The organism is Streptomyces sp. NPDC054956, assembly GCF_053609185.1.
In genome coordinates this window covers 1-42993 of the sequence record NZ_JBSGXB010000027.1, presented here as the reverse complement: position 1 = coordinate 42993, position 42993 = coordinate 1, and the positions used below count along the sequence as shown (strand labels likewise).

Sequence of the window (42993 nt, the reverse complement as noted above, 5' to 3'; positions counted from 1 at the left end):
GTGCACGCACCACGCTTCGGAGCCGTTCCCTCCTCCCCGGGCCGCCGGGATGATGCGCCCGAGGCGCACACCGGGGGGAAGCACATGGACGGCGGCGAAACGCGGGGCGACCAGTACGACGACGAGTCGGAGGACTACGTCGCCTACTGGAACGGGCGGGACTACGAACACGCCGCGGAGATAGCCGCGGTCAGGCGGCTCATCGCACGCCACGACGGCAGCCGGTATGGGCTGATCTGCGAAGTGGGCGGCGGATTCGGCCGGTTGAGCCCGGTCCTCAAGGAGTACGCGGATCAGGTCATGATGTTCGACCCGAGCGCCAAGCACGTGGGCATCGCGGGGCGGCTCCTCGCCGACCACCCCGGTGTCACGGCCCACCACATGCGTCCCGGGCACATCCCGTTGGACGACGCTTCCGTCGACCTCGTCTCCATGATCCGCGTCATGCACCACCTGCCCGACCCCGGCCCGACGCTGCGCGAGATCGCCCGCGTACTGAAGCCCGGCGCCCGCGCGCTGATCGAGGTCGCCAACTCGGCGCACATGCTGAACAAGCTGCGCTACGCGAAGCGGCTGCGCGGGGTCCCGCGCCGGCCCGTGGACATCCGCTCCGCCGAGAAGGCGGCCGAGGGCGGCATCCCCTTCGTGAACCACCATCCGGACACCGTCGTACGGCAGTTCACCGAAGCCGGACTGCGCGTCGAGGACAAGCTGTCCGTGTCCAACATGCGCAGCGGCCGGCTGAAGCGGAGCGTGGGCGAGGAGCGCCTCCTCGCCGTCGAACGCCGCGTCCAGGGGCCGCTGGCCGCCCTTGATTTCGGGCCGAGCCTGTTCTTCCTGCTCCGGCGGGGCGGGTAGGCCCGGCCGGGCTGGAGTCGGTTCACCCTTGTGAGTCGCCCCGCGGGGGCCGCAGGGAGAAGGAGAGGGCACCCGTCTCGTTCCGCGGAACGGGCCATTCGGGGGGAAGCGCGGACAGGTCGGCGAACGAGGCCTCCACGAAATGGGCCCGGCCCGCGAAGTCGGTCCGGTCGAAGGTCGCCCGTTCCGCGAAGACCACGTTCGCGAAGCGGGCACTGTCCGCGAAGGTGGCACGGTCGAAGAAGCTCGGGCCCTCGAAGCGGACCCCCTCGAACACGGCGGGGCGCCTCCACACGGTGCGCTTGAAGAGGGCCGGCCCGAGGAAGGCGGTGCGGACCCACTCGCTCCCGCCGTGGAAGACCGCGTCCGCGAAATCGGCCGTCCCCCGCACCCTCATCCCGCTCATGAGCGCCTCCTTCCACAGTTCCGCCCAGGCCATGTCGAGACCCCGTGCGAACAGGGCGTCCCTGAAGATCGCGACGTCGCCGAAGTCCGCCCTGCCGAAGCGTGCCTCGCGGTCGAAGGTGCTCCCCTCGAAGGCGGCGCCGCGGCGGAAGACCGTACGCCCGAAGGAGACCTGCGCCCTGAAGCGGGAGGTCTCGAACCGTGCCCGCTCGTCGAAGACGGCCCGGTCGAAGGAGGCCCGGTCCTCGAACTCGGCTCCCGCCGTGCTCCAGGGGTCGAGGAAGCGCGCTCGGTCGAAGGCCGCGACGCCCAAGCGGACATGTCCCGTCGACCGGCTGCGCATCCGGCTCAGTACGCGTTCGAGCAGGCCTCCGCCGAAGGTGGTGCCCCGCAGATCGATGTCCACTCCGGGCCCGAACTCCGCCAGCGCCTCCTCCTGTTCGGCGGGTTCCAGGTGGGCCAGGCAGCGGCCGCGGCGCCAGATCCGGACGCCGATGCATCCCGTCGGATCGGCGGCCGTGGCCCCGTACCCGCAGTGCGCCCAGTCCGGAGCCTGGTCCTCGATCCTCAGCCCGGCGTCGATCAGGGCCCGGGCCATGTCCGCGGGGGTCTCCAGACAGAACCACGACGGCGGACCGACCACCACGCGCCCACGGCCGGCCGGCCCCTCCGGAGCGACGTCCGGGTCGACGTCGGGATCCATCCGCTGGACGAGGATCGAGTCGAGACCCGCGACGCCCCACAGCGAGTCCCCCATCGCCAGGACGATCGCCCCGCTGGTCAGCCGGTTCAGCCGCCCGGTGACAGCCTGCCGGCGGACCAGCCCCGCGGCCTCGTCCACCGCCGGACCGCGTGCCCCGCTCCCGCCCGCGTCGGCCGTGAACCTGCCCCGGGCCATGGCCACGGCCAGGGAGACCTCCGCCCCGTCGGAGCCCGTGCGCAGTCGCGACAAGGCGCCGGGAAGTTCGTTCAGCAGCCTCCCCGCCTTCCCCAGCCCGTCCGGATCCTCGGCCGTGACGAGCACGATCCCGTCCCGCTGGGGGGCGATCCACCCGGTCACACCGGCTTGCGCCTTCGCCTGCATGAGGAGCTCGACCATCTCCTGCTGCACGGACCGCTCGACCGGCCACATGCCCACCTCGGCCCGTACCGCGAGGACGAGGCCGGAGAGCTCGCTCCCCTCGCGCACGTGCGCCATCAACACCTCGCGGAATCCCGGCTGTTCGAGCAGAGCTCGTCCCGACAGGAACACCATCCGGTCCGGCATGACGGTGTGCACGATCCCGGCCAGCCGCCCGCCGCGGGAGACCGCGGCTCCGACGAACTGGTGGGTCCAGGCCTGCGGTTCGGAAGCGAGCGGGACGATCTCCCCGTTCCGCTCCCCCTCGTAGGGCGGTGCCTCGCCGATCATCGAGGCCGGCTCGCCCTGGTCGGTGAAACCGTCGACGCGCAGCCGGCCACCCTCCCCGGCGCCTTCGGCCCACTGCGGCGGGCGCAGGCTCCCCTGGTCCACCAGGTCCTCGTCGGCCAGCAGCAGGAACACCGTGGGCGCGGCGTTGTCCCACCAGAGCGCGACGCAGGCGGCCTCGCCGCCGTCCCCCCGGACCCAGGCGGTGGCGCCGACGTCCCGCCGGTCCCCGACCGCCAGGACCAGACGCGGGGACAGCAGCACACCGACCGACTGGGGCTCGTCGAACCGCTCGAAGCGGACTCGCACCACGCGGCCGGCCGGACCCGCATTCGGCCGGGCCGCCGTCGCGAACGGGATCTCCTCCGGCGGAACCTCGCGGCCGCCCGTCTCGCCGTCCGTGACCATGACCCCGGGGAAGTCCCGGCCCGTGCCCGGGTATTGGGCCATGTACTCCCACACCCGCCGCCGGACCAGTTCCTGCACCTCGGCCACGTCCCCGCGCAGCTGGGAGCCGAGCAGGGCCTCCCGGACGCCGGGCAGGAACTCGAACCTGGCCCGCTCCGTGGCCTGTTCCGCGCCCCAGGGGGCGAACAGCCCGCCCAGGGCCACCTCCGCGAGGTGGCTGTGCTCGGAGTCCCGCAGCAGGGAGCGCCGTACGAGGGTCATCACGGGCAGCGTCAGCGGTACGGCGGCCAGGTGCGCGGCGAGCTTCTGCGCGGTCGGGGAGGCGTTCGCGCGGAAGCGCTCGATCACCTCCAGGGGGCCCGGGAAGCCCTTCGCCGCCTCGGGGGTCTCGTACGCCGCCTCGCCCTTGGGTTCCGCGTCCAGCCGCAGGCAGGCCAGCCGGCGCCAGCGTCCGTCCCCGGACACCACGCGTATCAGCCGGGCCAGGCTCCCGGAGGCGATGCCGACCACCGGGACCAACGCGCCGCCCCCGCGCGCCCGCCGCACCATCGGGACCCGCTGCCAGGAGCGGGTGGCGGCCGCGGGCCGGTCCGCCCGGACCGCGAAGGGGACGGGGCTGACCGCGCCGCGGGTCCAGAGCCGCTCGGGCAGGACGTTGAGCACGGCCACGGCGTTGTGCACGGTCCACTGCCGGAGCACTGCGCGCAGCGGGGCTTCGCGCCAGCCCCCGGCCACCGTGTCGGAGAGGACCAGGATCAGCCGTCGGCCCGCCGGGTCGGCGAGCTCCTGGGGGTTGCGGGGCGGGGTGTCGGGCCCGTGCGCGACCATGGGCGTGCCGCCGGGTCCGGTGCCCGTGAGCCGCCAGGTCCGCACGTCGCGGAAGACTCCGCTGCGGGTGAGGACCCCGCGGACCTCCTCCACCAGGTCGGACCAGAGGAGCATCGAGTGGTGCGCGTCCACGACGAGGGCCACGTCCAGCCAGCGGCTCTCCGCGGGGCGCAGGACCGGGGTGAGCACCATCCGCTCGATGCTGCGTTCCACGGTGAGCTGTTCGTCCAACTCCTCGCCCGGGCCGCCGATGTTGCGTCGGCCCACGGGGCGCAGGGCGCGCATCAGGGCGAGCGGATCGTCGAGGGAGGGGGCGCGCGGCAGGCGCAGGGCGATGCCCCGGCGGCGGGTGGCCCCGGTCGCCCGGGCGGCGCCCGCGGCCTGTCCGTCCTGCCCCCGCGGGGTGGTGGGACGGGGTCCGGCCAGGGGGAAGAACTGGGCGGCCGTCTGCTCGTCCGCCCGGCGTCCCGGACGTAACTCCGGTCCACCGGAAGGTGGTTCCACGACGAACGGCTCGGGCGCCGGATCCGTCGGCGGCGGCCCGGCGGGCGGCGGACGGTCCGCCGCGTCGACCCGGGTGGCCAGCCACAGGATGTCGGCGATCTCCTCCGCGCCGACTCCGGATCGGGGGCCGCCTTCCCCGGCGCCTTCGGCGAAGGCGGCGAGGAGCTTCTCGATCACGCGGAGGGCCCGGTGAGGTGGTGCATGACGGTGGCGAGGAAGCGTTCGCGTTCGTCGGGGGCGGACCAGGCTCCGGCCAGGCGGAGTTGGATGGCGTTGAGGAGCTGGTCGGTGGCCAGGTCGCCGTCCTCGGCCCGTTCGAGGAAGCTCTGGACGAGCTCGCGGTACTCGCTGTTGTTCTCGATGTCCACGCCGAGCCGGCCGCGCACGATGCGGGCCAGCTTGTCGATGTTCGGCGGTTCGAGGTGGAGCCGGACGCAGCGGCGCAGGAACGCGGGCGGGAAATCGCGTTCGCCGTTGCTGGTGAGGACGACGATGGGGAAGTACCGGCACTGCACGCGGCCTTCGGAGATCCGGACGGCGGCGTCCGGATCGTCGTCGGTGCCGATGGCCACGGTCGGGTCCTCCTTCGCGAGCCGCGCGAGTTCGGGGATCACGAAGCCGCCGTCCTCGAAGACGGTGAGGAGGTCCCCGGGGAGGTCGATGTCGCTCTTGTCGATCTCGTCCACGAGCAGGACCCGCGGGCGGTCCTGGGGCAGGAGGGCCGTGCCGAGGGGGCCCAGGCGCAGGTAGCGGGCGATGGACGGGCCGCCGGCGGCGGCAGGGGCCGGGGCCGGGGTGCTTCCGGCGGCCCCGGTGGCCGCGGTGACCCCCGCGACCCCGGCGGCACCCACGGCCCCGTGGGCCGCGCCGGGGGTGCGCAGCTGTTCCAGCCCGGCCTCCTGCAGCCGCCCGATCGCGTCGTAGAGGTACAGCCCGTCGCGCAGGACGGTGCGGCTGGTGATCGGCCAGTGCAGTACGGGGCCCAGGTCCAGGTCGGCGGCGATGCTGTAGGCGAGCGTGGATTTGCCCACACCCGGTTTGCCGGTGATCAGGAGCGGCCTGCGCAGGTGCAGGGCGGTGTTGACCACGTCCTTCTCGGGCTCGTCGGGTGCGTAGCCTTCGCCGCGCCGCCAGGTGCGCTCCCAGGCCGACCCCTCGGAGCCGGGGGGCGTGTACCCCGGGTCGGGGACGCCGGTGAAATCGCGCCAGGGCGGTGGCGGTCCGACCTCCAGCCTGGCCCGGCGCTCGGCGGCCTCGCCGGTCCCGTGGTACAGCCACCAGTCCTTCGCCACTGCCTGTGCCTCCCTCTCGGTGTCACTGCCGCTGTCACTGCCGCTGTCGCTGTGGGTGTCGGTGCCGGTGTCGATGGGTTCAGGCCAGGGATCGCAGGGTGATGGTGTCGTCGGGATCGTCCCACAGGAGGACCAACCGGTCTGCCCCCACGGCCTGTTGACGACTGGTTCCGGGGGCGCCCGCGGCCCCGGCGAAGGCCGCCCGGCGCACCTCCCGTACGCGCGCGGGCAGCGCGAGCACGTCGAGTGCGCCGGGGTCGGGGCATCCGTCGGCTCCGGCCGGCGCGAGCAGGGCGAGCAGGTCCGGGGCCCCCGGCGGCACCGGGACCCCCGTGGAGGAGGCCGCGCCGGGGCGGCGCCATACCGCCACCGGGACTCCGCCCTCCAGCACCGCTTCCACCACCGCCTCCGTCCGTATCCGGCCCCGCGTGTGCGCCAGTACGCAGGCGGGCGCCGGGCCCGCCCCCAGCTCCATGCCGAGCCCGTCGTCGGCCTCGGCGTCGGCCACCACCCGGACCGCGTCGGCGTGCTTGCCGCCCTGGGCCCACAGCCAGCGCCATTTGCCCCGCCACTCGGCGGCGGTGTCCTCGCGTTCCTGCGGGCAGCGCACCACCACCTGGTAGACGAGCCCGAGGGCCCTGGTCCGCCCGCGGGGGCCGCGCGGGACCGGCCACTGGTCGAAGTCGAGGTCCAGCAGTTCGTACGGGACGTGGAACTCGATCCGCTCCACCGCTCCGGACACCGTCCCGGCCTCGGCGTGCCCGCCCGAGGCCCGTCCGGCGCCCAGGAGTTGGCGTACGAGCTCCTCGCGGATCGCGTCCAGCCGGACGGGCTCGCCCTCCGACTCCCAGATGTGCTCGGACACGTCCCGCCGGCGGAACTCCGCGCCCTCCTCCTCGCCGGCACGCCCGGGCTCGTCCCTCCGCAGCCACATCCGGGCCAGGAACCCGTCCTCGCCGCCCGGCGGCGGCTCCAGCCGCACGTGCAGGGCCGTTCTGCGCGGAGGCTCGGGCGGCGGTGGGAGCACGGGCAGGGCGAGCCTCCGCAGGGTCGTGCTCACCCAGTCGTGCAGCCGGGCCGCCCACCGCTCGTCGACGCCGCCGGCCCGTTCGCCGAGGAACCGTACGAAGGGCACCGCGAGCGGCATCCCGTCCGCCCCGCCGTGGCGTGCGTCGAGGTCCGAGGCCACCGCCAGCAGGGTGTCGCCGGGCAGTCCGCCTTCGAGCGGGGCCGCGCAGCCCGTCACCCGGAACGCCCACAGGTAGGCCTCGTAGGCGCACCGGGGCAGGTCGCGGCCCGCGAAGAGCTTGCCGAGGTCGTCCCAGGCGGTCTGGTCGAGGCGGGCCGCGCGCGGCAGCGCCACCCCGGGCTGGTCCTCGTCGAGGAAGGAGCAGGCGTCCCAGTCCCGGTCGACGAGGAACTGCGGAAGCTGCCAGCCCTCGCCGCGCTCGCGCAGTTCGCCGAAGGCGCGGTGGATGGACCGGGCGGTGTCGGCGAGTCCGGTGACGCCCTCTTCCACGGAGCGTCCGCCCAGTTCGCCGAGGAGCGCCTCGGTGAACCGCCCCGCGCCGCGCTCGGCGTCGTTCTGCGCGGCCTCGCCCTCGCGGGAGGCGTACAGCCGGAACTGCCGCCGGCCGGGGACGATGTCGCCGCCCCCGTAGTTGACGCTGCCGAAGTTCCAGCGGGAGTCGCGCGGCGCGCCGACCCGGCAGGCGTCCACCAGGGCCGCCTGGAGCGGGAAGCGGCGGTGCGTGACGCGGTCGGTGTTCCACCAGCGCAGAGCGGAATCGAGGTTGAGGTGGCGGATCTGGCCGCGCGTGGCGTCGGCGCAGGGGAGCATCAGCTCACCGCTCCGCGGGTCGGTGTAACCGTGCCCGGCCCAGAAGATCCACAGCAAGTCGCCGTCGCATTCGGGAAGTTCGTCCAGAAGCGCGGATCTGGCGTTCACCTCGGTGGCCTCCCGGCACGTCCCCCGCAGGGCCTCCAGCTCCGGCGAGCCGGACCAGTCGAGCGATTCCACGCCGTCGAGCGGGGAGAGCAACAGCCTTATGTGTTCCGGCGGCACGCCTCCCGGCCCGGTCAGCCAGCGGGCGAACCGCAGGGCGTCCCGGGCCGGTCCGCGCAGGTCCCAGTGTGTGCTGACGCCGTAGCTCTCCACCCCGGCGACGAGCGCGAAGGTGCGCCGCGGCCCCAGGGTCGGGGGCAGGAAGCCGGGGGGAATCACCCGATCTCCGCTTCGGCCACCGCCTGTTCGATGCGTGCGTAGAGGGAGTCCTGTTTCCAGTAGGCGCTGTGGCAGGCCGGGAACGGCTGGCGGCTGCCGATCTCGTGGTCGCTGACGCGCGGGTCGCCCGGGAAGACGGGCTCGGCGAGGTACGAGAGCACGTCCTGGCGGTCGTAGACGTTGAGCCAGCGCGGGAAGGCGTACGGGAGCTTCGAGCCGGGCGCGATCCCGGAAAGGGCCCCGAGTTCGTGGAGGAAGGGTGCCTGCGAGCCCACGGTGACGAGCAGTTCGACCCCGGGGACGGGCTCACCCGCGGCGGCCGCGAGCGCGAGCAGGTCCACCAGGGCGATGCCGCCGAGGCTGTGGCCGATGAGCACGCTCGGCCCCGGCTCGGCGGTGATCCGCGCGCGCAGGAAGGCGCGCAGGCCGGCTCCCCGGGCCTGGTAGCGCAGGATGTCGCCGAGGGCGGGGGTGGCGCCGACGGTGAGGGAGCCGCGCCAGGCGTTGAGCAGCGGCTGGGTGGTGACGCGCTGGGCGAGGCGGCCGAGGACGGCGGCGGCGCGGGCGCCGGGAACCCGGGCGTCGCCGCCCAGCCGGGCGGTGAGCAGTTCGACGAGGCGGTCGCGTTCGGCGCCGGTGCAGTCGGCCTCGGCGCCGGCCGAGGCGAGGGCGGCGGCGGTCACCGCGCGGGCCAGGGCGGTGGCCAGTTCGCGGGCGTGCGGCTGCTCGGTGGCGCGGGCGCCGGCGCGGGCGGCCTCGGCGGAGTGCGCGACGCAGTCCAGGGCTTCGGGGAATCCGGCGGCGAGGCCGGTGCCGAGGAGCAGCGCGGCCTGTTCTCCGCCGTCGGGCACCCCGCGGACGCCGGCCAGCAGTTCCAGCACCCCGGCTCCGGCGGAGCGGACGCCGGGCATGGCGAAGGGGTCGCCGCCCGCGCCGTCGGCGGTGTCCCAGCCGGCCTCGGCCAGCACCCGCAGCTCGCACAGCGGGTCGGCGATCAGCAGGGCCCATTCGGCGGTGCCGTCGTCCTCCCGGCCGGGTGCCGCGTCGGGGGCGCGCAGTCCGGGCACGGAGCGGCCGTCGGCGCCCAGGGTGGCGCCGAACCGTTCGCCCCAGAAGCAGGAGTCGACGGTCGCGTCCGGGAAGCGGGCGGCCAGCCGGTCCCGGACCAGCGCGAAGAGGGTGTCGTGCCGCTCGCGCCGCACCCCCGTGCCGTGCACAAACACAAATCGCATCGCGGCTCCGCCCCCTCGCGCAGTCTTCCCCCGCTCGGCACGATAGCGCCGCTCGGCGGACGGGGCCCGTGGAACGTCGAGTTCACGGATCTCGTGGCCGGGATGCGACCGGATGCACAACACCTATCCATCACCTGTGACATGTGAAATATTACTCCCGCTTCGATCCGAACTCCCGGAAAGGCCAGCCACCTTGCGCAGACTCGCTGCGGTGGGCGCGGCGATATCCCTCGCCCTCCTCGCCGCCCCGGCACTCGCCGGCCCCGCACTCGCCTCCACCGCACCCCCGCCCCCTCCCCCGGCCGGGCAGGCCCAGGCCGAGCAGGCCGCCGCGCCGCCGCTCGCACCCCTGGAACTCCAGCGCCAGGCCCTGCGCCGCCAGGCCCTCGAAGACGTCGCGGCCGGTTCCGGCGCCGCGGGCGGCGGCCGCGCCGACGGCCGCACCGACGGCCTGCGGGCGGAGGCCGACGGCACGCTCCCGCGCCGGGCGAAGGTCGGCAAGCGGTACGTGGAGCTGGCCCAGGAACGCAAGGACAAGGTCTTCGTGATCCTCGCCGAGTTCGGCGAGAAGGTGGACAACACCACCGAGTTCGAGGGCAAGCCGCGCTTCGGCGGCACCCCGGGACCGCTGCACAACACCATCGGCAAGCCGGCCGCGGACGACAACCACACCCTGTGGCGCAAGGACTTCGACAAGGCCTTCTACCAGAAGCAGTTCTTCTCCACCGACCCCCAGTCGGCCTCCATGCGCGCCTACTACCGGCTCCAGTCCTCCGGTCGCTACGACATGGACGGCACGGTGAGCGACTGGGTCAAGCTCCCCTGGAACGAAGCCCGTTACGGCACCGACCACTGCTCCGAGGCCGGCCAGTGCCGGACCAACTGGGACATGATCCGGGACGCCACGGCCGCCTGGTACGACTCCGAGCGCGCGAAGGGCCGTACGCCCGAGCAGATCAAGGCGCAGCTCGCCGAGTACGACGTGTGGGACCGCTACGACGCGGACCACGACGGGAACTTCGACGAGCCGGACGGCTACCTCGACCACCTCGTCGTCGTCCACGCGGGCAAGGACGGGACCTGGGGCGGCGGCGCGCAGGGCAAGGACGCCGTGTGGGCGCACCGCTGGTTCGCCTACTGGAACCAGGCCGGCAGCGCGGGTCCCGAGGGCAACAAGGCGGGCGGCACCCCGGTCGGCGACACCGGCATCTGGGCCGGCGACTACCTGACCGGTGGCGAGAACAGCGGAGCCGGGCTCTTCTCGCACGAGTTCGGGCACGATCTGGGCCTGCCGGACCTGTACAGCTCGGACGGGGACAACAGCGTCAACTTCTGGTCGCTGATGTCCTCCGCCTCCTACCTGGGCAAGGGCCGCAATTCCACCGGCGAGTTCCCGGGCGACCTCGACCCGTGGAGCAAGCTGCAGCTGGGCTGGCTCCAGTACACGGAGGCCGACGCGGGCCGCACCACGCGCGCCACGCTCGGCGTCTCCGGCTACAACACCGAGGATCCGCAGGCCCTGTTGGTGCACCTGCCGCCGTCGGTGACCAAGACGGAGCTGACCGACCCGTACGAGGGCGCCAGCCAGTGGTGGAGCGGCACCGGCGACTTCATGGACAACACCCTGTCCCGCACGGTCGACCTCACGGGGACGCCGGCCGGCTCGGCCGCCCGGCTCGACGCCCGGGTCTGGTACGACATCGAGCAGGACTTCGACTACCTGACGGTGGAGGCCTCCACGGACGGCGGAGCCGCCTGGACGGCACTGCCGGGCACGGTGGACTCGGCGCCGGTCGGGCCGAAGGGGATCACCGGCACCTCGGCCGGCTGGACGAGCCTGTCGGTTCCGCTGGACCGGTACGCGGGCCAGGCGGTGCAGTTGAGGCTGCGCGTCACCTCCGACAGCAACACCCACGGCAAGGGCGTCACCTTCGACGACATCCGCGTCACGGCGGGCGACGGCCGCGAGCTGCTGCGCGACGGGGCGGAGCAGGGCGCGAACGGCTGGACCGCGGTCAAGTGGTCGCGCACGGAGGGCCGTACCGGCAGCGAGCAGCACCCGCGCGCGTACTTCGTGGAGAACCGGCGCTACACCGGCTACGGCAGCCTGCTGAGGACCGGGCCGTACAACTTCGGCTTCACGGGCGACAAGGTGGAGTTCTTCCCGTACCAGCAGGGCGTCCTGGTCTGGCTCTGGAACACGGCGCACAGCGACAACACCACCAAGGCGCACCCGGGCGAGGGCATGCTGCTGCCCGTCGACTCCCGCCCGGAGCCGCTCACGTACGCGGACGGCACCCTGCTGAACGCCCGCGCGCAGACCTTCGACGCCACCTTCTCGCTCGGCCGCAGTGACCGGATCGTCCTGCACAAGGCGGGAGTTGCGACGGTGATCCCGGCGCGGCCGGGGGTCCCGGTCTTCGACGACCGCCACGGCTCGTACTGGGACGCGCGGCTGCCGCAGCTCGGGGTCAAGGTGCCGGACACCGGGTCCCGGATCTCGGTGGTGAAGGAGGCCTCGGGCGGTGCGGTGACGACGGTGCAGCTGAGCCCGTCCAAGTAGCAGCAGAGAAGCGGCTGTTACTGCTGCACTCCGGCCACCGGGTTCAGCGAGGCGTACGCCAGGGGCGCCGACGGGTCGATGGTCAGCTGGTGCGGCGCGGGCTCCACGCCCGCCCGCACCAGCAGGTCGCCGATGGCGGCGATCATCGCCCCGTTGTCGGTGCAGAGCGTCATCGGCGGCACCCGCAGATCGATCCCGGCGGAGGCGCAGCGCCGCTCCGCGAGCTCGCGGACCCGGGAGTTGGCGGCCACTCCGCCGACCACCACCAGGGTCTTGACCCCGTACTCCTTGCAGGCCGCGACCGCCTTGCGGGTCAGCACGTCGGCCACCGCCTCCTGGAGCGAGGCCGCGCCGTCGGCGACCGGCGGCTCCTCGCCGCGCAGCCGGTGGCTCTCGGCCCAGCGGGCGGCGGCCGTCTTGAGCCCCGAGAAGGAGAAGGAGTAGGCGTACGGGTCCTGCGTGCGCGGCCCCCCGGTCAGCGGACGGGGGAAGGCGACGGCCTTGGGGTTGCCGCCCCGGGCGGCGCGGTCGATGGCCGGGCCGCCGGGGTAGGGCAGGCCGAGGACGCGGGCGACCTTGTCGAAGCACTCGCCGGCCGCGTCGTCGAGGGTGTCGCCTAGGTGCAGGATCGGCTCGCGCACGAGGTCGCGCACGAGCAGCAGCGAGGTGTGGCCGCCGGAGACGATCAGCACCACGCAGGGGTCCGGCAGCGGTCCGTGCTCCAGGGTGTCGGCGGCGACGTGGCCGGCCAGGTGGTGGACCCCGTAGAGCGGCAGGCCGAGCGCGTAGGCGAGGGTCTTGGCTCCGGCCAGGCCGACCTGGAGGGCGCCGGAGAGGCCGGGGCCGGTGGTGACGGCGATAGCGTCGAGCTGGTCGGCGCGCAGCCCCGCCTGGTCGAGGGCCCGGCGGACCACGGGGTTGAAGGACTGCAGGTGGGCGCGGGCCGCGATCTCCGGGACGACGCCGCCGAAGCGGGCGTGCTCGTCCATGCTGGTGGCGACGACGTGCGCGAGGAGCCGCCCGTCCCGCACGATGCCCGCTCCGGTCTCGTCGCACGAAGACTCGATCCCGAGCACCACCGGAGACCCCGCCACACCGCCACCCACCCTTATTGCGAACTATTCGCAATAAGGGTACCGGGAGGGCCGCCGGGCTCCGGCCACCCGACTGTGAGGACTGACACGCTCCGCTTCCGGAACCCCGGGACCGTCCGTTGTGGTCGGATCATGCGTCGGGCAGATCACCGGGTCGGGAGTGCGGCGTGTTCACCAAGGTTCGCGGGAGGGCCGTACGGGGCCTCGCCCTGTCCGCACTCTGCTGCGCCCTGCTCCTCGGCGGCGCCGGGTACGTGTGGGGGCTGCGCGGCCTGGCCGGGTACGTCGCGGAGGGAGATCCCGGCCGGGGCAGCTACGTCCAGGACGCCGGAAGCGCCGACAGCGCGGCGCAGGCGCTGCTGGAGGGCGGCGGCGACGGGGGCGATCCCGAGGAGGGCGGTGCCGGCGGGGGCCGCCCCGAGGAGGGCGGTGCCGGCGACCCGCGGCCCGGCGGGACCACCGGGCCCACCCGCTCCCCCGGGCCCGCCGCCCCCTCGGAGCTCTCCGTGCGCGCCGCGCCCTCCGGCCCCCCGACGGCCGCGACCGTCCGCGCCGATCCCGCCGTCGGCGCGCTGTTCTCCCCCGGCTTCGACGGCGACCCCGAACACCACTGCTCGGCCGGCGTGGTCCACTCCCCCGGCGGAGACCTCATCGTCACCGCCGCCCACTGCGTCCACGCGGAAGGCTTCCGCACCAACCTCGCCTTCGCCCCCGGCTACCACGACGGCACGTTCCCCTACGGGGTCTGGGTCCCGACCCGGATCGACGTGGATCCCCGCTGGAGCACCGACCGCGATCCCGATCACGACGTGGCCTTCGTGCGCGTACGCCGCCCCGGCCACCCCGGGGAGCGTCTGGAGGACACCACCGGCGCGGCCTGGACCCTCCGCTTCGGCACCGAACTCCCGGTGCCCGCGCGCCTGGTGGGCTACCCGAACACCGCCGAACGCCCCCTGGCCTGCCTGACCGTGGCCGTCCCCGCCGGGCCCGCGCAGGTGCGGCTGGACTGCCCGGACGTACCCAACGGCACCAGCGGCGGGCCCGTGCTGACCGACGGGAAGGCCCTGATCGGGGTGATCGGCGGCCGGGACGGCGGAGGCGACGACGAGACCTCCTACAGCTCCTGCTTCGACGGCAGCACCCGCGAGCTCTACGAGCGCGCCGTCGGCGCCGATCGTTGAAGCCGGGGGCCGGCTACCCCTTCGGCGGCCCGTGGTGGGCCGGGTAGGCGGTGGTCGCCGGGGTGGCCGGCAGCCGCCACTTCGACAGGACCCGGACCATCGTGACGGGATCGAGCAGGGCGCTGGGCGGGGCGGTCAGCGACAGCACCCCGAAGAACCGGCCCGCGATCGCCGGGTCGGTGTTGGCGCCCACCATCACCCGTGACATGTAGCGCTGCAGGATGCGCGTGGCCCGGTCCGGCGGCGGCCCCTCCGTCACCTCGTAGCGCATGTCCTCGCTGGTGGCGATCTGCCAGGGCACGGCGGCCGCAGCCGTGGTGCGGCGCTGGATCCTCCGGGCGGCAACGGCGATCTCCCGCGGGCCCAGCGTGCGGATCTCCTTGGCCAGCGCCTCCGCGGCGAGCGCGGCGACCGTCATCCCGTGCCCGTACACCGGGTTGAACCGGCAGGCGGCGTCGCCGAGGACCACGAACCCGGCCGGCCAGCGCTCGATGCGCTCGTAGTGGCGCCATTCGTTCACCGTGCCCCGGAAGGCGGTGGGCTTGGACAGCGGGGTCGCGTCCCGGATCGCGTCGTACAGGGCCGGGCTGCGCATGCTCCGGGCGAACGCGAAGAACGCCTCGTCCTCGACGGGCGGGGCGTGTTCGCCGTTGCCGATCAGGGTCACCAGCCAGCGGTCCCCGTCCTGCGGCATCAGCACGCCGCCGCGCGGCAGGTCGGGGCGGCCCTGCACGTACATGCCCTGCCAGCGCCGTCCCGGGTCGGCGGGTATCTCGAAGTAGCGGCTGGAGTAGCCGAGATGGGAGTCGTAGCGGGTCACCGCGGGGGCCGGGTAGCCGAGCGCGGCGAGCCAGGCGGTGGCCTTGGAGGTGCGTCCGGTGGCGTCGACGACGAGGCGCGCGGCCAGCGGGCCGCCGCCGCGGAGCTCCACGCCCGCCACCGAGCGGCCGTCCGCCCCGGCGACGAGGCCGGTGGCCGCCGTACCGCCGCGGATGCGGATGCGTTCGTTGCGCAGCACCTCCCGGCGGACCGTGGAGTCGAGCAGTTCCCGGCTGGAGAGCAGGACGTCCACCCCGGTCATCGGGGTGAACCAGTCGGCGGGGCTCAGCCAGAGGAAGTCCCGGGGCGAGTTCAGCAGGTGCGCCCCGGCTTCCAGCAGCTTGCCGGTGATCCCCGGCAGCATCAGCTCGATCAGCTCCACGCCCCGCGACCACAGGATGTGCGCGTGCCGGGACTGCGGTATCCCGGGCCGGAACTCGGGTCCTGCGTCACCGAGTTCGTCCCGCTCGATCACGGTGACCCGGGAGAACCGCCGCGCGAGCACCCGCGCGGCCAGCAGCCCGGCCATCCCCGCCCCGAGGACCACCGCGTGGTCCCCGGGTTCCGGGTCGGTGTGTATGTGGTTGTCCGTAGCGTCGTCGTCCATTCCGCCGAGTCTGCTGCGGACGGGGCGCCCCGGTCAGGGCCCGGACGGGGCGCCCTGGGGCTCGCCGGGGGCGGACGGGCTCATATCGGGGCGCCCATACGCCCGTTCGACGGCGGACGGGGGTCGGAGCGGGCCCGGTCGGGCCGGGCCGGGCCGGGTCAGGGGCACAGAACGGTCCAGGTGACCTTCACGTGTCCGTCGTCGTCCCCGCGGAAATCGCTCGTACGGGTACCCGGGCGGTCGGTGTACGGGTCCCAGGCCACCGTGCCCCGGGCGACCAGGTCGTCGGCGGAGGAGGCGTCGTAGTCCCAGAGGTACACGCCGATCTCGAACGGTCCGGGGCCGTACGCCGCCCCCGAGCCGACCTGCTGGTAGAAGTACGGGTCCGGGTCGGTGCGGGCGCCCTTGTTGGGGAAGGCCGACGGGTTCGAGGAGGAGCGCGACCACACGGCGGTCCGCGCGGCGTCGCCGGTCCGGACCGCGATGTCCCCGTACAGCGCGGGCCTGGTCGTACCGTCGTCGAAGTACGTCAGTTCCGCCCGGTCCACGCGGACCCGGCAGGCGGGGACCCCCTGCACCGGGGTGACGGTGTAGGTGACGGACGCCTCGCCGCCGTCCACGCCGAGCATCCTCGCGGTGAACCGGCCGAAGCCGAGGGCCGGATCCCAGTGGACGCGGCCGGCGGCCATCACGTCGTCGTTGTTCCCGGCGCTGTAATCGGCGTCCGTGAGGTAGGCGGTGATGGTGGCGCCGGAGCCGAAGACCTGGCTGCGGGTGGAGTCGTCGAGCCCGAACCAGGGGTCGTGGTCGGGGAAGGCGGTGGCGCCGCTCCGGTCGCGGTGCCACAGGGTGCGGGCGGTCCCGTCGGTGGTGAGGGTGAGGCCGTCGTAGAGCTCGGGGCCGCTCTCGCCGGCGGAGGTGAAGCGGGCCGAGTCCACGGTGATGCGGAACGGGCCTGTCTTCAGGTCGACTTGGGTCACCGGGTCCTTGGAGAACTCGGCGACGATCTGCCGGCGGATCCAGTCGTTGCCGAGCAGCCCGTAGTGCGAGGGGCAGCCGCTGTCGCCGACCGGGAGCACGTGGTTGACGGCGCCGGCCAGTTCGGTGGAGCGCGGGGCTCGGCTGTCGCCGGGCGGGATCTGCTGGTCGCAAGTGGAGCTGAAGGTGGTGTAGCGGGTGGCGCCCGGCGTTTCGTCACCCGCGTTGAGGGAGCCCAGGAAGGCGCTGCCGGGGGCCATGTCGGCGAGGGAGGCGGCGTGGATGTCGCAGAAGGTGCCGAAGGGGCCGCAGGGCGCGGCGTCGCCCGCCCCGTGGTTGGGCCCGCCGAGCGAGACCCAGGTACGGACCTTCGAACTCCCGCCGTCCTTCAGGTACTTGCGGGTGAGCAACGAGCCCATGCTGTGGGCGACCACATTGACCTGCCGACCGCCGAACCGCTCGTCGAGGAAGGCCCCGAAGCGGGCGGCGTTGGAGTCGTTGGTCGCCGCCCAGTCGTAGCCGAACTCGGCGAGGTCGCTGGAGAGCCAGCCTTGCGCGTGCAGGTGGTCCTCGAGGCCGTCGAGCGAGGCGGCGGTGTCCCCGTAGCCGTGGACGAGGACGACCGGCGTACGCTGCTGCGCGCTCGCGGCGGCCCGCGCCGGCGGGGCGGCGAGGAAGGCCGCCACGAGCGCGGCGAGCGTGGCGGCGAGCAGCGGGAACAGCAGGGAAACGGGCAGGGGAACGGGCAGGACGGATCTGCGCATGGCTCTCCCGGGGGATGCGGCCCGACAGCCTGAAGTGACTGGCGAGTAGCAAGCTAACCCCCGGGGATTCAACGCGATAGGGACGCGTACGAGACTCCGGTGAGCTTTTCGGAGGCGGCCCAGAGCCGTTCGCCGGACTTGTCGTCCAGGGTCCATTTCGCCCGCCAGGACCGGGCGGGCGCCCCGCGCCAGCCGAGCCGCGGACCGATGAACTCGTCCGGCCGGACCCCGGGCGCGGTGGCCGCGTACAGCGTGGGCAGCGCGCCGGAGGCGGCGGACTGCGCGATGACGGCGTTGCCGACGGTGTTCCCCAGGGTGTTGGCGGCGACCGCGATCCGCGAGGTCAGGGTGGTACCCGCCTGCGGGGTCGCCCCGACGTGCAGGTTGGTGGAGGCGTAGCCGGGGTGGGCGGCGGCCGTGACGATCTCGGAGCCGGCGGCCGCGAGGCGCCGGGCGAGCTCGTGGGTGAAGAGCAGGTTCGCGGTCTTGGAGCGGCCGTAGGCGATCCAGCGCCGGTACCGACGCTCGCCGTTGAGGTCCTCGTGATCCACGTCGCCGAGCATGTGGAAGCCACTGGAGAGGTTCACGATCCGGGCCCCGGGCCCGGCGGCGAGGAGCCCGGGCAGGAGCAGTCCGGTGAGGGCGAAGTGGCCGAGGTGGTTGACCCCGAACTGCGTCTCGAACCCGTCGGCGGTCCGGCCGTACGGCAGGGCCATCACCCCGGCGTTGTTGACGAGGAGATCGAGCCGCTCGTACCGCTCGCCGTACTCCGTCGCGAACTCCCGCACGGTGGACAGGTCCGCGAGGTCCAGCTGCATGAACCGCACGTCGGCGCCGGGCACTTCGGCCCGCAGCCCGACCTCGGCCGCCCGGCCCCGCGCTCCACTGCGACAGGCCAGGACGACCGCGGCCCCGTGCCGGGCGAGCTCCCGCGCGGCGAAGTACCCGATCCCGCTGTTGCCCCCGGTGACCACGGCCGTACGCCCGCTCTGATCCGGTATCTCCGCAGCCTTCCACCCCACGACGCCACCCCTCCCACTCCCCGGCACCCCCATCGGCCCACCGGCCCCCGCACCCTACTCCCGGCCCCGCCCCCGGCCCGGCACCGAGCCCCGCAGCGCGGACCGGCCCCCGGACCCGTTCCCCCCTGGTCGGACCAGTAGGCTGCGGGTCCATCCCCTCCCCGCACCCCGAGGTTCCGCAGTGAGCTCCGCACCGCCCTCCCCACCCGTGTCGGTCGTCGGCCTCGGCGCCGACGGCTGGGCCGGGCTGACCGCCCCCGCGCGGGCCGCGCTCACCGGGGCCGAGGTACTGATCGGCGGGCCCCGGCAGCTGGACCTGCTGCCCCGCGAGGAGTGCGGCGGCACCCGCGTGGCGTGGCCGAGCCCGCTGCGCCCGGCCGTGCCCAAGCTGATGGCCGAGCACGCGGGCCGCCGGATCGCGGTGCTGGCCAGCGGCGACCCGATGTTCTACGGGATCGGCCGCGCGCTGTCCGAGGAGCTCGGCCCGGCCGCCCTGCACGTCCTGCCGCACCCCTCCTCCGTGTCGTACGCCTGCGCGCGCCTGGGCTGGCCGGTGGAGGACACCGAGGTGGTCACCGTCGTCGGCCGCCCGGTGGCCCGGCTCGCGGCCGCGCTGTACGAGGGCCGTCGGGTGCTGGTCCTGAGCGCCGGAGCGGTGACCGCGAACGAGATCGCCGCTCTGCTTCGAGAGCGGGGCTTCGGTCCGAGCCGGATGCGCGTCCTGGAACAGCTCGGCTCCGAGCGCGAGGACGCGTACGAGGGCCTCGCCCGGAGCTGGGACCACGCCCCCGGCGACCCCCTCAACGTCGTCGCCGTCGACTGCCGCCGCGACCCCGCCGCCGACGCGCCCCGGCTCGGTGCGACCCCCGGCCTGCCCGACACCGCCTACGAGCACGACGGCCAGCTCACCAAGCGCCACGTCCGCGCCGCCACCCTGTGCGCGCTGGCCCCCGCCCCCGGCGAACTGCTGTGGGACATCGGCGGCGGCTCCGGCTCCATCGGCATCGAGTGGATGCGCACGCACCCCTCCTGCCGCGCGGTGACCGTGGAGCGGGTGGCCGAACGGGCCGCGCGGATCACCCGTAACGCGGCGGCACTCGGCGTGCCGGGCCTGCGCGTGGTCACCGGCTCCGCGCCCGCGGCCCTCGCCGGACTGCCCGCCCCCGACGCGGTGTTCATCGGCGGCGGCCTGACCGCGCCGGGCCTGCTGGACGCGGCCTGGGAGGCGCTGGCCCCCGGCGGCCGGCTCGTGGTCAACACGGTCACCCTGGAGTCGGAGGCCGTCCTCACCGAGCGCTACCGCCGCCACGGCGGCGAACTGGTGAAGCTGGCCGTCGCGCACGCCGTGCCGGTCGGCGGTTTCACGGGCTGGCGCCAGGCGATGCCCGTGACCCAGTGGTCGGTCACCAAGCCCCATCCCCACGTTCCCGAAACGCTCGAAAAGCCCGAAGAACCCGAAACGGTGGATCAAACGACATGACCGTGTACTTCATCGGTGCGGGCCCCGGCGCCGCCGACCTGATCACGGTGCGCGGAGCCCGGAGGCTTGCCGCCGCCCCCGTCTGCCTGTACGCGGGCAGCCTGGTCCCGCGCGAACTGCTCGCCGAATGCCCGCCGGACGCCCGTCTGATCGACACGGCGCAGCTGAACCTGGACGAGATCGTCGCCGAGTGCGTGCGCGCGCACGAGGCCGGCCAGGACGTGGCGCGGCTGCACTCCGGCGACCCGTCCGTCTTCAGCGCCGTCGCGGAGCAGATGCGGCGGCTCGACGCGGTCGGCATCCCGTACGAGGTCGTACCCGGCGTCCCCGCCTTCGCCGCGGCGGCGGCCGCGCTGAAGCGGGAGCTGACCGTCCCCACCGTCGGCCAGACCGTGATCCTGACCCGGATCGCCCAGCAGGCCACGCCCATGCCGCCGGGCGAGGACCTCGCCACGCTGGGCCGCAGCGGGGCGCTCCTCGTACTCCACCTGGCGACCCGCTACGTCGACCGGGTCGTGGACGAACTGCTGCCGCACTACGGGGCCGAGTGCCCGGCGGCGGTGGTCGCGATGGCCAGCCGCCCCGACGAGCTGATCCTGCGCGGGACGCTGGCCGACATCGCGGGGCAGGTGAAGGAGGCCGGACTGGTGCGCACCGCCGTCATCCTGGTGGGCCGCACGCTGGGCGCCGAGCAGTTCCGCGACAGCCATCTGTACTCCGCCGAGCGCGACCGGCATGCCTGCTGATCCGGGTACCGGCCGGGGGCGCGTCCCCGGCCGCCCGCACGTCCTGATCCTCGGCGGCACCACCGAGGCCCGCCGCCTCGCGGAGGCGCTGACGGCTTCGGAGGCGCCGGCCGGGGAGGACGGAGCCCCGTACCGGGTGACCACCTCGCTGGCCGGCCGGGTCGCCTCCCCGGTGCTGCCGCCCGGCGAGACCCGGATCGGCGGCTTCGGCGGTCCCGCCGGGCTGGCTGCCTGGATCGCGGAGCACCGGGTCACGCACCTGGTCGACGCCACGCACCCCTTCGCGGAGCGGATGAGCTTCAACGCGGCCGAGGCCGCGGCCCTTTCGGGCGTACCGCTCCTCGCGCTGCGCCGCCCCGGCTGGGCCCCCGGCCCCGGGGACGACTGGCACTTCGCGGACTCCCTCGACGAGGCGGCCGCGCTGCTGCCGGGCCTCGGCTCCCGGGCCTTCCTGACCACGGGCCGGATGGGCCTGCACAGCTTCGCGCACCTCACCGAGCCCTGGTTCCTGGTGCGTTCGGTGGATCCCCCGGACGCTCCGGCCCCGCCGCGCCTCGAAGTACTGCTGGCCCGGGGCCCGTTCACGTTGGACGACGAGCGAGAGCTCCTCGCCCGCCACCGCATCGACCTCCTGGTCACGAAGGACAGCGGCGGCCCCGCGACGGCCCCGAAACTCACCGCGGCCCGCGAGGCGGGCATCCCCGTCCTCGTGGTCCGCCGGCCCCCGGTCCCCGAGGGCGTCCGGCAGACCCCGTCGGTCGGGGCGGTCCGGGACTGGCTGTCCGACTGAGCCCGGCCCCGCCTGCGGGCCATCCGCTGCGCGGGGCCTGATCCCCTCCCCACCCTTCCCCCGTTCCCCGGGCTCCGCCCCGGCCCCCTTTCGCCGGTGCGGCGCCGCTGCACGGGGGCCGGCCCCCGGCAACGGGTCCGGGCGGAGCCCGGGGAACGGGCGAAGGGCGGGTAGGGGACCACGCCCCGCAGGGCACACCACCCGCACCCGCCCACCGGACCCGGCACGGGAGCCCGGAGCCGCACACCGCCCCGGCCCCCCGCACTCCGTCAACCGACCAGGATCACCCGTACCGCCGCGGCGTCCACGTCACCCTCGACCCGTCCGCCCGCTGCGTGACCTGCGTCTGCGACGACCCGATCAGCAGGATCGTCCGCATGTCCACCTCGGACGGCTCCAGTTCGGCCAGCGTCACGATGCGGACCGACTGCTCCGGGCCGCCCACGTCGCGGGCGACGACCACCGGGGTCTCGGGCGCCCGCAGCTCCAGCAGCAGCTCCCGCGCCTGCGCGACCTGCCACGTCCGGCTGCGCGAGCCCGGGTTGTACAGGGCCAGAACCAAGTCCGCCGCCGCGGCCGCGCGCAGTCGCTCCGCGATGACCTCCCACGGCTTGAGCCGGTCGGAGAGCGAGATGGTGGCGTAGTCGTGGCCGAGCGGCGCGCCGGCCGCGGCGGCCGCGGCGTTGGCGGCCGTCACCCCGGGCAGCACCCGTACGGGCACGTCCTTGTACTCGTCCTGCCCCGCGACCTCCAGGACCGCGGTGGCCATGGCGAAGACCCCGGGGTCACCCCCGGAGACCACGGCCACCCGCTTGCCGCGCCGCGCGAGGTCGAGCGCGAACTCGGCCCGCTCGGACTCGACCTTGTTGTCGGAGCCGTGCCGGACCTGGCCCGGCTTGACCGGCACCCGGTCCAGGTAGGTCGTGTACCCGACGAGCACCTCGGCGTCGGCCAGCACCCGGCGGGTCTCGGCGGTCAGCCACAGCGGCCCGGCCGGGCCGGTGCCGACGACCGCGACCTCACCCGGTCCGGAGGGCACGCTGCCGGGGTTGCCGATCCTGCTGGGCACGACGGCGACTGCGAAGTAGGGGACGCTCTCGGGGTCGGTGTCCGCGAGGACGCCGGTCCGCTCGCCCGCCATCGTGGCGCGCTCCACGTACCGCGCCTCGGCGAGCCGGCCGCTGTTCTCCATCGCGCGCCGCACGGTGGGGAAGGTGCGGCCGAGCTTCATGACGACCGCGGAGTCGGTGGCGGCGAGCCGGGCCGTGAGCTCCTCCTCGGAGAGGGTGCCGGGCAGGATCGTCAGCACCTCCTCGCCCTCGACGAGCGGGGTGCCGAGCCGCGCGGCGGCGGCGCTCACCGAGGTCACCCCGGGGATCACCTCGGCCTCGTAGCGGTCGGCGAGCCGCTTGTGCATGTGCATGTACGAGCCGTAGAAGAGCGGGTCGCCCTCCGCGAGCACGGCCACGGTCCGGCCGGCGTCCAGGTGGACGGCGAGCCGTGCGGCGGAGGCCTCGTAGAACTCCTCCATCGCGCCCTGGTAGCCGCCGGGGTGGTCGGTGGTCTCGGTGGTGACCGGGTAGACCAGCGGCTCCTCGATGTGGTCGGCGCGCAGGTGCTTCGCGGCGATCGAGCGGGCGATCGAGCGGCCGTGGCGGGCGGAGTGGTAGGCGACGACGTCCGCCTCCCCGATGACCTCGACGGCGCGCAGCGTCATCAGCGAGGGGTCGCCGGGGCCGAGCCCGACTCCGTACAGACGCCCCGGAACGGTGCCTGCCCCGCTCATTCGGCCACGCTCGCGATGGCGTTGACGGCGGCCGCGGCCATGGCGCTGCCGCCGCGCCGGCCCCGGACGATCAAGTGGTCGAGCCCGGAGGGGTGTTCGGCGAGGGCGTCCTTGGACTCCGCGGCGCCGATGAAGCCGACGGGGACGCCGATGACGGCGGCGGGGCGCGGGGCGCCCTCCTCGATCATCTCCAGCAGCCGGAAGAGCGCGGTCGGCGCGTTCCCGACGGCGATCACCGAGCCCTCCAACAGGCCCCGGTCCCGCCAGACTTCGAGGGCGGCGGCGCTGCGCGTCGTGCCCATCTTCGCGGCGAGCTCCGGAACGGCCGGGTCGGAGAGGGTGCAGATCACCTGGTTGTCGGCGGGCAGCCGCTTGCGGGTGACCCCGCTGGCGACCATCTGCACGTCGCACAGGATCGGCGCGCCGGCCTCCAGGGCGGCGCGCGCCCGCAGGACGACCTCGGGCGAGTAGCCCAGGTCCCGGGTCAGGTCGGTCATCCCGCAGGCGTGAATCATGCGCACCGCGACCTGGGCGACCGAGGCGGGCAGCCCGGAGAGGTCCGCCTCGGCGCGGATCGTGGCAAAGGACTGGCGGTAGATCTCGGCGCCGTCCTTCTCGTACTCGAACACGGTGTACTCGCTCATTTCTTCACTGCGTCTTCGGACACTGGGGGTCGGCTGCGCGCTTCGGCGACAGCCCCTGCAAGTTCGTTCCGTGGCACCGGGTGCCCGTCGAGCCGGTACCCGTCGGGGGTGGCGACGAGGTCGACCCAGGCGGTGCCCCGCGGATGCCCGCACCGCCGTTCGCAGCCGGACCAGTGCACGGGCAGCTCCCCGCGCGCCTCCTCCACGAGGGCCCGCGCGTCGGCGCGTACGTCCGCGAGGGACTTGGCGCAGCCGGGACGCCCGGTGCAGGCGGTCACCGACTCCCAGGGGCCGTCGGGCCCGACCACCAGGCCGGCGCTCAGGAGTTGGGCGTAGCCGTTGACCGGCCGCCGGGTGCTCGCCGAGGAGAGAATGATGCTCCGCCACGGGGTGACCCGCAGCGCGCCGCCTCCCCGGTCGGCGACGCGCACCAGCAGCCGCCACTGTTCGGAGGTCAGCCGGCCGAGCGGGGGCAGCACGCACAGGGGCGTCTTGTTGCCCGTGCCGGGTCCCCACGGCCGCGGCGGCGGCGCGTACGGCCACTCCACCTCGGGCATGTGCGTGGCGTCGATGCCCGCGGCAGCCAGTCGTACGGTGAACTCCGCCGCTTCCAGGGTGTGTTCGGCGGGCAGCTCGGACACCCGCCAGGCGCGGGTGCCGGCCGTGTCGGCGGTGTCGAGGAAGTACTCGGCGGCCAGCAGTGCCGCCGCGGGCACGTCCGGCTCGGCCACTTCCACGGCGTCGGCGGCGGCGCCGAGCCGGATCAGCGCGCGGCCGCCGGTCCGGCCGAGCGCGGTCACGTCGGGGCCCAGCGCGGCGACGTCGCCGCGCCCGTCGTCGAGGGCGAAGAGGAACCGCCCGGACAGCGCGGCGGCGCGCGCGCTCGCGCAGAGCATCCGGTCGAGTTCGAGGACCCAGGGCACCACGTGGGGCCGTCCCGCGCTCAGGATTCCGGACATCGGGGTCGCCACGATGTTCCGTACCCGCTCGTGGCCGGGCGCGGGGAGCAGCCCGGCGGCGTCCAGCAGTTCGGCCAGCCCGGCCTGGCAGCCGTCGGCGAGCCCGCGCAGCTGGACGTTGCCGCGCGAGGTGAGTTCCAGGTGCCCGTCCCCGAACCGGTCGGCGGCGAGGCCGAGCACGGAGGCCTGCTGAATGCCGAGCAGTCCGCCCGGAATCCGGACCCGCGCCAGGTACCCGTCGTCGGCGGCGTGCAGGCGCAGCGCGCCTGGGCAGGCGTCGCCGCGTTCCCGTATGACGGGTTCGTCCCGCGCTACGGCGGAAGGGGGCGTGGGCATGGCGGCGAGCATACCCACGATTCTCCGCCCACCCCCTGTGTCGATCACCACCCCGAACCGGCCACACCCGGCCCCGCGACCCCGGCTCCCGGCCACGGCTCCCGGCACCTAGGATGGCCTCGGCGGCCAACAGGCCCGCCATCGCCGAGGACGGCGACATGGGAGGAAGCCCGGTGCGAATCCGGCGCGGTCCCGCCACTGTGAATCCGCGGCCCCGGCCCCGGATGAGTCAGGAACTCCCGCTGTCCTCACTGCCCGGGGCGCGGAAACCCCGAGGAAGGCCTGCCGCCGCATGATCCTGCTGCTGTCGACGTCCGACACCGATCTGCTCAGCGCTCGCGCCGCGAACACGGCGGACGGCCCCGTCCCGTACCGGTTCGCGAACCCCTCCCGCCTCCCCCTGGACGACCTCCCCGGTCTCCTCGAAGGCGCCGACCTGGTCGTCGTACGCCTCCTCGGGGGCTTGCGCGCCTGGCAGGACGGCCTCGACCTGCTCCTGGCCCCTGGCCAGACCCGTCCGGTCGTCGTCCTGACCGGCGAACAGGCCCCCGACGCGCAGCTGATGGAAGCCTCGACCGTGCCGATCGGCATCGCCGCCGAGGCCCACGGCTACCTCGCCCACGGCGGCCCGGCCAACCTGGACCAGCTGGCGCGCTTCCTCTCCGACACGGTGCTGCTGACCGGCCACGGTTTCGAGCCCCCGGCGGCCTCCCCCACCTGGGGCCCCCTGGAGCGCACGCCCGGTAGTACGACGGGTCCCCGGATCGCCGTGCTCTACTACCGCGCGCACCAGATGAGCGGCAACACCGCCTTCGTGCATTCCCTGTGCGAGGCGATCGAGGCCCACGGCGCGCAGGCGCTCCCCCTGTACGTCTCCTCCCTGCGCACCCCCGAGCCGGAGCTGATCGCCGAGCTGGAGTCCGCGGACGCGGTCGTCACCACCGTCCTGGCCGCCGGCGGCACCAAGCCCGCCACCGCCTCCGCCGGCGGTGACGACGAGTCCTGGGACGCGGGCGCGCTCGCGGGCCTCGGCGTGCCGATCCTGCAGGCCCTGTGCCTGACGGGTTCGCGCAGCGCCTGGGAGGAGAACGACGAGGGCCTGTCCCCGCTCGACGCCGCCACCCAGGTCGCCGTCCCGGAGTTCGACGGCCGGCTGATCACCGTCCCGTTCTCCTTCAAGGAGCTGGACGAGGACGGGCTGCCCGCCTACGTCGCCGACCCCGAGCGGGCCGCCCGCGTGGCCGGCATCGCCGTGCGCCACGCCCGGCTGCGCCACATCGAGCGCCGCGACAAGAAGATCGCGCTGGTCCTCTCCGCGTACCCGACCAAGCACTCCCGCATCGGCAACGCGGTCGGTCTCGACACCCCGGCCAGTGCCGTGGAGCTGCTGCGCACGCTGATCGCGGGCGGCTACGACTTCGGCCCCGTCGAGGACGTCCCGGGCCTGGTGTCCGGCGACGGCGACGAGCTGATCCGCGCCCTGATCGAGGCCGGCGGCCACGACCAGGACTGGCTCACCGAGGAGCAGCTGGCCCGCAACCCGGTCCGCATCCCGGCGGCCGACTACAAGCGCTGGTTCGCCGAGCTCCCGGCCGAGCTGCGCGAAAGCGTGGAGCAGCACTGGGGCGAGGCCCCGGGCAACATGTTCGTGGACCGCTCGGCCAACCCGGAGGGCGACATCGTCCTCGCGGCCCTGCGCCGCGGCAATCTGCTCATCCTCATCCAGCCGCCGCGCGGCTTCGGCGAGAACCCGATCGCGATCTACCACGACCCGGACCTGCCGCCCTCGCACCACTACCTGGCCGCGTACCGCTGGATCCAGGCCCGCGCGGAGGACGGCGGTTTCGGCGCCGACGCGATGATCCACCTGGGCAAGCACGGCAACCTGGAGTGGCTGCCGGGCAAGAACGCCGGCCTGTCGGCGGCCTGTGCCCCCGACGCCGCGCTCGGCGACCTCCCCCTGATCTACCCGTTCCTGGTGAACGACCCGGGCGAGGGCACGCAGGCCAAGCGCCGCGTGCACGCCACCCTGGTCGACCACCTGGTGCCGCCGATGGCGCGCGCGGAGTCGTACGGCGACATCGCGCGCCTGGAGCAGCACCTGGACGAGTACGCCCAGATCTCGGCGATGGACCCGGCGAAGCTGCCGGCGATCCGCGCGCAGATCTGGACGCTGATCCAGGCGGCGAAGCTCGACCACGACCTGGGTCTGGAGCAGCGCCCCGACGACGACGGCTTCGACGACTTCCTGCTGCACGTCGACGGCTGGCTCTGCGAGATCAAGGACGCCCAGATCCGCGACGGTCTGCACGTCCTGGGCGGCGCCCCGACCGGCGACTCGCGCGTCAACCTGGTCCTGGCGATCCTGCGCGCCCGCCAGATCTGGGGCGGTACGACCGCGCTCCCGGGTCTGCGCGAGGCGCTCGGGCTGGACGAGTCCGCGGCCACCCGTACCACCGCCGACGAGGCGGAGGAGACGGCCCGCGCGCTGGTCCAGGCGATGGAGGACGCGAACTGGGCCCCGGAGGCGGTGGCTTCGGTCGCCGCCGGCTTCTCGGCGGACGTGTCGGCCGTACTGGACTTCGCGGCCCGCGAGGTCGTCCCGCGCCTGGCCGCCACCACCGACGAGATCGCCCACGTCGTCAGCGCGCTCGACGGCAACTTCGTCCCGGCGGGCCCGTCCGGCTCCCCGCTGCGCGGTCTGGTCAACGTGCTGCCGACCGGCCGCAACTTCTACTCCGTCGACCCGAAGGCCGTCCCCTCCCGCCTCGCGTGGGAGACCGGCCAGGCGCTGGCCGACTCGCTGCTGACCCGCTACCGCACGGACAACGGCGAATGGCCCGCCTCCGTGGGCCTGTCCCTGTGGGGCACGAGCGCGATGCGCACCTCCGGCGACGACGTGGCCGAGGCCATGGCGCTGCTGGGCATCCGTCCGGTCTGGGACGAGGCCTCGCGCCGCGTCACCGGCCTGGAGCCGATCCCGCTCGCCGAGCTGGGCCGCCCGCGCATCGACGTGACCCTGCGCATCTCGGGCTTCTTCCGCGACGCGTTCCCGCACGTCATCGGCCTGCTGGACGACGCGGTCCGGCTGGCGGCCTCGCTGGAGGAGCCCGCGGAGGACAACTTCGTACGGGCCCACGCGCAGGCGGACCTGGCCGTGCACGGTGACGAGCGGCGGGCCACGACCCGTATCTTCGGCTCGCGCCCGGGCACGTACGGCGCGGGCATCCTGCAACTGATCGACTCCCGCGACTGGCGCACCGACGCCGACCTCGCGGAGGTCTACACGGTGTGGGGCGGGTACGCGTACGGCCGCGGTCTCGAAGGGCGCCCGGCGCGCGACGAGATGGAGACCGCCTACAAGCGGATCACGGTCGCGGCGAAGAACACGGACACCCGCGAGCACGACATCGCCGACTCGGACGACTACTTCCAGTACCACGGCGGCATGGTGGCCACCGTCCGCGCGCTGCGCGGTACGGCCCCCGAGGCGTACATCGGCGACTCGACCCGCCCGGAGACGGTCAAGACGCGCACGCTGGTGGAGGAGACCTCCCGCGTCTTCCGCGCCCGCGTGGTCAACCCCAAGTGGATCGAGGCGATGCGCCGCCACGGTTACAAGGGTGCGTTCGAGCTGGCCGCCACGGTCGACTACCTCTTCGGCTACGACGCCACGACGGGCGTGGTCGCGGACTGGATGTACGACAAGCTGACCGAGACGTACGTCCTGGACCCGGAGAACCGCGCCTTCCTGGAGGAGGCCAACCCCTGGGCCCTGCACGGGATCGCGGAGCGGCTGCTGGAGGCCGAGTCCCGCGGCATGTGGGAGAAGCCGGACCCGCAGGTGCTGGAGTCGCTGCGCCAGGTGTACCTGGACACGGAGGGCAACCTCGAAGCCGAAAGCGACTGATACGACCGGGTCCGGTTCAGACTGGGCCGTATGTGCCATTACTGCGGATGCCGTGAGATCCCTCTGATCAAGGAGTTCATCGCCGAGCACGAGGCGGTGACGGACGCGGCGGGCGACGCCCTGCGCGCCCTGGACTCCGGGGACCTCCCGGGGGCACGCGCCCTCGTGTCGGACATGACGGCCGTCCTCCTCGCCCACTGGAAGGGTGAGGAGGACGGCCTGTTCGAGGTCATGGGACAGGACCCGGAGTACGCGGGGTACATCGCGGCCCTGGTCGGGGAGCACCGCGAGCTGGCGGCCTTCCTCTCCCGCGCGGACCTGGCGGACGCGGCCGACGTCGCGGCCCTGCGGAGCGCCGTGGAGGAGCTCCACCACCACATCGCCAAGGAGGAGGACGGCCTCTTCCCCGCGTCGCTCACCGCCCTGACGGGCGACGACTGGGACGTGTCCATGGCCGCCTGGCGCGCGGCGCACCCCGGCGGGGACCTGAGGCCCGCCGGGTAACCGGGGCCCCGGCCGGGCGGCCGGGGGCGCCGGTCGGCGGACTACGCCTTGGTGGTCTGGCCCAGCGCGACGAGGCCCTGCGCCCAGCGGGCGTACTTCAGCTGGCCGAAGTCGGCGACGGTCTTCACGCCGAAGGCCTGCTGCAGCAGCTCGCCGTCCTTGTCGGTGACGCCCTTGAGCGCGGCCACCGGCGCCGCGAGCACCTCCGCGAGCGGCTTGTCGGCCCACGCCTTGTCCAGCACCTTGTCGAGGTCGATCGCCATGAGTGTCCCTCCCGGAACGCCGAAATGTGTACTGATAGCGCAAACCTAGAACAATCGGACAAGCATCCCGCGCTACGACACCCTCCCGCGTCGGCCTGACGGGTGGTTAGTCTTGCGCCCAAGGGGACACGGACACACGGGGACTTCCGGACGGGGCGGGGCCATGCGGGGGCAGCAGGACCAGGGGAACGAATCGGCGATCGAGTGGCTCAAGCTGGTGCTCGCGGTCGTCACGCTGGCCGCGCTCAGCGTCATCTACTTCCTGCTCCCGCCCCCGGAACGGTCCGGCGCGGGCATCGAGTTCGTCCGGGCCTGCCTGCCCAACGTCATCACGGCGCTCGTCGTCTTCCCGGCGCTGTACCTCGTACTCGGCCCCATCGGCCAGCGCAACGAGGACCGGCTGGCCCGCGTGGTGCAGAACAGCATCGGCGCGACCGAGGCCGGCATCAAGTTCCCCGACGACGTCAGCGGCACGGTCGACTTCATCCGCGAGATCGTCGCGAAGGAACCCTCGCAGCGCGGCCCCATCGACATCGAGATCCTCGCCTTCACCGGCGGCACCTTCACCACCGCGCTCCTCAGGGACCTCGTCCGGCAGAATCCGGACAGGCTGAACATCGTGATGCGGACGATCGACTTCTCGCTGACCGACGGCAGCCAGTTCCCCGCGCACTGGGAGCGGGAGGAGGCCGAGACGGTGGACCGGCTGAAGTCCCTCTGCGAGGGGAAGGCCGGTCTGGAGATCTGGCACTACCCCTCCTTCCCCTTCCTGCTGGGCCTGACCATCGGCCGTTCCCACCTCCTGATCACCTTCCCGTCCTGGGACCTGCGGACCGGGCGGCTGGCCGACAAGTCCCTGGAGTACCGGTACTACGGGCGCAATTCCCGCACCGAGCACCTCTTCGAGCTCTTCGAGAACTGGAGCAGGCAGCCCGGCCAGGTCGCCGTCCACCCCGAGCCCGCGCCCGCTCCGGCGCCCGCCGAGGACCCCGACCCCGCCCCGGCGCCCGAGCCCGCCCCGGCACCCGTTCCGGCGCCCAGGACGTGACGGAGTCACGCGCGGACGGGACCGGCCCCGTCGTCGTGGCCGTCGACGCCGGCAAGACCAAATTCCTCGTGGGCGTCTTCACCCGGTCGAATCCGGCGGTGGAAGTCGAACGCCACCGCATTTCCGTCACCACGGCCTCCGAAACCCTGGAGCTGCTGGAGTTCCGCCTCGCCGATCTCTTCGGGCGTCATGCCGTGGATTCCATCGGCCTCTCGGTCTTCGGCCCCCTGGAGACCGGCCCGCTCCGGCCGGACTTCGGTGCGATCGTCGGGAGTTCCGAACCTCAGTGGTCGGGGATGAACATTCCGGAACTGCTCTCCCGCCGGTTCCGGGTGCCCGTCCATTTCGATTTCGACGTCAATTCCGCCGTATCCGCGGAGGAACGCCGGCGGCCGGACGCCGCGGCGGGATTCGTGTACCTCTCGATCGGAACCGGAATCGGCGGGGCCTTTTCCCGTCCGCCGGGAACGGCCGTCCCCCTGCCCGCTCCCCGGCCCGAACCGCCGCAGCTCGGGCACATGCCGCTGCCGCGGGAAACCGACGACCCTTATCCAGGGAGTTGCCGATTTCACGGGAGTTGTTTCCAGGGGCTCGCCTCCGGGCGGGCGATTTTCGGCCGTTGGCAGGTACCCGCATGCGAACTTCCCGCCGCTCACGAGGCCTGGGACCTACAGGCGAGATACATTGCACGGGCCTGCGCCACCCTTGTATACTCCTCCCCGTTCACCACGGTTCGCGTCGGATCGGGTATCTCGCAAGTACCCGGACTGATCGCCCGTTCGAATGACTACCTTCGCAGATTCATGAACGGTTTCCCGGAAACCCTGTGCAGGGAGAAATTCGGGACCGATGTCATCCAGCACGCGGTGACCGCTCCCGACTCGTCACTCATCGGCGCGGCGATCCAGGCCGTCGAGGGAAGCGGATGGGAATTCGCACCCCGCCGGTGAGGGTGCGCGGCAGCAGAGCAGTACGGGACATGTCCAGGAATCGCAAAGGCTGTGACTAGTAAATGAACTCCATTCGGGCACTCCTCGACGGCGGCATTCCGCTGGTGGCCGTCAGCTTCGACGACGGCGAGGCCGGACCGCGCGCGGACGAGGCGAAGGCCGCCGGCGTCGACGTGGCCGAGCTGCGCGTCGACCGGTTCTCCCGCACCGGGGCCGAGCACGTCCTGGCCCAGGTCGACGCGTTCAAGGCCCTGCCGGTCCTGGCCACCGTCCGCTCCGCCCTCGAAGGCGGCGAATGGACCGGAACGGAAGAGGAGCGCCTCGAAGTCTTCCGCGCCCTCGCCCCCCGGGTGGACGCCGTGGACATCGAGCTCTCCTCCCGGGAAATCCTGCCGGAAGTGGTCGCGGCCGCCCGCCTGCACGACACCGTGGTGATCGTCTCGTACCACAATTTCGAATTCACCCCGAGCACCGAGGAACTCCAGGCCGTCATCGACGACGCGAAGAGCGCGGGCGCCGACGTGGTCAAGGTGTCCGCCATGGTGACGTCCGAAAGCGACGTACGGCGCCTCGCCTCCCTGCTGCTGCGCGCGGGCGAGGACGGAACCCGGCTGATCGTGATCGCCATGGGCGAGATCGGCGCCGTCTCCCGCGTCTTCTTCCCCGCCCTCGGGTCCCGGATCACCTACTCGTTCTTCGGCACCAGTTCCGCACCCGGTCAGCTCGACTTCCCCGAGACCTTCGGCCTGCTGCGCAAGTTCTACCCGGATTTCAACCAGCGGAAAATCGTTGAAATGTAGGTACTGACCATGGGAACCGTCGTCACCCGCCCTCTCACGATCAGTTCGCTGACCCTGGGGACGGCTCCTTTCCGGGAACGGGTCCGGGCGGCGGCAGCCGCGGGTTTCCAGGCCGTGGGCCTCAGCGTCGAGGCCTACGGGGAAGCCCGCCGGTCCGGACTCGACGACGAGGCCATGCGGGCGATCCTCGCCGACCACGGACTCGCCCTCGGCGAGGTGGAGTTCCTCAGCGACTGGGTCCCCCGGACCGGCGGCAGCGGCGGCGGCGCGGAAGCGATACCCACCGCGAAGGAACGCACGGCGTTCCACATGGCCCGCGCCTTCGGCGCCGACCACATCAACGCCGGCCTCTTCGACCCGGCGCCGCTCGACGTCATGGCCGAACGGTTCACGGCCCTGTGCGAGCGGGCCGGGGAACTGCGGATCGCCCTGGAGTACATGCCGTTCGGCGCGGTGCCCGACCTGCCCACCGCCTGGGAACTGGTGCGCCGCACCGGACGCCCCAACGCCGGACTGGTCCTCGACGTCTGGCACTGGGTGCGCGGAGCGACCTCGCCCGAGGAGCTCTCCGCCGTCCCCGCCGAGCGGATCTTCACCGTCCAGCTGTGCGACGTGGGGCCCGATCCGCTGCCGGACATGCGGCAGGAATCCCTCCACCTGCGCCTGGTCCCGGGCAGCCGGACCGATTCCGCAGAGCGGCTGCTGGGCCTGCTGGAGGCGCACGGGGTCCGGACCCGGGTCTCCGCCGAGGTGATGTCCGACGCCCTCCTCGCCCGGGGCACCGAGGCCACCGCCAGGGCCGTGTACGCGGCCACCCGCTCGGTCCTGGCCGGACACCCGGCCGTGTGCGCGGACTGACCTCCCCCTGCCCGGTTCCTTACCTGCCGGCCGCAGCCCCCGTACGGGAACCCCGCGCGTGTCACCTGATGAAGTGAACTCCCCCTTATCCCACCGGCACCACGGGTAGGGCCCTGCTGATCTCGAGCGGAAGGCCGTCTCCACGGCCTTCCGCTTCTGTCATCGACACAGCCTTCATCGAGACAGCCGGACGAAAGGCCCACCCCGCCGTGACGCAGCCGTTCCAACTGCCGGATTTCTATGTTCCGTATCCGGCGCGACTGAACCCCCACCTGGAGGACGCGCGGACCCACACCAAGAAGTGGGCCCGCGGCTTCGGGATGCTGGAGGGTTCCGGCGTCTGGGAGGAGAGCGACCTCGACTCGCACGACTACGCCCTGCTGTGCTCCTACACCCACCCCGACTGCGACGCCGAGGCCCTGTCGCTGGTCACCGACTGGTACGTGTGGGTGTTCTTCTTCGACGACCACTTCCTGGAGATGTACAAGCGCTCCCAGGACCGCGACGGCGCCAAGCGGTACCTCGACCGGCTCGCCGCCTTCATGCCCATGGACCTGTCCGCCGGTTTCCCCGAGGCCACCAACCCCGTCGAGGCCGGTCTCGCCGACCTGTGGGCCCGTACCGTCCCCGCCATGTCCGAGGACTGGAGGGAACGGTTCTCCGAGTCGACCAGGAACCTGCTCGACGAGTCGATGTGGGAGCTCGCCAACATCAACATCGGGCGGGTCGCCAACCCCCTCGAATACATCGAGATGCGCCGCAAGGTCGGCGGCGCCCCCTGGTCGGCCGGGCTCATCGAGTACGTGTCGGCCGAGGTCCCCGCGCGCGTCGCGCGCTCGCGGGCCCTCGGTGTGCTGCGCGACTCCTTCTCCGACGCCGTGCACATCAGGAACGACATCTTCTCCTACCAGCGCGAGGTGGCCGACGAGGGCGAACTCTCCAACGCGATCCTGGTGTTGGAGACCTTCCTCGGCTGCACCACCCAGGAGGCGGCCGAGGCCTCCAACGACCTCCTCACCTCCCGGCTGCAGCAGTTCGAGCAGACCGCGCTGGCCGAACTCCCCCAGCTCTTCGCGGACCACGCCCTGGACCCGGCGGAGATCGCCGCCGTCCTCGCCTACACCAAGGGCCTCCAGGACTGGCAGTCCGGCGGCCACGAATGGCACATGGTCTCCAGCCGCTACATGAACGCGGAGGCCCGGGCCACCGCGCCGCTCACCCTCCCCTTCCTCCCCTCCGGGCTGGGCACCACCGCCCTCGACGTCCGCTCGATCCTCGCCCCGCGCGCCCTGGAACTGCGCCGCCGCTCCTTCACCCACGTCCCCTTCGAGCACACCGGGCCGTCCGTCGTCCCGGAGCTCTACATGCCCTTCCCGCTCACCCTGAGCCCGCACCACGGCCGCGCGCGCGAGGAATCCGTCGCGTGGGCCCGGGAGATGGGTCTCCTCGACCCCCAGCCGGGCGATCCCGGATCGGCCATCTGGACCGAGGAGCGGCTGCGCGGCTACGACTTCGCGCTCTGCTCCGCCGGCATCGACCCCGACGCCACCCCCGAGGCCCTGACCCTCAACGCCTGCTGGCTGACCTGGGGGACGTACGGGGACGACTACTACCCGGTGGTCTTCGCGCAGACCCGGAACCTGCCGGCCGCCAAGGCCGCCCACGCCCGGCTGCTCGCCATGATCCCGCTGGACCACGCCGAACAGGCGGCGCCCGCCACCGCGATGGAACGCGCCCTCGGCGACCTGTGGGTGCGCACCAGCCGGGACATGGACCCCCGGGTGCGCACGGAGTTCCGGGCCACCCTCGTGGACATGCTGGAGAGCTGGCTGTGGGAGGTGGAGAACCAGATCCTGAACCGCATCCCGGACCCGGTGGACTACGCCGAGATGCGCCGCCGCACCTTCGGCACCTACCTGACCATGTACCTGTGCCGGCTCGGCCAGGCGGGCCGGGGCATCCCCGAGGAGATCTACGCCTCCGGCACCATCCGCTCCCTGGAGAACGCGGCCGCCGACGCCGCCTGCCTGATCAACGACGTCTTCTCGTACCAGAAGGAGGTGGAGGTCGAGGGCGAGGTGCACAACTACGTGCTCGTCACCCGGAACTTCTTCGACATCGACTACCCGCAGGCCCTGCACATCTGCCACTCGCTGATGACCCAGCGCACCGAGGAGTTCGAGCACATCGTCGCCACCCAGCTGCCGCTGCTCTACGACGACTGGAAGCTGGAGGCCGACGCGCGGGCCGGACTCGACGCCTACGTCGTCGAGTTGCAGGACTGGCTCGCCGGAATCCTCAACTGGCACCAGAAGGCGAAGCGTTACCGCGAGGAGGATCTGCACCGCCTGGGTGACGGGATCTCCACCGCCGTCCTGAGCTCCTCCTTCGGCATGTCGGCGGCCCGGATCTCACTGCCGGCCCGCTGAGGGCCTTGCCCGGGAGCTCATCGGCCGCCCATCTCGGCGATCATGTCCAGCAGGACCTGGGGCGTGTTGTCGTCGGTGTCGATCCCGAGGATCTCGGCGCCGTCGAAGGCGGCGATCTCCGCGCTGCGGGGGAACATGGCCCGCTCGTACGCGGTGAGCGCGGCCTCGACGGCGTCCGGGTGGGAGGCGATGGCCCGGCCGAGTTCGGCGCCGTCGAGCATGGCGAGGTTGGCGCCCTCCCCGTTCGGGACCCCGAGGTGGGCGGCGTCGCCGAGCAGGGTCACCCCGGGCACCCGGTCCCACCGGAGCCCGGCCGGCAGGGTGTAGGAGGGGCGCAGGACGGGCCCGGTGTCGGCGTCGGTGATCAGCGCGGTGAGTTCGGGCGCCCAGCCGTCGAACTCCCGGGCGATCGCCGCGGTGGCCGCGGCGGCATCGGTGAAGTCGATGGCGGCGAACCAGTCCAGCGGCCTGGCCAGCGCCACGTAGGCGTGCAGGGTGTCGCCGCGTTCCCGGTGGGCGAAGATCTCCTTCCCCGGCGAGGGCGCCATCAGCATCCCGCCGCCGACCGCTTGCGCGGCGGCGGGGTGGCGGGTGTCGGCGTCGAACAGGTAGGTCTCGACGAACGACATGCCGGCGTACTCGGGGGTGACGTCGCAGAGCAGCGGCCGGACCCGTGACCAGGCGCCGTCCGCGCCGACCAGCAGGCCGGTGACGACGGTGGAGCCGTCCTCGAACGTCACCTCGTGGCGGCCCTCGCCGAGGGTGCGGGTGCCGGCGACCTTGTGCCCCCACCGGACGGTGCCGGCCGGGAGCGAGTCGAGCAGGATCTGCCGCAGCTCGCCGCGCTGCACCTCGGGGCGTCCGCCCGTGCCGTCGTCGGCCTTGTCGAGCAGGACGGTCCCGTCCTTGTCGAGGACCCGCATCGCCTGGCGGCCCTCCAGGACGATGGCGTGGAACTCGTCCATCAGGCCGGCCGCCTCGAGGGCGAGCTGCCCGTTGTAGTCGTGGATGTCGAGCAGCCCGCCCTGGGCGCGCGCCGACGGGGAGGGCTCGGCCTCGTGGACGGTGGCCGGGATGCCGTGGACGTGCAGGACGCGGGCCAGCGTGAGTCCGCCGAGTCCTGCGCCGATGATCGTGACGGGCGTGTGCATGGTGGCTCCTTCGGGACCGGGCCGCCGGTGGGGTCCGGCCGGCCGTCTCCCGAAAGGTCCCAGGCCCCGCCGACGGGGTGCCTACGGGCCGCCGACGTGCCACCGACAGCGGACCGGCGGCCCCGACGGGCGACCGACACCGCGGGACGCCGGCCCGTCACGGCATCACGGCGTCGGGCTCAGAACTCGTCCGCCGTGTGCGGCAGGAGTCCGGTGCGCAGGCCCGCGTCCAGGGCGGCGGCCGCGCCGGGGGTGTGCTCCGTCACCAGGGCTGCCGCCACCAGTTCCACGGCCCGGGTCCCGCCGAGGTAGCAGGCCGCGAGCTCCCGTACGTCCAGGGTCAGGTCCGGCGCCCGGCCGTCGGCGGGCTCGTACGCGGCCCCGTGCGGGCCCGCCTTCAGCAGGAACCGCCCCGCGTTCGCGGGCAGTCGTACGTCGGTCAGCTCCAGGACGAGTTCCACGGGCGCGGCCCACGACCGCGCGGTCAGGGCCGCCGCCACGTCGACCAGGCGCAGCCAGAGCGCGGGGAAGACGGCGGTGACCCTGACCTGGTCCCGGTCGGCGGCGAAGTGCAGCAGCGGGTCGTCGAGGGGGCGGCCCCAGGCGCTGACCTTGCCGGTGAGGTCGAGGGAGGCCACGCACTCCCACAGTGCGGCGGCGACGGCCGGGGTGTCCGCCTCCAGTTCGTAGACCTGGACCAGGCCCGGGGTGCGCGCGGAGCCGCTCTCGTCCTCGGCCTTCGTGCGGTAGAGGACGTACCCGGCGATCGGTTCGCCCGGCTCGCCGAGGGCGATGATCCGGGGCGGGCCGAGCTCGTCGTCCTCCTCGTCCTGTTCGGGCAGCCACTCCTCGGTCCAGCGCCAGGCGCTGCGGGTCGGCCGGCCGGCCCGGGCCGCGCGGGCGGCCTCGTGGTACGGGCCGACGACGGCGACCGCGTCCGCGGGGTCCACCAGGCGCAGCGGGCGCCGGTCCGGGTCGATGCGCAGGGCCAGCGGCCGGGTGGAGTCGATGTCGATGGTGGCGCCCTGGGTGGTGGCGCCGTAGCCGAAGCGCCCGTAGATGGCGGCCTCGGAGGCCCACAGGGCGGCGATCGGGCTGCCGGCCGCCCCGGCGCGCCGCAGCATCTCGCCCATCAGGGCCGTCAGTACGCCCCGGCGGCGGTGGGTGGGGGCGACGGAGACGAAGGTGAGCCCGGGGCAGGGCAGGTCCGCCCCGGGCACGGAGAGCCGGAAGTCGTGCGCGGCCATGAAGCCGACGATCGCGTCGCCGTCGTAGGCGCCGATGCGCAGGCAGTGGCGGAGCATGTCGTGGTGCCGTTCGCGCCCCTCCTTCTCGGGGCGATCGTGGAAGACCAGGTACGCGAGCTCCAGAGCGCGGTCGATGTCGGCCTCGGGTACGTCGCGGATGTCCACCATGATCACGAGACTAATCGGTCATCGCGGACCGGTCACCTCATAAAGGCCGGATTCGCCGCCCGGGCCCGGGCCGGGGCCCGGGCGCGCGCGTACGGGGCCGCGCGGACGGATCGGCGCGCACGGGCCGGCGCGGACGGATCAGCGCGCCGCCGGACCGGTCCACCCGTCCGGGACGTGCCCGATGCGCACCCGCTGCGGGTGGTCGCCGACGGGTACGGAGACCCGCTTGGTGCCGGTGGCGAAGTCGATGGCCGTGACCCGGTCGGCGCCGCTCTCGGAGATCACGCAGCCGGCGCCGTCCCCGTCGACGGTCGCCCAGTAGGGCTTGTCGGCGGTCACGAGCGGCCCCTGCTCCAGGGTGGCCCGGTCCACGACGGTCGCGTAGTCGTCCATGGTCCCGGCGACGCAGAGCTTGGTCCCGTCCGGGCTCATCGACATGCCGTGGTGGCGGGAGTCGTTGACCCAGGTGGTGCGGTCGGTGCTGGTGGCGGGGTTCTGCGGGAGGGTCTTGATCCGGGTGATCCGGTCGGCGGCCACGTCGTACTCGACGACTCCGTTGAAGAACGAGACCTGGAAGTAGAGCTTGGACTCGTCCGGGGTGAAGGACATGGGCCGTACCGCGTCGGACAGGTCGGAGCGGCCGAAGGTGTCGAGGCGGGCCCGCATGTCGATCGTGCGGACCGGGCGGAAGGTCTGCGCGTCCACGACGGTGATCTTCCGGTCGCCCTTCGTCCAGTCCAGCCACGGCGCGTCGAGGGCGGAGGTCACGTCACCGATGGAGCTGTTCCACAGGAAGCGGCCGCCCTGGGTGAAGGTGTTCTCGTGCGGTTTGTCGCCGGTGGTGAAGGAGCCGGCCTGGCGGCCGGTGGCGATGTCGAGGACGTGCACGGTGTTGGCGGTGGAGGCCGAGACGGCCACGCGGGTGCCGTCCGGGGAGAGCGCCATGTGGTCGGCCCGGTAACCGGCGACCGGGAAGCGCCAGTTGATCCGCCCGGTGCGCAGGTCGATGGAGACCACGTCGGCGAAGCTGGGGCGGGAGGCGACGACGGCCGAGCCGTCCGGAGTGGTGTACATGTCGTCCACGAACTGGTCGTGGCCCTCGCCCGCCGTGGCCCGGATGCCCAGGAAGTAGCCGAGCTTGACGGGGTTGAGGTAGATCTCCCGGAGCCGCTCCTGCTTGTCCGGGACGATGTCGATCCGCCCGATGCGGGCCAGGTCTCCGGTGGAGGCGAGGACGTCGGCGGTGCCCTCCCAGTTGTTGCCCACGAACAGCACCTCGCGGGGGGCCGCCCCACCTGCCGTCTCGGCGCCCGCCGCGGGAAGGGGGCCCGCCAGGAAGGCGGCCGAAGCCAGACAGGCCACGGACGCCAGGGTCGCCGCGGTGCGGCGGGAACGCGAGGGGACGGCAGACATCCGGTCAACTCCGTTGCGGGCAGACACTGTTACCGGCCGGTAAAATAGAGGGCACACCGAAAAGAAGCAAGGGCGCAACCCCCGGGACCATCCGGGGACTGCGCCCTTGCACACCGTGTTGCAGCTCGATCGCGTTGCGGCCCGACCGTGTCGGCTCGACCGCGTTACAGCTCGCTACCTCTTCAAGCGACGGACCCGATCCGGCTGATCTCCGCCTTCTTCGAAGCGTCCGGGTGGATCGGGATGTGCGCGCCGGTCAGGGCCGCACCGGTGCCGCCGCGCCGGTTGGCCACGATCTCGGCGGCGATGGACAGCGCGGTCTCCTCCGGGGAGCGGGCGCCGAGGTCCAGTCCGATCGGGGAGCGCAGCCGGGCCAGTTCGAGCTCGCTCACGCCGACCTCGCGCAGCCGCTTGTTGCGGTCCTCGTGGGTGCGGCGGGAGCCCATGGCGCCGACGTAGGCGACGGGAAGTTTGAGGGCCAGTTCGAGGAGCGGGACGTCGAACTTGGCATCGTGCGTGAGCACGCACAGGACGGTCCGGCCGTCGAGGACGCCCGCGGAGGACTGCTCCTCCAGGTAGCGGTGCGGCCAGTCGACGACGATCTCGTCCGCTTCGGGGAAACGCTTCTTCGTGGCGAACACGGGCCGTGCGTCGCACAGGGTCACCCGGTAGCCGAGGAACTTGCCGATCCGCACCAGGGCGGACGCGAAGTCGATGGCACCGAAGACGATCATCCGCGGCGGCGGGACGCTGGACTCGACCAGCACCTTGAGCGGCTCTCCGCAGAGCCGGCCGTCGGCGCCGATCTCCAGCAGGCCGGTCCTGCCGGCGTCGAGCATGGCGCGGGCCTCGTCGGCGATCGCGCGGTCCAGCTCGGGGTGTCCGCCGAAACCGCCCTCGTGGTCGCCTTCGCCGCGGATCAGTACGGCGCGGCCCATCAGCTCGGCCGGGCCCTCGGCGATCCTCGCCACCGCGGCGGCCTCCCCGCGGGCGGCGGCCGCGATCGAGGCCGCGAACACCTCCCGCGCGGGAGAGTCCGCGGCGACCGGAGTCACCAGGATGTCGATGATCCCGCCGCAGGTCAGACCCACCGCGAAGGCGTCGTCATCGCTGTACCCGAAGCGCTCCAGGACGGTCTCGCCGTCCTCGAGCGCCTGCTGGCACAGCTCGTACACCGCACCCTCCACGCATCCACCGGAAACCGAACCGATGGCCGTGCCCTCGCTGTCAACGGCGAGCGCCGCCCCGGGCTGCCTGGGTGCGCTCCCGCCGACCGCCACGACGGTGGCGACCGCGAAGTCGCGTCCCTGCTCGACCCACCGGTTGAGTTCTTCGGCGATGTCCAGCATGGGGGCCTCCTCGGAGGGGTTCGGTTTCCAGTATCGGATGCGTGGAGAGTCAGGTGGTGATCACATGCTCCGTCTTACTTGACGCCGAGCCACGCCTCGATGGGGTGGAGGGCGAAGAAGACCAGGAAGACACCGGTCAGCACCCACATGAAGGCGCCGATCTCGCGGGCCTTGCCCTGCGCGACCTTGATGGCCACGAAGGAGAGCACACCGGCGGCGACACCGGGAGTGATCGAGTACGTGAAGGGCATGATCGCCACGGTCAGGAAGACCGGGATGGCGGTCGCGGAGTCGGCCCAGTCCACGTGGCGGGCGTTCTGCATCATCATCGCGCCGATGACGACCAGGGCGGCCGAGGCGACCTCGCCCGGGACGATCTGGGTGATCGGGGTGAAGAAGAGGCACGCGGCGAAGAAGAGGCCGGTCACGGCGGAGGCGAGGCCCGTGCGGGCGCCCTCGCCGACACCGGTGGCGGACTCGACGAAGACCGTCTGGCCGGAGCCGCCGGTCAGGCCACCGATGGCGCCACCGGCACCGTCGATGAACAGCGCCTTCGACAGGCCCGGCATGCGGCCCTTGTCGTCGGCCAGCTTGGCCTCGGTACCGACACCGATGATGGTGGCCATCGCGTCGAAGAAGCCGGCGAGCACGAGGGTGAAGACGATCATGCCGACCGTCATGACACCGACGTCGCCCCAGCCGCCGAAGGAGACCTCACCGAAGAGCGAGAAGTCGGGCATCGAGACCGCGGAGCCCTCGAGCACCGGGGCGCCGTTCTTCCAGGCCTTCGGGTCGATGTCCATGACGGCGTTCAGGATCGCCGCGAGGACGGTGCCGCCGACGATGCCGATCAGGATGGCGCCGGGAACCTTGCGGGCCTGCAGCATGAAGATGGCGAGCAGGGTGACGCAGAAGATCAGGACGGGCCAGCCGGCGAGCTCGCCGACCGATCCGAGCTGGACCGGGGGACCGAACTCGGAGCCCTTGCCCACGAAGCCGGCCTTCACGAGGCCGATCAGGGCGACGAACATGCCGATGCCCATGGTGATCGCGTGCTTGAGCGCGAGCGGGATCGCGTTCATGATCATCTCGCGGAGGCCGGTGACGACCAGGAGACAGATCACGACGCCGTACATCACGCACATGCCCATGGCCTGCGGCCAGGTCATCTGCGGCGCCACCTGCGAGGACAGCACGCCGGAGACGGAGAGGCCGGCGGCCAGCGCCAGCGGGACCTTGCCGACGAAGCCCATGAGCAGCGTGGTCAGGGCGGCGGCGAAGGCGGTGGCCGTGATCAGAGCCTTCTGGCTCATGGTGTCTCCGGCGACGTCCTTGCCGGAGAGGATCAGCGGGTTCAGCAGAAGGATGTACGCCATGGCCATGAACGTCGTGACACCGCCACGAATCTCATTGCCGACGTTGGATCCACGCTGGGTGATGTGAAAGTACCGATCGAGCCAAGACAGCCCGGCGGGGGCGGAGCCGTTGCCGGCTTCCTCCGCACTGGTCTTGGGCTCCACAGAGGACTGGGTCATGGTGCCTAACTCCCAAGGTTCAAAGGGGCACCCGCATGAAGATTGGAGACACGGGATTTGGGAAATGCCGTTGGCTGCACGACCCGGGGTGACGGCCCGAGGCGACGCAAAATGTTCACTGCGTGTACTGCGGGTACTGCATGGGTTCTGCGGTACTGCTGGTACTGCTGTGGTGGCACCGGGGGTGGTTGGTACGACCTGGGGGTACTTCTGGGGGGTACTGCCGGTGAACTGACCGCGAGCGGTGCGGTACTGATGACTCCGGACTTCGCGCTCCGGGCGGTGCGACTGAAAAGTGTGACGTTCCCGCGTCACACCGCCCGGAAATCTGTGGGGGTCCGGGGGGGAGGCGGCCCCCCGGCCCCCCCGTCCATGGTGGGTGCGGGGTGGGGGTGCGGTCGGGTCGGGGGGGGGGTGTTGTCCAGGGCCGGCGCCGCCCG

At 73.1% G+C, this 42993-nt stretch carries 30 protein-coding genes and 1 riboswitch; of the genes, 13 read left to right on the top strand and 17 right to left on the bottom strand.

Annotated elements, in window-relative coordinates:
• A partial coding sequence (locus tag ACWGDE_RS08100) for a class I SAM-dependent methyltransferase (protein WP_453388159.1) occupies window positions 1-858 on the top strand: 858 nt, incomplete at its 5' end.
• Between the two features lie 22 nt (window positions 859-880).
• On the opposite strand, the gene ACWGDE_RS08095 is transcribed toward ACWGDE_RS08100, so the two are convergent.
• The 4 genes from ACWGDE_RS08095 to ACWGDE_RS08080 form a co-directional block, all read right to left on the bottom strand.
• Window positions 881-4588: an SAV_2336 N-terminal domain-related protein gene (locus ACWGDE_RS08095; RefSeq protein WP_453388158.1), complete on the bottom strand. Its 3708-nt coding sequence runs from the start codon at window positions 4586-4588 to the stop codon at window positions 881-883.
• Entirely contained in the window at window positions 4585-5703 is a 1119-nt protein-coding gene (locus ACWGDE_RS08090; protein ID WP_453388157.1) for an AAA family ATPase, read from the bottom strand. The genes ACWGDE_RS08095 and ACWGDE_RS08090 overlap by 4 nt, the downstream gene beginning before the upstream one ends.
• Window positions 5704-5782: 79 nt before the next feature.
• A complete protein-coding gene (locus tag ACWGDE_RS08085; protein ID WP_453388156.1) occupies window positions 5783-7927 on the bottom strand; it encodes a VMAP-C domain-containing protein in 2145 nt (714 codons plus the stop codon).
• Window positions 7924-9159 (bottom strand): hypothetical protein, encoded by a 1236-nt coding sequence (locus ACWGDE_RS08080; RefSeq protein ID WP_453388155.1) that lies wholly within the window; start codon window positions 9157-9159, stop codon window positions 7924-7926. Before ACWGDE_RS08080 ends, ACWGDE_RS08085 begins: the two co-directional genes overlap by 4 nt.
• 193 nt (window positions 9160-9352) lie before the next feature.
• Here ACWGDE_RS08080 and ACWGDE_RS08075 point away from each other — a divergent pair, with 193 nt between their 5' ends.
• Complete coding sequence (locus ACWGDE_RS08075) at window positions 9353-11722, top strand: immune inhibitor A domain-containing protein (protein ID WP_453388154.1); 2370 nt, start codon at window positions 9353-9355, stop codon at window positions 11720-11722.
• 17 nt (window positions 11723-11739) lie between these two features.
• Here the strand turns inward: ACWGDE_RS08075 and tsaD are convergent, their stop codons facing one another.
• The gene (gene tsaD, locus ACWGDE_RS08070; protein ID WP_453388161.1) at window positions 11740-12801 is read right to left on the bottom strand and encodes a tRNA (adenosine(37)-N6)-threonylcarbamoyltransferase complex transferase subunit TsaD; all 1062 of its coding nucleotides are present in this window, start codon (window positions 12799-12801) and stop codon (window positions 11740-11742) included.
• A 182-nt stretch (window positions 12802-12983) separates the two neighbouring features.
• Here tsaD and ACWGDE_RS08065 point away from each other — a divergent pair, with 182 nt between their 5' ends.
• The gene (locus ACWGDE_RS08065) at window positions 12984-13997 is read left to right on the top strand and encodes a trypsin-like serine peptidase (RefSeq protein ID WP_453388153.1); all 1014 of its coding nucleotides are present in this window, start codon (window positions 12984-12986) and stop codon (window positions 13995-13997) included.
• Between the two features lie 13 nt (window positions 13998-14010).
• On the opposite strand, the gene ACWGDE_RS08060 is transcribed toward ACWGDE_RS08065, so the two are convergent.
• The 3 genes from ACWGDE_RS08060 to ACWGDE_RS08050 all read right to left on the bottom strand — a co-directional run bounded on the left by ACWGDE_RS08060 (window position 14011) and on the right by ACWGDE_RS08050 (window position 18220).
• Window positions 14011-15423 (bottom strand): FAD-dependent oxidoreductase, encoded by a 1413-nt coding sequence (locus ACWGDE_RS08060; protein ID WP_453388152.1) that lies wholly within the window; start codon window positions 15421-15423, stop codon window positions 14011-14013.
• Between the two features lie 158 nt (window positions 15424-15581).
• On the bottom strand, window positions 15582-17165 hold the full coding sequence (locus ACWGDE_RS08055) for an esterase/lipase family protein (RefSeq protein ID WP_453388151.1): 1584 nt from the start codon (window positions 17163-17165) through the stop codon (window positions 15582-15584).
• A gap of 68 nt (window positions 17166-17233) precedes the next feature.
• Window positions 17234-18220 (bottom strand): oxidoreductase, encoded by a 987-nt coding sequence (locus tag ACWGDE_RS08050; protein WP_453388150.1) that lies wholly within the window; start codon window positions 18218-18220, stop codon window positions 17234-17236.
• Between the two features lie 148 nt (window positions 18221-18368).
• Here ACWGDE_RS08050 and cbiE point away from each other — a divergent pair, with 148 nt between their 5' ends.
• The 3 genes from cbiE to ACWGDE_RS08035 are packed head-to-tail and all read left to right on the top strand — an operon-like array spanning window position 18369 to window position 21203.
• Window positions 18369-19667 carry a precorrin-6y C5,15-methyltransferase (decarboxylating) subunit CbiE gene (cbiE, locus tag ACWGDE_RS08045; protein ID WP_453388149.1) on the top strand — a complete coding sequence of 433 codons (1299 nt, stop codon included), beginning with the start codon at window positions 18369-18371 and terminating at the stop codon, window positions 19665-19667.
• Window positions 19664-20413: a precorrin-4 C(11)-methyltransferase gene (gene cobM / locus ACWGDE_RS08040; RefSeq protein ID WP_453388148.1), complete on the top strand. Its 750-nt coding sequence runs from the start codon at window positions 19664-19666 to the stop codon at window positions 20411-20413. The genes cbiE and cobM overlap by 4 nt, the downstream gene beginning before the upstream one ends.
• Complete coding sequence (locus ACWGDE_RS08035; protein ID WP_453388147.1) at window positions 20403-21203, top strand: cobalt-precorrin-6A reductase; 801 nt, start codon at window positions 20403-20405, stop codon at window positions 21201-21203. The genes cobM and ACWGDE_RS08035 overlap by 11 nt, the downstream gene beginning before the upstream one ends.
• Window positions 21204-21486: 283 nt before the next feature.
• Here ACWGDE_RS08035 and ACWGDE_RS08030 read toward each other — a convergent pair whose 3' ends face one another.
• Genes ACWGDE_RS08030 through ACWGDE_RS08020 form a run of 3 tightly spaced genes read right to left on the bottom strand, consistent with a single transcriptional unit; the run spans window position 21487 to window position 24928 of the window.
• Entirely contained in the window at window positions 21487-22989 is a 1503-nt protein-coding gene (locus ACWGDE_RS08030; RefSeq protein ID WP_453388146.1) for a precorrin-2 C(20)-methyltransferase, read from the bottom strand.
• Entirely contained in the window at window positions 22986-23618 is a 633-nt protein-coding gene (locus ACWGDE_RS08025; RefSeq protein WP_453388160.1) for a precorrin-8X methylmutase, read from the bottom strand. The genes ACWGDE_RS08030 and ACWGDE_RS08025 overlap by 4 nt, the downstream gene beginning before the upstream one ends.
• Window positions 23619-23629: 11 nt before the next feature.
• Window positions 23630-24928 (bottom strand): cobalamin biosynthesis protein CobG, encoded by a 1299-nt coding sequence (locus ACWGDE_RS08020; protein ID WP_453388145.1) that lies wholly within the window; start codon window positions 24926-24928, stop codon window positions 23630-23632.
• A gap of 127 nt (window positions 24929-25055) precedes the next feature.
• Window positions 25056-25180: riboswitch (cobalamin riboswitch) on the top strand.
• Window positions 25181-25220: 40 nt separating this feature from the next.
• On the opposite strand from ACWGDE_RS08020, the gene cobN reads away from it, so the two are divergent.
• Together cobN and ACWGDE_RS08010 are read left to right on the top strand one after the other, a co-directional pair.
• Window positions 25221-28838 carry a cobaltochelatase subunit CobN gene (gene cobN, locus ACWGDE_RS08015; protein ID WP_453388144.1) on the top strand — a complete coding sequence of 1206 codons (3618 nt, stop codon included), beginning with the start codon at window positions 25221-25223 and terminating at the stop codon, window positions 28836-28838.
• A 30-nt stretch (window positions 28839-28868) separates the two neighbouring features.
• Window positions 28869-29342, top strand: a complete 474-nt coding sequence (locus ACWGDE_RS08010; protein ID WP_453388143.1) for a hemerythrin domain-containing protein — start codon at window positions 28869-28871, stop codon at window positions 29340-29342.
• A 41-nt stretch (window positions 29343-29383) separates the two neighbouring features.
• Here the strand turns inward: ACWGDE_RS08010 and ACWGDE_RS08005 are convergent, their stop codons facing one another.
• On the bottom strand, window positions 29384-29605 hold the full coding sequence (locus ACWGDE_RS08005) for a hypothetical protein (protein ID WP_453388142.1): 222 nt from the start codon (window positions 29603-29605) through the stop codon (window positions 29384-29386).
• Between the two features lie 163 nt (window positions 29606-29768).
• On the opposite strand from ACWGDE_RS08005, the gene ACWGDE_RS08000 reads away from it, so the two are divergent.
• The 5 genes from ACWGDE_RS08000 to ACWGDE_RS07980 all read left to right on the top strand — a co-directional run bounded on the left by ACWGDE_RS08000 (window position 29769) and on the right by ACWGDE_RS07980 (window position 35690).
• Window positions 29769-30653, top strand: a complete 885-nt coding sequence (locus tag ACWGDE_RS08000; RefSeq protein ID WP_453388141.1) for a hypothetical protein — start codon at window positions 29769-29771, stop codon at window positions 30651-30653.
• A 35-nt stretch (window positions 30654-30688) separates the two neighbouring features.
• The gene (locus ACWGDE_RS07995; RefSeq protein ID WP_453388140.1) at window positions 30689-31603 is read left to right on the top strand and encodes an ROK family protein; all 915 of its coding nucleotides are present in this window, start codon (window positions 30689-30691) and stop codon (window positions 31601-31603) included.
• 62 nt (window positions 31604-31665) lie between these two features.
• Window positions 31666-32403 (top strand): type I 3-dehydroquinate dehydratase, encoded by a 738-nt coding sequence (gene aroD, locus ACWGDE_RS07990; protein WP_453388139.1) that lies wholly within the window; start codon window positions 31666-31668, stop codon window positions 32401-32403.
• A 9-nt stretch (window positions 32404-32412) separates the two neighbouring features.
• A complete protein-coding gene (locus ACWGDE_RS07985; protein ID WP_453388138.1) occupies window positions 32413-33261 on the top strand; it encodes a sugar phosphate isomerase/epimerase family protein in 849 nt (282 codons plus the stop codon).
• 209 nt (window positions 33262-33470) lie between these two features.
• Window positions 33471-35690: a terpene synthase family protein gene (locus tag ACWGDE_RS07980; protein ID WP_453388137.1), complete on the top strand. Its 2220-nt coding sequence runs from the start codon at window positions 33471-33473 to the stop codon at window positions 35688-35690.
• Between the two features lie 17 nt (window positions 35691-35707).
• On the opposite strand, the gene ACWGDE_RS07975 is transcribed toward ACWGDE_RS07980, so the two are convergent.
• The 5 genes from ACWGDE_RS07975 to ACWGDE_RS07955 form a co-directional block, all read right to left on the bottom strand.
• The gene (locus tag ACWGDE_RS07975) at window positions 35708-36841 is read right to left on the bottom strand and encodes an FAD-dependent oxidoreductase (protein ID WP_453388136.1); all 1134 of its coding nucleotides are present in this window, start codon (window positions 36839-36841) and stop codon (window positions 35708-35710) included.
• A gap of 179 nt (window positions 36842-37020) precedes the next feature.
• A complete protein-coding gene (locus ACWGDE_RS07970) occupies window positions 37021-38256 on the bottom strand; it encodes a GNAT family N-acetyltransferase (RefSeq protein WP_453388135.1) in 1236 nt (411 codons plus the stop codon).
• A gap of 138 nt (window positions 38257-38394) precedes the next feature.
• Window positions 38395-39669 (bottom strand): YncE family protein, encoded by a 1275-nt coding sequence (locus ACWGDE_RS07965; RefSeq protein WP_453388134.1) that lies wholly within the window; start codon window positions 39667-39669, stop codon window positions 38395-38397.
• Window positions 39670-39851: 182 nt separating this feature from the next.
• Window positions 39852-41018 carry an XdhC family protein gene (locus tag ACWGDE_RS07960; protein WP_453388133.1) on the bottom strand — a complete coding sequence of 389 codons (1167 nt, stop codon included), beginning with the start codon at window positions 41016-41018 and terminating at the stop codon, window positions 39852-39854.
• Between the two features lie 74 nt (window positions 41019-41092).
• Window positions 41093-42553 carry an NCS2 family permease gene (locus tag ACWGDE_RS07955; protein WP_453388132.1) on the bottom strand — a complete coding sequence of 487 codons (1461 nt, stop codon included), beginning with the start codon at window positions 42551-42553 and terminating at the stop codon, window positions 41093-41095.
• Window positions 42554-42993: the final 440 nt, after the last annotated feature.

Bases quoted from the DNA above. Each gene is read 5' to 3' on its own strand.
- ACWGDE_RS08080 (WP_453388155.1), bottom strand. From the start codon at position 9,159: ATGCGATTTGTGTTTGTGCACGGCACGGGGGTGCGGCGCGAGCGGCAC.
- ACWGDE_RS08060 (WP_453388152.1), bottom strand. From the start codon at position 15,423: ATGGACGACGACGCTACGGACAACCACATACACACCGACCCGGAACCC.
- ACWGDE_RS08055 (WP_453388151.1), bottom strand. From the start codon at position 17,165: ATGCGCAGATCCGTCCTGCCCGTTCCCCTGCCCGTTTCCCTGCTGTTC.
- ACWGDE_RS08050 (WP_453388150.1), bottom strand. From the start codon at position 18,220: ATGGGGGTGCCGGGGAGTGGGAGGGGTGGCGTCGTGGGGTGGAAGGCT.
- cobM (WP_453388148.1), top strand. From the start codon at position 19,664: ATGACCGTGTACTTCATCGGTGCGGGCCCCGGCGCCGCCGACCTGATC.
- ACWGDE_RS08035 (WP_453388147.1), top strand. From the start codon at position 20,403: ATGCCTGCTGATCCGGGTACCGGCCGGGGGCGCGTCCCCGGCCGCCCG.
- ACWGDE_RS08030 (WP_453388146.1), bottom strand. From the start codon at position 22,989: ATGAGCGGGGCAGGCACCGTTCCGGGGCGTCTGTACGGAGTCGGGCTC.
- ACWGDE_RS08020 (WP_453388145.1), bottom strand. From the start codon at position 24,928: ATGCCCACGCCCCCTTCCGCCGTAGCGCGGGACGAACCCGTCATACGG.
- cobN (WP_453388144.1), top strand. From the start codon at position 25,221: ATGATCCTGCTGCTGTCGACGTCCGACACCGATCTGCTCAGCGCTCGC.
- ACWGDE_RS08010 (WP_453388143.1), top strand. From the start codon at position 28,869: ATGTGCCATTACTGCGGATGCCGTGAGATCCCTCTGATCAAGGAGTTC.
- ACWGDE_RS08005 (WP_453388142.1), bottom strand. From the start codon at position 29,605: ATGGCGATCGACCTCGACAAGGTGCTGGACAAGGCGTGGGCCGACAAG.
- ACWGDE_RS08000 (WP_453388141.1), top strand. From the start codon at position 29,769: ATGCGGGGGCAGCAGGACCAGGGGAACGAATCGGCGATCGAGTGGCTC.
- aroD (WP_453388139.1), top strand. From the start codon at position 31,666: ATGAACTCCATTCGGGCACTCCTCGACGGCGGCATTCCGCTGGTGGCC.
- ACWGDE_RS07985 (WP_453388138.1), top strand. From the start codon at position 32,413: ATGGGAACCGTCGTCACCCGCCCTCTCACGATCAGTTCGCTGACCCTG.
- ACWGDE_RS07975 (WP_453388136.1), bottom strand. From the start codon at position 36,841: ATGCACACGCCCGTCACGATCATCGGCGCAGGACTCGGCGGACTCACG.
- ACWGDE_RS07970 (WP_453388135.1), bottom strand. From the start codon at position 38,256: ATGGTGGACATCCGCGACGTACCCGAGGCCGACATCGACCGCGCTCTG.
- ACWGDE_RS07965 (WP_453388134.1), bottom strand. From the start codon at position 39,669: ATGTCTGCCGTCCCCTCGCGTTCCCGCCGCACCGCGGCGACCCTGGCG.
- ACWGDE_RS07960 (WP_453388133.1), bottom strand. From the start codon at position 41,018: ATGCTGGACATCGCCGAAGAACTCAACCGGTGGGTCGAGCAGGGACGC.
- ACWGDE_RS07955 (WP_453388132.1), bottom strand. From the start codon at position 42,553: ATGACCCAGTCCTCTGTGGAGCCCAAGACCAGTGCGGAGGAAGCCGGC.